Consider the following 55,829-nt stretch of genomic DNA (forward strand, 5'->3'; position numbering starts at 1 on the left):
AGCAGCTGAACGTTCCGGTGCTCGACGGTGTCTACATCACCCGGCTCCTGGTCCACGACGGCGCTGTCTTCGGTGCCTACGGGTTCGACCTCGCGAGCGGGAAGCGCTATGTGATCCACGCGGACGCGGTCATTCTCGCCGCGGGCGGCCATACGCGTATCTGGCGGCGTACCTCCTCACGGCGCGACGAGAACACGGGCGACTCGTTCCGTCTGGCGGTGGAGGCCGGGGCCCGTCTGCGCGACGCCGAGCTGGTGCAGTTCCATCCCTCCGGGATCATCGAGCCGGAGAACGCGGCCGGCACCCTCGTCAGCGAGGCCGCCCGGGGCGAAGGCGGCATCCTGCGCAACGCGCTCGGGGAACGGTTCATGAACCGCTACGACCCCGCCCGGATGGAGCTGTCCACCCGCGACCGCGTGGCGCTGGCCTCCTACACGGAGATCAAGGAAGGGCGCGGCACGCCCAAGGGCGGCGTGTGGCTCGACGTCTCCCACCTGCCCCGGCAGACGATCATGACGCGGCTCCCCCGCGTCTACCAGACCCTCCTCGATCTGCAGATGCTGGACATCACCCGCGATCCGATCGAGATCGCGCCCACCGCCCACTACTCCATGGGCGGGGTATGGGTACGCCCCGAGGACCACAGCACCGACGTGCGCGGCCTGTACGCCATCGGTGAGGCCTCCAGCGGCCTGCACGGCGCCAACCGCCTCGGCGGGAACAGTCTCATCGAGCTGCTGGTCTTCGGCCGCATCACCGGCCAGGCCGCGGCCGCCTACTCCCAGTCGCTCACCGCGCAGCCCCGGTCGGCGTCCGCCATCGCACAGGCCCGCGCGGAGATCGACGACCTCCTCGCCGCCGACGGGCCGGAGAACGTCCGCGCCCTGCAGCGCGCCATCCGCAACACCATGACCGAGCACGCCGGAGTCGTACGCGACGAAGAGGGCCTGCGCACCGGACTGGCGGAGCTCGCCGCGATCGAGAAGCGGATGGAGGACATCGGCGTCCACCCCGACATCGCCGGCTTCCAGGACCTCGCGCACACCTTCGATCTCAAATCCGCCGCCCTGGCGGCCCGCGCCACCCTCGAGACGGCTCTGGAACGTCGTGAGACGCGCGGCTGCCACAACCGCAGCGACTACCCCGCACAGGATCCCGCCCTGCGGGTCAACCTCGTATGGTCCCCGACGACGGGCATCACACGCGAAACCATTCCTGGCATCCCGGACGAGATTTCCGCGCTGATGGAGGAAGTCTCGACCGACGGAAAGCTCGCCGAATGACCTGACCGGTCCCACCGGGCCGCTGAGGGCTGGCAGGAGGAATCTTCTCGATTCCTCCGAACCAGCTGTCACAAAGAGAGCGACTGTCCGGTCTCTTCCTATATAGACGAAATTTGTACGGGTGCCGGTGAGCAGCTCGCCACAAGGTGCGCGCCGCACCAGGAAAACTTCCGAGAGGATCCGTCATGAAGGTCGTAGTGATCGGTGGAACCGGGCTCATCGGCTCGCAGCTGGTCGGCAGGCTGAACGAGTACGGGCACGACGCGGTCGCGGCCGCGCCCAACACCGGTGTCAACACCCTGACGGGCGAGGGTCTGGCCGAGGTCCTGGAGGGCGCGACGGTCGTCGTCGACGTGTCCAACTCCCCCTCCTTCGAGGACGAGGCCGTCATGACCTTCTTCCGTACCTCCACGGCCAACCTCCTGAAGGCGGAGGCCGACGCCGGCGTGCAGCACCACGTGGCGCTGTCCGTGGTCGGCACCGAGCGTCTCCAGGACAGCGGCTACTTCCGCGCCAAGCAGGCCCAGGAAGAGCTGATCAAGGCGTCCGGCACCCCCTACTCCATCGTCCACGCCACCCAGTTCTTCGAGTTCGCCAAGGGGATCGCCGACTCGGCCACCGACGGCGACACCGTGCGTCTTTCCCCCGGCAAGATCCAGCCCATCTTCTCCGGCGACGTGGCCGCTGCCGTCGGCCGCACCGCCGTCGGTGCCCCGGTCAACGGCGTGGTGGAGGTCGCGGGCCCCGAGGCGTTCCAGCTCGACGAGTTCATCCGCACGGGGCTCGACGCCAAGAACGACCCCCGCACGGTGGTCACGGACGCGCAGGCGACGTACTGGGGTGTCGAGCTGGAGGAGTCCACACTTCTGCCGGGTCCTGACGCGCACATCGCCGAAACCCGTTTCTCCGACTGGCTCGCACAGCAGCAGTAAGTCCCGCGGGTGGCCCCTGTCAGCAGGCAGGGGCCACCTCTTACATGAAGGAGCCGAATCGCCATGTTGAGTCGCGGGGAATTCGCCGCTCCCGGTCTCGCTCCCCATGAAGAGCTGACCGGTCTCTACACCATCGACCCGGTCCACAGCACGATCGGTCTTTCCGTCCGGCACGCCATGATCACCAACGTGCGGGCGAGATTCACTGCCTTCGAGGGGCTCCTCAAGCTGGACGGGCGCCGTCCCACCCGGTCCGAGGCCTACCTCAGCGTCCAGACCGGCAGTCTGGAGACGGGGTCTCCGGAGCGGGACGCCCATGTCACCGGCCCGGAGTTCCTCGACTCGGCGTCCTTCCCCCTCATGAGCTTCCGCTCCGCCGAGGTCCGCGACGCCGGCGAGGACCGGTTCCGTATGGCCGGACACCTTCGCATCAAGGACCTCGAACTCCCCGTTCTCATCGACCTCGAATTCGCCGGAGCGAGCCGGGGCCCCGATGGACTCGACCGTGTCGGCTTCGAGGGCACGGCCACGTTGCGACGTTCCGACTGGGGACTGGACTGGAACACGGCGCTGGCCGGAGGCGGGGTCCTGATCAGCGACAAGGTGAAGCTGACGCTCGACGTCTCCGCTGTCCGGCTGGAGCGGACGGACGCCTCCTAGAGCCGCGGACGCACGGTCGGCTTGAGGCCCTCGGGGCCGAGGTCCGGTTGCCGCTGACCGCGAAGATGGGGCGGCAGAGGTGCGCCGCCCTACCCGTGGGTACGCCGGTCAGCGGACGGTCCGTGCCGCCTTCTCGATGACGATGAAGTCGTGCAGGGTGCCGTTGATGCGGATACTCGTGGTGGGAACGCCGGCCTGGGTCACCTGCGGGCATACGCCTCGCCCTCGTCCCGCAGCACGTCGTTCTCGTCGACGATGACGAGCGCGGGCGGCAGCCCCCGCAACTCCTCCAGGCTCGCCCGCAGCGCAGAGTCGGTGACCTCCGCCCGCTGGGCGGGATCCGGGTCGTACTGCGCTCCTCGGGTCGGCAGGCGGTTGCCTACTTTCGCCTCTATGACAAGACACCTTTTGTAGGTGTGACACACACGGTGGTACTCGTCACGATGCGAGGCCCCGACCACACCTGTACGCGTATCAGCGGGCTTTCTCCGTTGGCCGCGGGATCGGGATCGATCGCCCGGTATTGCTCGTGCTGTGTGAGCACGTGGAGCCGTAGAGGCTGATCTCTCCCAGCATGAAGGACCAGTGGTCCGGAAACTTCGTCTTCCTGACTCGAGCCACCCACACCCCCACCACCATTCCTTGAACTGTCCGAAAGAGCCCCTTCGGTCCACCCCTGTCATGCCGCCGTGACGACCGTGTCCTTCGTCTTACGGACCTTGCGTCGGCTCACGGCCCGGCGTTCGCTCTCCGTCATGCCACCCCAGATGCCGTCCACCTGTCCCGCCTCCACGGCCCAGCTGAGGCACTGCTGCGTGACAGGACAACGGCCACAGACGGCCTTGGCCTCGTCGATCTGTACGAGCGCCGGGCCGCTGTTTCCTACGGGGAAGAACAGATCGGGGTCCGCACGTAGGCAAGCTGCCCGTTCACGCCAATACACGGTGGGCCTCCTTGTTCAGCGGTCATGGGAAAACACACCTCCGAGTACATGAAGAGAGGTACCGGACGCTGTTACATAAGACCGGGCAACCGGCGCGTGTGTGACACGTCGCCGAGTTCAACGCGTCACTGCCGGCCGTGATCCACAGGAGCTAGCTGGATGGCGCTCGCTCCTCTGCCGGCGCAGCCACACTTCCTGGACCACGTCCTCGGCCTCGGCCGCGCTGCCGGGTCACTCGCCGTGGGGGACGGCTCGTCCTGCATGATCCTCGGTCTCCGTTCCACCGCCTGGGGCTGTCCACTGGCACAGACCGGGGTGGGCCCGTCCCTGTGACAGGACTGGAGGAACGCATGGTCTCCGCAACCCACGCGGCGCACAACATCGAGATCACCGCTGAGAGCCTCCAAGAGGAACCGGCCCGCCTGGAGCTTCAGAAAGAGGCGCTGGAAAGGGAATTGGCCCCGGCCGCCCCGCAGGCAGCCGTCACCTCCCCCGAATCCACGGACGCCGCAATCTCCTCCGTGACACCGACAGCGGAAGCATCAACGCAGTCCGCAGCACACTCGATCGCCTTGTCGGCACGTACCGCGTCCAGCGAACCGGCCGAGGCTTCTACCGCGTCCCGCGTTCCTGAGCGGTATCACGCCGGTCAGAGCGCAGGTGGCGGTGGCTGGTCGCGTGAGTCCGTCGCATGCCGAGCACGTCGAGCACACGGTGGGTCAGCCCGACGTCCCCAAGATCACGGCGACGCACACCATGATCAGTGCCGCGGTGATCAGGACCATCGCTATCAGCGTTCCCCGCAGCCATCGGCCGAAGCGGATGTGGTGCTGCCCTTCCACCCGGCTGATGCGAGCGGCGATGTGATCGGTCACCATGCCGGCAACGTAGTTCTGCTCTTCGAGATACCACCGCTCGATATCCCTCTTCTGCCCATCGGTCAGCCCCGCCGTTCGCGCGGTGAAGTCCGCCACGCGCCGATGTGCCGCTTCGAGATGCGCCTCCTTGTACAGGAAGTCTTCGATGTCGTTCAGGCCGCGTGCGGCCTCCTTGCTCGCGTCCATGGTGTACCTCCAGAGGTCCTCTGTGTCGGCGGCCTCTCCCATGGACGGGACAGCTCGTCCGTCTGTGACATCCGCCGTCGGGAGCCGACGGCGTTCGGTGAAGCCGCCGGCCGGTTGTCGATCACACAGCCGCGTTGTCACTCGCCCGGCGCTCGCCGGAACGCTCCGGATTCGCACTCGTGACGAACGCGTCCCGGGGGTGCTGCACGGAGGCGAGGGAGACAAGATCCCGCCCGAACACGGCCGCGGTGAGCCAGACCGAGAGAACCCGGACCTTGCGCTCCCAGGAAGGCACGGCCAGGACGTGATAGCCCCGGTGCATCAGCCAGGCGGGAAATCCCTTGATGACAAGGCTCTTGTACTGGAAGACGCCCTGCCCCAGCCCCAGCGTCGCCACCACTCCGAGACTGCTGTGGCGGTAGTTCCGGATCCTTCGCCCGCGCAGGTCGGCCACGATGTTCTTGGCAAGGAGCCTGCCCTGCCGCACGGCATGCTGGGCGTTCGGTACCGTGCGAGCCTCCGGCACGGACGAAGCCAGATCGGGAACGGCCGCGTCGTCACCGGCCGCCCACACATCCGCCACAGGCTCGCTGTCGGTCCCGACTCGAAGGTCGGGCCGGACCACGAGCAGGCCCCGCTCGTCGACCGGGAGATCGGTGTGGTTGTGCACGGTGGGATTCGAGGCGTTGCCGGCAGCCCAGACGATCAGCGCCGAGTCGAACTCCTCTCCGTCGGAGAGCATGACGTGCCCGTCCGCGGCGGAGAGGAGCTGTGTGTTCAGGTGGACGTGCGCTCTACGGCGTTCCAGGGAGCGCACCACCCAAGCACCGGGCTTGTCGCCCACCTCGGGGAGGATGCGGCCGCGAGCCTCGACCAAGTGGAAGGACAGGTCGTCGATGCTCAGCTCCGGATACGACTTGAGCATCGCGGTCGCCAGGGACAGCAGTTCACCGAAGCCTTCGACGCCGGAGAACCCGCCGCCCACGAACGTGACGGTGAGCAGCCTCCGCCGCTCGGCGCCGGGCGGCAGTGACGCTGCTTGATCGAATGCCGTCATGAGGCGATCACGGATGGCCACCGCCTCCTCCACGTGCTTCAGGCCGATCGCCTGCTGTGCAAGCCCGGGGATGGGGAAGGTGCGGGTCACGGCGCCGGCGGTGACGACGAGGGTGTCGTAACTCAGTTCGTAGTCGGCTCCGTTCACGGGTCGGACGACGACTTTCCGGTCTGCGTCACGGATCTCGATCGCGCTCCCCGCGATCAGCCGGGTGCGGCGCAGATGCCGCCGCAAGGACACCGCGGCATGACGCGCCTCGACCGATCCGGCCGTCACCTCCGGCAGAAAGGGCTGATAGGTCATGTAGGGACGGGGATCGACAACCGTCACCCGCGCCTCACCCGCACGCAACCTCTTCTCCAGGCCCCATGCCGCGTAGAAGCCCGCGTAGCCGCCACCGATGATCACAATCTCACGCATGATTCCCTCTGCCTGTTGGTCGACATCACATAGACAGGGCGGGGCAGGCTCGTGTGACAAACGACGGTGGGGAAAAACGGGCGCGGATCCGCAGAGAGGCGCAAGACGGTTCCACGCGAAAAGGGCCCCCGCAGGCTCTCGCCTGCGAAGACCCTTCGCACCGTCGGGACGACAGGATTTGAACCTGCGACCCCTTGACCCCCAGTCAAGTGCGCTACCAAGCTGCGCCACGTCCCGGTGCGTTCACCCGCGGTGTTTCGCGTGATCGTGCAGGTGAACACTACCGCACGTGAGGGGGCGGGCCCGCACACAGGGAGGTACGGCGGGTGCGGGGGGGCTGATGACGGCGCGCCGCGAGCCGCCTTCGCCCGACCTACATCTTGCCGTCGGCGAGCTTCCACTCCCGGTGCAGTGTGCCCAGGGGGATGGCGTGCTGGATGACGGGGGTGCCGAAGATGGCCAGCTGGATCTGGAGGGTGCCGCTCAGATCGAGGCCGCCGTAGAGGGCCCAGGAACCACTCGCCGCGACGTCGGACGTGGCTCCGGAGCCGACCGGGGTGGTCGCGGTGACCGTGCCCGCGGCCTCACCACGCAGGTAGGGGGCCAGGTCGGCGGTGACGCCCACGGCGCCGTACAGGCCGACGGTGGCCTGTGCGCCGAGGGCCGCCTTCACGCTTCCGGCGGTCGTGACGGACGTACGGACCGGAGAGCTGTCCATGTGGGACTCGTTGACCGGTGTCCAGCCGGCCGCCGTGCCGAAGGTCCCGCCCGCCTTGAAGTCGCCCTTGAGGTCCTGTTCGACGTCGACGGTGACCCGGCCGTCACCGCTGATCTCGAAGTAGCAGGTCAGGTCGAGGTTCACGACGACGGGGATGGGGCCGACCTGGAGGACCGGGTCGGCGTGCAGCTTCGCGAACGGCAGTCGGACCGGCTTGGCGGTGGCGCCGGCGCGCCCCTTGAGCGCCCACTGCGAGGTCCAGTCGCCGGAGACGCCGAGGTAGGCCGCCCCCGGTCCGGAAGCGGTGGAACCGTCGGAGGCGGCCGAGGCGGTGGAGGCGCCGCCTCCGTAGGAGAAGTCCACCTCGGGCTTGACCTGGACGAAGCCGGACACGGACGCGTCCGCCGAGGCCGGTGCGCCCTCGGCCGTGGCGACCTTCGTCGCGACATCGACCCGCAGGCTGCCGAGCGGGACCTTCGTCCCCTCGGGGCCGGAGTGGATGTCTCCCGTCTTCGCCCAGGAGACCTTCACGTCGGGCAGCAGCCGCTCGACGTCGAAGGAGGCCGGGTCGACCGGGACGCTGCCCTTCGCGTCGTCGTCGCCGAGCAGCGTGTCCAGGGTCGTCGGCGCGGTCTGGACCTCGGTGCCGTCGGCCGTCTCACCGATCACCTTGGTGACCTTGGCGAGGAGTCCGTCCGGGGCGCCGGGCGCGGGGGCACTGGCGATGACGTCGCCGACGGCGGTGCGGCCCGGCGTCGCGGTGCCCGTGGGGGTCGGGGTCCCGGTCGGGGACGGGGATGAAGTCCCTTTGGTGACCGTGGATATGACGGCCCGTCGGGTGTGGCTGTCGTACGACTTCACCTTGAGCGAGGTCTTGCGAGCCTTCCCGCCGGCCGTACCGGGGCGCGCGACGGCGGTCGAGGTGGCCGCCGCCGCGGGGGCGGCGGCGACAGCGAGCGGTTGGTCGCTGTTCGAGGTCGCGGTCGCGGATGTGCCGGCGTCCGGGGTCCGTGCGGCGGCGGAGCTCTGGCCGGGGTCCGCGGAGCAGCCGGCGGCGAGGAACAGGGCGGAGGCGGCGAGCGCGGGCACGAGAGCGCGCGAGGGCCGCTTGCGGATGCGCAAGATCAGTCCTGAGGGGGGTGGGGGTGGCATGCGATTACCAGCGAGTAACTAGATGTGAGCATGCCATGAAGACGTGAAGCCCTGCTTCACGTTTCCACCCCCTCCAGGGTGATGTACGCCACGATCACGCGTCGAGAGCCGCCGATGGCCCCGTCAACTCACCTGAGAGTCACGTCATTTGACGAGACATCACGCATTGGGGTCGAACGGGATGCCGGCCGGCTTCGCCTTCTCCAGGTGGTAGTTGAAGTTGCCGTCCTTGAGACCGAAGACGGCACTGCCGAAGTTGTAGGCGCTCAGCTTGTCGCGCAGACCGGCGGGGTAGCCGTTCCAGCCGACCAGGTCGGGAGACTGCCAGGCGTGGTAGTGATTCTCCGGCGGTTCGTCGTTCGAGTTCGCGGGGCGGAAGCAATGGGTGCTCAGACCGTCCTCGTGATAGACGACCTTGGGGTGGGTCCCGTCCCAACGGATCCGGTCACGGCCGTAGATGTCGAAGTTGCCGTGGGCGGAGGTGGAGACGTACTTGGCTTCGTTGTTCTGCACCCACACCACGACGTGTTCCCAGTCGTTGCGGTGCCCGCCGAGGCCGCTGCCGAGCACGGCCTGGTCCTTCTCGAAGTAGAGGCCGTACACGATGGCGCACCAGCCGTTGTTGCACTTCTCGCGCGAGTAGCCGTTGGTGTTGTCGAGGTCCGAGGCGTCGCGGCACTGGCCGTTGAGGGCGCCGGACGGATTGAGGCCGGGGTTGATCGTCCCGTCGGGGCCGATGGCGGGGGTGGGGCAGCAGCCGTCCGTGTCGTAGTCGAAGGCCGGCTGGAACGTCTGCTCCAGTCCGTTTGTCTTCACTGCGTCCTCCTGATCGACCGCGACGTGGGGGCGGGCCGGACACACTCGGTCGAGTTGGCATGCCCAGATCACCATTTCCCCTCCCGTCGACAACGCAGGCGTCAGGGGGTGTCTGAGTGATGAAGGATGAAGGGACAACCAACGGATACGCAGGCGGAGTTGGGCAACGGCTCCCCACCCGGCCGCCGGGACGTGGGGCGCGCGAGGAATCGGCGTGGCGAGTACATCCCTCCGACCGACCGGCCACCACCGAATCGGCCCCACCCAGCACGTCCTCCCGGATGGCGTCGCGAGGACACGGCTACGCCCCGGACGTCACTTCGGCGGAGCCGACGAGGGCAGGCGTGTGAGCCACCGCGTGGCGAGTGGGTGGGCGAGCGTCGCGGCCAGGATCGCCGCCAGGGCGGTGACACGGTGCGCGCAGTCGGGAAGCAACCGGCCGACGGGTTCGAGGACCAGGGCCCGCACGGCCACGAAGGCGGCGGTGGCCGCGAGGAATCCCCCGGCCGACTCCTTGGCCCACCGCCGCCGAGCCGACATGACGGTGGACCCCGTCTCCGGGGGTGGCGCGAACGAGTCGGTCACGCTCCCGTCGTACCGTCACCGATCGGCATGACAGGACGCACGATCAACGGCACCGCCGAGCGCCGCCGGACGGACGTACGACGGCTGCACGAGCGGCCGTCCGCGCGGCGCGGCCAGGGGGACGGCCACGGGGCCGCCGTCCTCATCCGCGGGTCTCGGGCCCCCAGTACTCCGGGCCCACACCGCGCCAGTCGATGAGGGGGGACACCGCCGCGGTCACGGGGTCCACGTCGAGACCCGCGCGTCGCAGGAATTCGGACAGGTCCTCCAGGTTGTAGGCCAACCCGAGGTTCTCGCCGTGCACTCGGACTCGGCGGCCACCGGTGTCACTCGGCGGAGCCACGATGACAGGCAACGGTTCGGACATGGATCCAGCCTCGCCTCTCCGGTCCCGGCCTGCATCCCGGCCCTGGAAGTGTGGGTACGTCATACCCGAATTCAAGCACGTGTTCGATTTCCAGCGCACGGCCCCGCGTCACTCGTGTGACGTTCAGGGACAGACGGCCGCACTCGGCGCCGGTTGGCCGCCACGGCCACCCTCCCCGCACGGGACAGGACCATCCCCTCGCTCGCGATGCCTTCCGGGACCTGGCTGCGGCGACGACTTCCGCCAGAGCATCCGGGTATCAGCTCATTCGCAGGTACAGCCGTTCGGCTTGGGCCATCGGTGTGTACCGCTCGCGCCCTCGGAAGGCATCGCCGAGCAACCGGTGGTCACACCCCGGCGTCGGGAGCCTTGATGATCTTGCCGTTCCCGTCGATGGTGTGGGTGCTCCAGTAGGTGTCCCACTTGTCGCCGACGTGCTCGGGGACCTTCCCTTCGGGGTAACGGACGTACCCCTTCGGCGGCTCGTCGCCGTTGGACACGCAGGCGCTGCCGGTGCCGCCCACCGTCAGGACCGGGTACTCGCCACCACCGCAGCTCGCATCCTCCACGGAGCAGCCGGTCAGCATCGCGAGGGTCACGCAGGCCAGCGCGAGGCCCAGGGCGGACCGCGCCGGGCCCCTGCTGATCACAGAGGACGGTCGGTGAACTCGGCTTGTCATACGCACGATGGCTCCCTCTGGACGGCTTGTGGGACCAGCCTGCGCGAGACAAGGAAATCGATCGTGAGTACGCGTACTCGGATGCGGTGGGCCGTCGTACCCGATTCCGCGTAGGCACGGGGGCGGCCGCCCTCAGCCCGGATCGGCGATTCGGTTGAGCCACTCCTGCATGAGGCCGCGTTCCGGCGCCGTCAGGGCGTCGGTCTGCGGGAGTACGGCCCGGAGGGTGACGGCGGCCGCGACCGGCCCGGGTGCGGGCGCGACAGGGGCGTCCGTGGCGATCGCCGCGATGACCGCCTCGCGGGCGGTGCGGGACAGCTCCGGATCCCGGCGCTCCTCGGGGGTGGCGATGAGCGTGAGCGTCGTACCGCAGCCGGCCGCGTGGACGAGGTCCGCGGCGCGGCCCTCGGGGACGCGCAGCCGGCCCGCCTCGGCGATGCGCCGCATGTGCTCGGCGAGGACCTCGAAGGCGGCGAGCGCCGCGGGCGAGGGCGTACCGGGGCGGTACCGGCCGTACATCAGGGTGTACAGCGCAGGGTTGGCCAGGCCGAGGCCTACGTGCAGATCCCAGCCGGCGCGAAGGTCCTCGACCGGGTCGCCGGTGGGCTTCCGGGCGGTCTTGCTGGTCAGGTACGCGGTGAAGCCGTCGGCGACGACCGCGTCGAGCAGGCCCTCCTTGTCGCCGAAGAGCCGGTAGATGGTCGGCGGCTGCACGCCCGCCGCGGCGCTCACCGCCCGGGTCGAGACCGCGTCCGGCCCGCCTTCGGCCAGCAGTCGGGCGGCGGCCGCGACGATGCGTTCACGGTGTCCGTCCGCCGCGGTCACGTCCTCACTCTCCATGATTCCGACGATAACAGAATCCTGTTACCGATGAGAATTTCCAGTGATACGGTCATGGCGTTATCGATGGAAACAGGAAGAGGTTGCCATGATCATCGTCACCGGAGCCAACGGCGGACTCGGCCGGCTGATCACCGAGCGGCTGCTGGAGCGCGTCCCCGCCGAGCGAATCGGCGTCAGTGTGCGCGACCCGGAGAAGGCACGAGAGCTCGAAGACCGGGGCGTGCGCGTCCGCCGGGGCGACTTCGGCGACCCCGCGAGCCTCGCGGACGCCTTCGAGGGCGCCCGGCAGGTCCTCGTCGTGTCGACGAACAGCACCGGCGCGGACGCCGTGCACCACCACCGCACCGCCGTGGAGGCCGCGGCGGCGGCCGGAGCCGAGCGCATCCTCTACACCAGCCACATGGGCTCGAACCCGTCCTCTCCCTTCGCTCCGATGCGCGACCACGCCGCGACCGAGGCGGCGCTCCGGGAGTCCGGGATCCCCTTCACCTCACTGCGCAACGGCTTCTACGCCTCCTCCGCCGCGATGCTGCTGGGCCACGCGCTCGAGACGGGCGAACTGGCCGCGCCGCAGGACGGACCGGTCGCCTGGACGGCCCACGCCGACCTCGCCGAGGCGGCGGCGCTCGCGCTCACCGGCGAGGGCCTCGACGGGACGACAGCCGCGCTCACCGGCCCCGAGGCGCTCGACCTGGCCGACATCGCGGCGATCGCCACGCGGCTCACGGGCCGCGAAGTGCGTCGGGTGGTCGTCTCCGACGCCGACTACCGCGCGAGCCTGCTCGCCCGCGGTCTGCCCGAGGCAGGCGCCGACCTGCTCCTCGGCCTGTTCGCCGCGAGCCGGCAGGGGCAGTTCACGCCGGTCGGCCCCACGCTGGGCCGCCTGCTCGGCCGACCCACCACGGCCCTGGCGGACTTCCTGAAGACAACGATCACGCCGACCGGCTGACCTCCGGGTTCCCCTTCGGTCGCCGCGCGGACGGCGGCCTCGTCCGCCGGGCGGACGGATCCGCGGCATTCAGGCGCGCGTCCGCCAGCCGTGGTCGACCGGCCCGAGGCCCTCGCCCAGGGCGAATCCCGCGGCGATCGCGCCGGTGACGTACTCCTTCGCCAGCCGCACCGCCTCCGGCATCGCCCGCCCCTGCGCCAGCCCCACCGCGATGGCCGAGGCCAGGGTGCAACCGGTGCCGTGCGTATGACGGTTGTCGTGGCGCGGGGCCCGGAACCAGTGTTCTTCGGTGCCGTCGGTCAGCAGGTCGACGGCCTCGCCGGGCAGGTGGCCGCCCTTCACCAGGACCCAGCGGGGCCCGTACGACAGCAGTTGTTCCGCGGCCCGGCACATGTCGCGCTCGCCGGTGGCCTTGATCCCGGTCAGCTCGGCGGTCTCGTCGAGATTCGGGGTGGCGACCGTCGCGAGCGGCAGCAGGACGGTCCGTACGGCGTCCAGCGCGTCGCCCGCCAGCAGCCGGTCGCCGTGCTTGGAGACGCTCACCGGGTCCACCACCACGGGTGCGCCGACATCGGAGAGCAGTTCGGCGACGGTCTCGACGAGCAGGGGCGAGGCGAGCATGCCGGTCTTCACGGCCTGCACACCGATGTCGTCCACGACGCTGCGGTACTGCGCGCGCACCGCCTCGGCGGGAAGCTCCCAGGCTCCCTGTACGCCGAGGGAGTTCTGCGCGGTGACGGCGGTGAGCACGCTCATCCCGTGCGCGCCCAGCGCGAGCATGGTCTTCAGGTCGGCCTGGATGCCGGCGCCGCCCCCGGAGTCCGATCCGGCGATGGTCAGGACACGGGGCGGGGTGGTCGGCGTGTTCGCGGGCATGGTGGGTGTCACTCCGTACGAAGGGGGTGAGAGGGGGCGGGTTCAGCGGCGCAGGCGCAGCGGGGCGTAGACCAGCAGGGCCGCGAGGAACGCCACGCCGTAGGCGGTGTCGGCGCCGTGCAGGGCGTGCGCGACGGGGCCGACGTACAGGCTGGTGCTCATGAACGGCACCGCGGCGGCGAACGCGGCGGCGAACGCCACGGGCGCGGGCCACCACGGACGCGGGCGGGCGCTCTCGGCGGCCAGGTCGACGGGTGCGCCGCCGCGGGCCCTGGCCCGGGCGAGCCAGTCGACGACGACGATCGCGACGAACCCGGGAATCCAGTAGCCGACGAACAGCAGGACGTTCTGGAAGCGGGCCGTGGTGTCGGCGGCGTGCATCCACAGCACGAGCGGGAAGCCGAGGACGGCGGCCAGCGCGGCGGCGGCCGGGCGCGGCAGCCGTACACCCATGGTCTGCAGGGCGAGCGAGCCGCTGTAGTCGTTCATGGCGTTACTGCTCAGCGCGGCGAGCGCCACGGCGAGCAGGCCGAACGCGCCGAGGGCGCCGCCGCCGAGCAGGGTGTCGACGCCGCGGGCGGTCTGGTCGGTGAAGACGGCCGCGCCCCACAGTCCGAGGGCCTGGACGGCCACGAAGGACACGGCGATGCCGGCCAGGGTGTACCAGAACATGCGCGGCCGGGACGCCGTACGCGGCAGATAGCGGCTGAAGTCGCTCGCGTACGGGGCCCATGACAGCGCGAGGCTGAGCGCGATCGTGCAGGTCAGGACGAAGGCCCCGGCCCGGTCGGCGCCGTGCGCGGTGGCGGCGGGGGTGGTGTGGGCGCCGCTCAGGAGCTTCACGGTCAGGGCCACGAACGCGGCGGCGAGAGCGAAGGTCATCACGGTCTGGAGCCGGTGGATCACCTCGTAGCCGAGGACACCGAGCGCCCCCTGCGCCGCCATCATGACGAGCACGCCCAGCCAGAACGGCCAGCCGCACAGCTGGGCCAGCGCGTCCCCTCCGAAGAGGCCGATCAGCGCGTCCCAGGCGATGGACGAGAGCCACTGCAGGGCGCCGGGGACGACCACCGCCCGGCCGAACGCGAGGCGGGCGAGCGGCAGCTGTCCGGCGCCGGTCTGACTCCCCCAGGTGCCGAGGTAAGCGGTCGGTACCGCCCCGAGGAGGGTGCCCAGCACGACGGCGGCGAGCGCGGTGGAGAAGTCCAGGCCGAGCGCGATGCCGACGGTGCCGGTGAACACGCCGGTCATGGTCAGGTTGGGGGCGAACCACACGGTGAACAGGCGGCCGGGGCCGCCGTAGCGGTGGTCCTCCGGCACCGGGGCGATTCCGCGCGCCTCGACGTGCAGATCCCCCGGAGCGGTGGGCATCCGCCCGTCGAATACGCCCTGCGGGCCTCCGACGGCCACCTCACCGCGAGCGTTACGGGCATACGGCAACGACATGAGACATCCCTCCGCCAGTCCTAACTGGTTCAGGTTCGACGGGTGTGATCTCAGCCCTCGTGCGGGGCACCCCGTGTCCGGTTCGGCGGTCAGGATAGCCCGGCGGGCGCGGTCTGCCCCAGGGGGAGGGGTCCGCGCGGGCCGTACGGCCCCGTGGCTACGCGCCGACGCTCGGCTCCCTGCCCTGGTACGCCGCGGTCAGCAGCGCCAGTACACCGTCGACGGTGACCTCGCGCGGGTTCGGGTACGGCTGTCCGGCAGCCTGCTCGGCGGCCACCGCCAGATCGGTCTCCTTGAGGCCGAGTTCGGCGAGGCCCCGGGGTGCGCCGAGGCTTCCGGCCAGAGCCCACAGGGCGTGCGGGACGTCGTCGGCGCCGCCCAGGGCGCGCGAGAGCGCCGCGACAGCCCGGGGTGCGGCGGGCGCGTTGTAGGCGAGGGCGTACGGAAGGACGACCGTGTGCGTCTCGGCGTGCGGCAGGCCGAAGGTCCCGCCGAGGACGTGGCACAGCTTGTGGTGCAGGCCCATGGTGGTGGCGCCGAGACAGGCGCCGCAGAGCCAGGCGCCGTACAGGGCCCGGCCGCGCGCGTCGAGGTCGCCGGGGGCGGCGGCCACCAGCGGCAGGGCCTGCGTCATCGCCCGTACGCCCTCCTCGGCCATGAGCGAGACGAGGGGCGAGGCGTCGGGCGCGTAGAGGGCCTCGACGGCGTGGGCGAGCGCGTTGACGCCGCTGGTGACGGTGAGGGGGACGGGGAGCGAGAGGGTGAGTTCGGGGTCGTAGACGACGCTGCGGGGCTGGACGGAGGGGTCGCGTCCGGTGCGCTTGGCGCCGTGCTCGGTGAGGCCCCAGACCGGGGTCATCTCGGAGCCGGAGTAGGTGGAGGGCACGGCGATCAGGGGCAGACCGGCGCGCAGCGCGATCGCCTTGCCCAGGCCGATCGCCGAGCCGCCGCCGACCGCGACACACCCGTCGGCGCCGGCCGCGCGCGCCGCCGCCACGGCCCGGTCGGCGACCTCGACGGGTACATGCATCCGGGCCTCGGCGTGCAGCCCCGCGCAGGCCTCGCCCAGGGCGTCCGCGACCGCGCGTGCCGTGCCCTCGCCCCTGCTGCCGCAGACCACCAGCACCCTGCGCAGCCCGAGCCTGGCGGCCTCGTCGGGGGTCGCGGAGACGGCGGCCCCGGGCCGGAAGACGATCCGCGCGGGCTGGGTCTCGTAGGAGAAGTCGAGCGGGGTGTTCCTGTCGGTCATGGTGTTCGTCCCGGTTCCAGTACGAGGTCGAAGCGGGCGTGGCGGAAGGGGTTCGGGACGCCGAACTCCCGCGCCAGGGAAGAGTCGTTGGTCTCTGCGAAGTCCTGGACCAGGCTCCTCTTGACGGCGAACACCGCGTCGGAGTCCAGGTAGTCGCTGCCCGCGACGAAGATGTGTGTGGTGACCGGGGTGTGGCCCTCGGCCGAGGCGATGAAGTGGATGTGGGCGGGGCGGTAGGGGTGCCTGGCCGTGGCGCGCAGCAGTTCGCCGACCGGGCCGTCGGTGGGGATCGGGTACGGGTTCGGTACGCAGGTGCGGAACCAGAAGCGGCCTTCGGCGTCGGCGGTGAACAGTCCCCGCCCGTTGCCGGCCGGCTGGACGTCCGGCTGCTGTACGTCGTAGTAGCCCTCGGAGTCGGCCTGCCACACGTCGAGGACCGCGCCCGGCAGCGGGGTGCCGCCCCTGCCCAGTACCCGGCCGCTGACCACGCACGGCTCGCCCCTGCCCACCAGGTCGATGTTCGCGCCGAGTGCGCGGATCGGCGATCTGGTCAGGTGGAACGGGCCGAGAACCGTCGACTCGGTGGCACCCGGGCCGCGGTGGCCGCCCAGCGTCTCCACGAGCATGGAGACGCCGAGCACGTCCGACAGCAGGATGAACTCCTGACGGGTGTCGGTGCACTGTTGCCCGGTCGCGGTCAGGAATCCGATCGCGCGTTCCCATTCCGCCATCGTCGGCTCCGTCTCGCGCACGAAGTCGTGCAGATGACGGGTGAGCGCGCCGAGCAGTTCACGCAGCCGCGGATCGGCCGTGCCCCGCAGGCTGTCGACGACGGCGTCGGTGACGCCGTGCGTGAAGCCGGTCGTGGCATCGGTCGCGGCATCGGTCGCCGTCGGACGGTTCGGTTCGTCTGTCATGCCGCTCCTCGTGGTGCTATCGGGACTGGTCGCCGTCGGTGCCCGGGTCCACGAAGTGGAAGCCGGGCTCGGGAAACCTGGCGAACGCCCGGTGGGGCACGGACGAGGTGTAGGCACCCGCGAGGGAGAACACCACACGGTCGCCGGCCCGCAGCCCCGGCGCCCGGACGTCCCGGACCAGGACGTCCCTGGAGGTGCTCAACTGGCCGGTGAGCGTGACCCGTTCGCGGCGTACCGCGGGCCGCGGCCAGGAGTAGGGCCACACGTCCACCTCGAGTACGGACCAGGGCTGGTCGGGCCACGGCTGGTCGGGCCTCCTGGACGCCGGCGTGCGCAGGTTCACCCCGCCACCGCGGACGACGGCGAAGTCCTCGCTCGCGCCGTGCTCGACGTCCAGCACCTCGCTCGCGTACCAGCCGCAGTACGCCGTCAGCGCACGACCGGGCTCGATACGCAGCGTCAGTTCCGGGTGCGCGGCGACGAGTCGGGCGAGCCCCTCGCCGTACGACTGCCAGTCGAAACGGCGTTCGGGGTGCTCGTAGTCCACCGCCATGCCGCCCCCGACGTTCACCTCGGTGAGGCGCAGGCCGTGCCGCGCGGCGAGTTCCGCCGTCCAGGCGACGACGCTCTCGGCCACCGCGAGGTGTTCGGGGGCGTGCAGGCCGGTGGCCAAGTGGGCGTAGACCCCGCGCAGTTCGAGGTTCGGGTAGCTGCCGTCGGTGAGCAGGCCGACGATCGTGTCCGCCTGCGCCGGGGCGAGGCCGGAGGTCCTGCGGCCACGGCCGCCGTCGGCGAGCAGATGGTCCGCCACCGGCAGGTCGAAGCGCGGCAGGACCGCGACCCGGCCGCCCGGAGCGTGCCGCTGGGCCAGCCCGGCCAGCATGTACAGCTCGTACTCGCTCTCCACGAGGAAGCGGGTCACGCCTCGCTCGAGCGCGTCCAGGAGCTCCGTCGGGGTCTTGTCCTGGCCGCCGAAGGCCAGCGGGTGGTCCGGCGCCGCCCGGGTGACGTGGTCCAGTTCGCCCGCGGTGGAGACCTTGTAGCCGTCGACGTACGGGGCGAGTGCGGCCAGGATCTCCGGCTCCCGGTTGGCCTGGGTCGCGTAGTACAGCTCGACGCACTCGGGCAGCGCGGCCCGCACCGACGCGGCGTGTGCGCGCAGTGCCGCCAAGTCGTAGACGTAAGCGGGAAGTTCCGTGGGCGGCAGGGTCAGGATGCGGTCGCGCACCGCGAGTGAGGGTGAGTTCATGGGGCACTCCGGGTCGTGTGGCGCAGGATACCGTCGGCACGCGACGAGGGCGGCGGACGGGGCCCGGAGTGACGGCCCGGCGGACGCAGACGGTCAGGAACGTGACACGTGCCACGGCGGCCGCCCGAATCTACGGGGCCGAGCGTCCGGTTCTGCGCGGTGGCCGGGAACCGGGAGACCGGCGGCGCCGTGCTCCCGCACGCCGACACCTCCGCTCGCAGGGCCCGCGCCCTGTGGCATCCCACCATCATGCTGATCCGCGACTCCATACCCGAGGCCCCGCACGATCTCTACCCGGTGGGAGATCCTTCGGCACCTCGAGCGGTCGGCGGTGTTCCGGAACGCGACGCGGTGCCCGGCCCCGGGTCGGGGTCGGGCACCGCGTGTGGGTCGGTCAGCAGGTGGCGGAGGCCGGAAGGCCGCCGTACTGGTCGCCCTTGAGGTAGACGGCGCTCACATAGCCTTCGGCCAGTCGCACCCAGACGTCGTTGACGTAGCCGTTGTCGCGGATGGTCTCGCCGTGGGTCCAGCAGGAGGCGCCGCGCGGCTGCCCGGCGGTGACGTGCCCGGTGATGCCGGTGGTGGTCGAGGGCCCGGAGCGGACGTTGACGTTCACATACGGCGTGACGGCGTACGGCAGTCCCGCCGCCGCGGCCTGCGCCCCGGCCGCGCCGGTCAGCAGCAGTCCGGTGGCCAGCGCGCCGACCCCCGCCGTGGCGAACGCCTTGGTCCTCATCCTCATGGTCATACGGTCCTTCCCCGTGGTGGAGTCCGGGCGTGTTCCCGGGCCGGACCGTGCGGCCCACCCGGTCACGCCCTGGCCCACCCTGCCGGGTCGACGCCCTGGGGCGGAACTTCTTTCGACGACGCTCGAAACGTCCGGCCGTGCCGTGGTGGCCGACAGCACCATGAACCGCGTACGCGCCCCGTCACGCTGCCCCTCGCCTGCCTCGTACCACCGCTGAGCCCCGGGCCCGCCCCCGGAAACGAGGAAGAGGCCGTATCGGTATGTCCGATACAGCCTCTGACCCGCGACTTCAAAAGTCGGGACGACAGGATTTGAACCTGCGACCCCTTGACCCCCAGTCAAGTGCGCTACCAAGCTGCGCCACGTCCCGGTGCGTTCACCCGCGGTGTTCCGCGCGATCGTGCGAACAGAACTTTACCCCACGTCGGGGGCTGCTCCGCAGGGGGCGCGGGGCGCGCGACAATCGGGGCATGAACGCAACATCCGGAGGTCGGCGGGGCGACGGGCGGGATCGGGACACGACGGGGCGGGCCCGGAACGCCCGGCCACGGGACGGACTGGGACGGCCGCTGCCGTACGGCGCCGACGGCGTGGAGCGGCAGCCGGAGGGCGTCGTCCGCAGCCCCGAGGAGACGGCCACCGAGGCGCAGGCGCTGTTGGACGCGGGGAAGCCGTTCCACGCGCACGAGGTCTTCGAGGACGCCTGGAAGTCGGGTCCCGAGGGTGAGCGCACGCTCTGGCGGGGGCTCGCGCAACTCGCGGTGGGGCTCACCCACGCGGCCCGTGGGAACACGACGGGCGGTGCCCGGCTGCTGCGGCGCGGGGCCGGAGCGGTCGAGGAGTGGGCGGCGGGGGCGGCGGGCCGGGCCCGTCCGCATGAGCTGGACCTCACCGAACTCGCCTCCTGGGCACGCGAGCTGGCGACGGTCGTGGAGCGCGAGGGCACCGCGATCAGCGCGGTGGCCTGGGCACCCCGGCTGCGGGGGCGACGGGGCTGACGGGGGCGGCGGCGCCGATCGGCGTGCGGTGCGTGCGGCGTCACCCGGGTGCGGTGCGTCCGCTGTCAGTGGCGTGCGGCAGACTCGGGGTGTGCGAAAGATTCATGTCATCGGCATCGGCGCGGGCGACCCCGACCAGCTCACCTTGCAGGCGGTCAGGGCGCTGAGGAGCACGGACGTGTTCTTCATCCTGGACAAGGGCGAGGTGAAGTCGGACCTCGTCCAGCTGCGCCGTGACATCCTCGACGCGCACATACCGGAGGGGTCCTACCGCCTGGTCGAGGCGCGCGACCCGGACCGCGACCGGGCCGCCGGGGGCACCGCCTACTCCCCCGCCGTCGGGGACTGGCGCAGCGCCCGCGCCGACATCTACGAGCGGCTGATCGCGCAGGAGCTGGGCGAGGACGAGAGCGGCGCGTTCCTGGTCTGGGGGGATCCCGCGCTGTACGACAGCACGCTCGGGATCCTGGAGGAGATCCTGGAGCGGGGCGCGGTGGCGTTCACGTACGAGGTCGTGCCCGGCATCAGCAGCGTCTCCGCGCTGGTCGCCCGCCATCGGACCGGGCTGAACCGGGTGGCCCGTCCCGTCCAGATCACCACGGGGCGGCGGCTCGCGGAGGGCTTCCCCGAGGGTGTCGACGACGTGGTCGTGATGCTCGACGCCCATCAGACCTTCCGGCAGTACGCCGACGAGGACATCGACATCTACTGGGGCGCCTACATCGGTACGCCCGACGAGATCCTGGCCTCCGGTCCGATCGCCGAGACGGCCCCGCGCATCGAGCGACTGCGTGCCGAGGCACGGGATCGCAAGGGCTGGATCATGGACACGTATCTGCTGCGCAGACATCCGCGCGGCTAGCGTCACCCGCCAGGCGGGGCGCGCCGCCGGCCGGACCCGGGAAGTGGAGTCCGGCGAGGTGAGCTGACCGGTCCCTGCGTCATCGAGGGCCGAGATCCAGCAGGGCCAGGGCCGACGGCACGTCCGGCGCGGTGGTCACGTCCGCCGGGAGCGGGGGGCGGCGTACGACGACCACGGGGAGGGCGAGGTCGCGTGCGGCGGTCAGTTTGGCGGCTGTCGCCTCTCCTCCGCTGTCCTTGGTCACCAGCACGTCGACCCGGTGTGCGCGCAGCAGGGCCAGCTCGTCGTCCGGTGTGAAGGGGCCCCGGGTGAGCAGCACTTCCATGTCCTGGGGCATCGGCGGCTCGGGGGGCTCCACCGTACGCACGAGGAAGTGGAGCTCGGAGAGGTGGGCGAAGGCCGCAAGGCCCAGGCGGCCCGTGGTCAGGAAGACACGGCGGCCCAGGGACGGGAGGATCGCGGCGGCCTCGGGGAGGGAGCCGGCCCAGTGCCAGCGGTCGTCGGGGCCGGGCGTCCAGCCGGGGCGGCGCAGCACCACGGCCGGGATTCCCGTGGCCGCGGCGGCGCGCGCCGCGTTCGCCGTGATGGCGGCGGCGAAGGGGTGGGTGGCGTCGACCACGGCGTCCACCCGGTGCTCGCGCAGCCACCGCGCCAGCCCGTCCGCCCCCCCGAAGCCCCCGGCGCGGACGTCACCGTCGAGCGCCCCCGGCCGGGAGACGCGTCCCGCCAGGGAGGTCGTCACGCGGACACCGGTGCGCGCCGCCAGTTCGGCGGCGAGTCGGCGTGCCTCGGTGGTGCCGCCGAGGACCAGGACGTGGGGGGACATGGCGTCGAGCTTACGAGGTGCTCAGCGCAGCAGGAGCTGCACCCCGCCCACCACCGTCGCCGCGATGACCAGCCGCTCGAACAGGATCTGGTTGATGCGGTGCACGGCCCATTTCCCGAGGAACGCCCCCGGTACGACGAAGATCGCGAGTGCCGCGTCCAGGAGCAGCGAATGCCAGTCGATGAGCCCGAGGCCCACGCTGAAGGGCACCTTGGAGACGTTCACGATCAGGAAGAAGAAGGCCGAGGTGCCCAGGAAGCCGAGCTTGCGGAAGCCGGCCGACAGGAGGTACATCGACATCACCGGGCCGCCCGCGTTGGCGACCATCGTGGTGAAGCCGCCGAGGACGCCGTACGAGCGGGCCTTGACCCGGCCGGCCCGGGTCGAGACCGAGTCGGGTTCCTCGTTCTGGGCGGCGGCCCGGCGGCGCCACATCGTCACCGCCGCCATCAGCAGCAGGATCGCGCCGATCGAGGTCCGTACCATCCCGTCGTCGGCCCACACCAAAAACAGCGTGCCGAACACGACGCCCGCGGCGACCGCCGGGAACAGCCGCCACAGCGTGGGCCAGTGGGCGTGCCGCCGGTAGGTGAGCACGGCGAGCACGTCCCCGACGATGAGGAGGGGCAGGAGCACACCGGTCGAGGCGCGGGCGGGCAGCACGGCGGCGAAAATCGCCAGGCTGACCGTGTTGGCGCCGCTCACGGCGGTCTTCGAGAAGCCGACGAGCAGGGCCGCGGCGGCGAGCGCGGCGAACTCCCAGATGGATATGTGCCAGAGCGTCATCGTGTTCATGCGGGAACCGATGCTAGGCGCACGCATGTCCCGGCGTAAGGACCGTCTCGCCAGGTGACCCCTGCGGCGGCGGGTGGAACCGTGGGTCGGGGCCTCGCAGAACGCCTCCGCCCGGTCCAACTCCCGTGGCAGACTGCTCGAACATCAACACGAGCGTGAGCAGAGGAGTGCCGCATGACCGCGACCGGGCCTTCCGCCCAGCGGATCGACACCAGCAGGCCGCACCCGGCACGGATGTACGACTGGTTCCTCGGCGGCAAGGACAACTACCCGGTCGACGAGGAGCTCGGGCGGCGGATCATGTCCACGGACCCGAGCGCTCCCCGCTCGGCCCGCAGCAACCGCTGGTTCATGCAGCGCGCCACCCGCTGGCTGGTCCGGGACACCGGCATCCGGCAGTTCCTCGACATCGGCACCGGCATCCCCACGGAGCCGAACCTCCACCAGATCGCCCAGGCCGCCGTCCCGGACGCGCGGGTCGTCTACGTGGACAACGACCCGATCGTCCTCGCTCACGCCGAGGCACTGCTGCGCGGCACCCCCGAGGGTGTGACGGAGTACATCCAGGCCGACGCGCGGGAACCGGCGAAGATACTCGAACAGGCCGCCCAGGTCCTCGACTTCGACCGGCCCGTCGCGGTGTCGCTGATCGCGCTGATGCACTTCATCGCCGAGGAGGACGGCGCGTACGACCTGGTGGACACCCTGGTCGACGCGCTGGCGCCGGGCAGCTGTCTGGTCCTGTCCGCGCTGACCGGTGACTACGACCCCGTGACGGTCGCGACCGGGATCGCGGCGTACGCGGCGGGCGGCGTGACCCTCGTGGCGCGCTCGCACACCGAGGTCGGCCGCTTCTTCCGGGGACTCGACCTCGTCGACCCCGGGGTGGTGTCGGTGTCGACGTGGCATCCCGAACTCGCGCTGGACGAGGACGAGATCGGTGAGGCACCCGTCCCGCTGTACGGCGCGGTCGGTTTCAAGTCCCCCCGTTCCTGAGGCACTCGGCCCTCGTGCCCAGGTCCCGGCCTGCCGCACGGGCGCGCGGACCCGCGCAACGCCCCGCGCGTGCTCCTTCACGACCGCACCGGGACGACCACATCAGCCCTGCGCCCTGGTGAACGGGCAGTTCGAGGAGGAGCACGCATCCCGGTAGACCGCCGATGACCTTGAGCTTGTACCGTGCGGGCGGTGGCGACCGGGGAAGCGGGAGGCGGGCTGTGGGAGCGGATCACCGTGTGGGGGATGTCCTGTTGGTCTCGTGCCCCTACACCGACGCACGGGTCACCCGTCTCACCCGACGGGAAGTGGTCGTCGAGTGGCCGTGGTGGGAGGTGGACCCGGAGTGCGACTGGATCGAGTGGAACGGCCAGGTGGCCCTGGCCGGCGATCCGGCCTCGTACGACTGGGACTTGGAGCTGTTCCGCACCGAGCCGCCGCCCCGGCTCCTCGAGGTCGGCGCGGTGTGCAAGGTCGGCATCCCTCCCACGGTGGTGCATGTGATGAGCGTCGACCGGATGGATCCACCGCTGGAGACAGGCCGTCTCCCTCGCCTGGGGACTCAGGTGATGGTGCTGCGCACGGGGCAGTCGCACGATCCCGACCTGGAGTGGCAGGGCTACGGGATCGCCCCCGACGACGGGATCCCGATCGCCCTCGACCTGCTGCTGCGCCCGTACGCCTGCCTCGTGGCGGGTGACGAGGTCGCGGACGCCGAGGGGCGCGCCTGGCGGTTCGACGCGCCGTGGGACTGGCATCCGTTCGACGGCCAGGAGCCCTCCGAACCCGCCTGGCCGCTCAGTCTCCTGACCCGCGAGGGCCACCCCGACGACGCGGCGGCGACCGTCGTGGCCCGGGCGACGCGCAGCGGTTCGCACGAGCAGGAGCTCGCCCGCTGGGTGGAACTGACCCAGGCCAGACCCACCCGCCTCGTCGTCGTACGGGACTCGGTCCGGCAGCCGAACCGCTGACCGCCGGACGTTCCAACATCCTTTTTGCCCCGAGGGGTTCCGCCGGTTCGCGCGTAAACAGAAACGACGCTGCCGGCGACACCTGAGGATCAAGGAGCAGGGGACGACATGAGATTCCTGGAGCGTGAGCGCGCGGCCCTCGCCAAACTGCTGCCCGGCCTCGACGAGAGTCTGAGGGCCCTGCCGCTGATGACACTGGAGGGGCCGAAGAGCCCCGGCATCGGGTTGTTCCGGGAGGCGGGCGGGCCGGGTCTGCTGGCGCCGACCGCCTTCCAGGGCCGGGGTGCCACCGCGTTGGAGACCCTGCGGGTGCAGCGCGCGCTGGGCAGTCGTTCGCCCTCCCTCGCGGTGGCGACGACGATGCACCACTTCTCGATGGCCACGCTGGTCGGGCTGAGCGACTCCGGCGAGGGGCTGGAGTGGATGCTCGTGCAGGGCGTCGCGTCCGAGAACCGGCTGATGGCGTCCGGCTTCGCCGAGGGACGCAGCGGCACCGGCATCCTGTCGCCCTCCATGTCCGCCACGGTGACGCCCGAAGGGGTGCGGATCACCGGCGTGAAACGGCCGTGCAGCCTCGCCCGTTCCATGGATCTGCTCACCGCCAGCGTGATGGTGCCGTGCGAGGAGGGTGAGGGAGAGGAACTGGCCGTGGCGCTGGTGCCCGCCGAGAGCGAGGGGCTGAGCGTCAGCGGCTTCTGGTCGAGCACCTTCCTGGCGGGCGCCGAGAGCGACCAGGTGACGTTGGACAACGTACTGGTCCCGAAGGAACTCCTGGTGCGCACGGCCTCGCCGGCCGGGGCCCGCCTCGACGAGGTGCAGACCGCCGGCCTGGTCTGGTTCGAGCTGCTGATGACCGGCAGCTACCTCGGCGCCGCGAGCGCCCTCGTGGAGCGGGTGCTGCTCAACGACCGGGTGCCCGACGCCGAACGGGTCCGGCTGCTGGTGGAGATCGAGGGCGCGACGGCGGCGGTCGAGGGCCTCGCCTGCCGGGTGGACGAGGGCGCGCCCGACGAGTCCGCGCTCGCCGACTCGCTCTACGCGCGCTACACCGTGCAGGACGCCCTCGCCCGGATCGTGCCCCGGTCCGTCGAACTGCTCGGCGGGCTCAACTTCATGACCTCGGACGAGGTCGGATACCTCGCCGCCTGCGTCAACGGCCTCGCCCTGCATCCGCCGTCGCGCTCACGGATGACCGGCCCGCTGTCCGCGTACCTCGCCGGCGAGCCGCTGACCATCGCCTGATCCGACTCCGCCAGGAGCGCCCACAGGGGCGCGAGGAACGGCGCGACCGGCCACGAACAACCCGCGGTCGCCGCCGAACAACAAGATCCGAGCTCATGGGCGCCCGGTGCGCGCAAGACCCCAGCGCCCGAACACCCGCTCGTCCGTCCGTCCGCCCGTCCGCCCGTCCGGCAGGACCTACGCTCACTCGACCGAGGGGATCACCGCCATGCCTCTGTCCCGGCCCCGGCCCAGCGCTCCGACCACCCCGCAACCGTCCGCGAAACGCCCCACGATTCTGCTCACCGGCGGCGCCGGGGTACTCGGCAGAGCCCTGATCGAGGAGCTGTCGCCGGATTTCGGAATCGTCTGCCTTCGCCATCGCACGCCGGTGAGCGACCCCCGGGTCCGTGAGGTCCGTGCCGATCTGCTGGCACCCGGACTCGGGCTGTCCCGGGCGGACTTCACCCAGCTCGTCGTCGAAGTGGACCTGGTGGTGCACTCCGCCGCCGCCACCAACTGGAAGGCGGAGCCGGACCAGATCCGGCGGGCCAACCTCGACGGCACGATCGCGATGCTCGGCCTCGCGGCCCGTGCCGAGGCTCCGTTCTTCCACATGAGCACCGCCTTCGTCGCCAACCCGCTGGCGCCGGAGGAGCAGGAGCGCTTCCCGGGTGCCGCCGCCTACCTCGCCTCCAAGCAGGCGGCCGAACAGGTCGTGCGCGACGCCCGGGTGCCGGGCGTGATCATGCGCCCGTCGGTGGTGATGGGTGACTCCGTCACCGGCCGGATCGCCGGGATGCAGGGGCTGACGCGGGCGCTGGGCGCCATCGTGAAGGGGCAGGTGCCGGTGCTGCCGGGAACGCCGGACGCACGGATCGACATGGTGCCCCAGGACATCGTCGCGCGCGCGGTGGGTGATCTGGTGAGGGCCGGTGTCACGGGCGGCGAGTACTGGCTGACGGCCGGCACCGAGGCGCTGCTCCAGCGTGAAGTGGTGGACACCTGCCTGGAGTTCGCCGACCAGTGGGGGCCGCGGCCGCATCCGCCTCGGCTCATCCCGCTGGAGTCGGTGCACCGGCTGCTGCTGCCGCTGATCGAGGGCCCCACGTTCCCGGAGTCGCTGCGCCGCCGCTTCCAGACGTACGCGGAACTGCTGCTGGTCTTCCAGCGGGCCCTCCCCTTCGAATCGTCCCTCGGGTCGCCGCACTGCGGCACGGCCCTTTCGAAGGACGACCTCCGGCGGGCGCTCGTCCGCAACCTGGCCGCCTGGTCCACCGGGCGCGGTGGTATGCGCACCCACGTGCGTACGGGGTCCGCGCAGGACACGGCGGCGAGGTCCCAGCCCTCGCAGGCCACCCACGCCCAGGAACTCGCCTCATGACCGCGGCCCCCGCCCCCGCCACGGACCGTGCGCACATCGCCCGGCTCTACCGCGAGCATCTCTCCTCCGGCCGCTCCGTCCTCGGCACGGTGCTCGGCGGGATGCTGGAGACGGCGTCCGACGGCGCGTGGGTGTTCACCGAGGACGGCCGCCGCTACCTCGACTTCGGCGGTTACGGGGTCTTCATCCTCGGTCACCGGCACCCCCACGTGACCGCGGCCGTGCACCGCCAGGTGGACACCCATCCGCTGGCCGGGCGGGTCTTCCTGGAGCCCGTCGCTGCCCTCGCCGCCGAGGCACTGGCCGCACGGACCCCTCCGGGCCTCGACCACGTCCACTTCGTGAACTCCGGCGCGGAGGCCACCGAGGCCGGTCTGAAACTGGCCCGGGCGCACGGCCACACCGCCCTCGTCTCCACCGTCGGCGGTTACCACGGCAAGACCCTGGGCGCGCTGACCGCCACCGCCAACCCGAAGTACCAGCAGCCCTTCCAGCCGCTGCTGCCGGACAGCACGGCGATCCCGTACGGGGACACGGCCGCGCTGGAGGCCACGCTCGCCGAGCTCGGCCGCCGGGCCTGCGTGATCGTCGAGCCGGTGCAGGGCGAGGGCGGCGTACGCATTCCACCGCCGGGCCATCTGGCGGAGGTGAGCCGGCTGTGCCGGACGTACGGGGCCTTCCTGATCGTCGACGAGATCCAGACGGGCCTTGGCCGGCTGGGTTCGTGGTGGGGCATGGACGCCGACGCCGGGCACGGCCTGCCCCCGCAGCCCGACGTACTGCTCGTCGGCAAGGGGCTCAGCGGCGGTGTCGTGCCCGTCGCGGCGATGGTCGCGACCGCGGCGGCCTACGGGCCGTTCTCCCGCGACCCCTATCTGCACACCTCCACCTTCGCGGCCTCCCCGATCGCCTGCGCCGCCGCGCTCGCCGCGGTCGAGGCCCTGGACCGGGAGGGCGTCGTCCCACGTGCCAAGGCGCTGGGCGAGCGGCTGCTCGCGGGCGTCCGGTCCGCCTGTGCCCCGTACACCGGCGGCCTGGTGCGCGAGGTCCGCGGGCGGGGGCTGCTGATCGGCCTGGAGTTCACCGAGGAGCAGGCCGTGGGTGAACTGATCCTCGAGCTGGTCGGGCGCGGCGTCCTCGTGAACCACTCCCTCAACGCCACCCGGGTGCTGCGGCTGACACCGCCCGCGGTCGTCGGCAAGGAGGAGGTACGGCTGTTCCTCACCGCCCTGACCGAGGCGCTGCGCGTCGTCGCGACCCACGTCGGCTGACCCGTCCGCTACCGCCGACCCGTCCCTCCCGTGGAAAGGCAACACCTCCCATGCGTCATGTGACCGTACGGCTGACCGCCCACGACGTCGACCCCGAGACCGCCTACCAGCGGATCCGTGATTTCCGCCGGTATCCCGAAGTCACCGAGACCGTCCGCGAGGTCGTGGTCCATCCACCCCATGACGACGGCACGGTGGTGTCGGACTGGACCGTGCGCTTCAGGAACGGTCTGATGCGCTGGTCGGAACGGGACGCGTTCTTCCCGAAGACGCGGACCATCGGTTTCACCCAGCTCACGGGCGACTTCGAGCTGTTCGAGGGCACCTGGCGGTGCGCGTCCGGCGAGGACGGTACGGCGGTGACCTTCGACGCCGTCTTCGACCTGGGGATCCCCACACTGGCGGAGCTCCTCGACCCGGTCGCCGACTCGACGCTGCGCAGCAATATCGAGCGCATCCTGCGCGGGCTGCTCGGCAGGGTCACGCCCGCCCCGGCCCATCTCGCCGACAGCGTCGCCCCCGCGCATGGCTGACCTCGCCCTCGTGCCCCGCCGGCCCCGTCCCGACGGCCCGTCCGCCGCGGGCTGGGACACCCTGCGCGAAGAGCCCGGCCCCGACACGGTCCGCTGTCTCGGCCTCTACGCCAAGCTGACGGCCGGCGTCACGGTCGTCACGGCGCTGGACGGAACGGGCCTGCCGACCGGGATGACGGTCTCCGCGCTCACGTCCCTGTCGGCGCGCCCGCCGCTGGTCCTCGCGTGTCTGCGCGGCACCTCCCGCACCCTGACCGCTCTGAAGCACCAAGGCGCCTTTGCCGTAAGTCTCTTGACGGAACGTCAGCGATCGGTCGCGGAACTCTTCGCCGATTCATCCGTGCCGCCCGCCAGTCGGTTCGAGGGCAGCCCGGTGCGCCGGGTGCTCGGCCTGCCGGTGCTCGCCGACGCGCTCGCGTGGTCGGTGTGCCTGGTCGAGGACGTACAACCGTACGGGGATCACCACGCCGTCGTCGGAAGGGTGATGGCGGTGGAGGTGAACGGCGGACGGCCGCTGCTCTGGCACGACCGGGCGTTCCACGCGCTGCCCGCGGCGACCACCGACTGAGCCCACCAGAAGTCAGGACGGAGGCCCGGCCGGGGTTCGCCCCGGCCGGGCCTCCCTCGTATCCACGACCACTCCGTACACACCACCGAGGCCGAGGAGGCCCCATGTCCCTGCCCCGCATTCCCGGCGTGAACTCCGAGAGCGCCGCGGCCGAACTGCTCAGAACGCCCGAGCGGCTGGCCGGCAACGCCCAGTCCGCCGCGCACCGGCTGGTGGCCGGACTCGACGGTGACCCCGAGACGGACGACTGGGGCCTGCCCCCGACGCCGGAGCGTCCGCACCCGGTCGTCCTCGTGCACGGCACGCTCGGCGACCGGGAGTCCGTCTGGCGGAAGCTGGCGCCCGCGCTCAGAACGGCCGGGCACCGCGTCTTCCGCCTCAACTACGGGGAACTGCCCACGCTCCCCCGCCTGTACGGCCTCGGCGACATGCGGAAGTCCGCCCAGGAGCTCGCGGACTTCGTGGACCGGGTGCTGGTGGACACCAAGGCGTCGAAGGTGGACCTCGTGGGCCACTCGCAGGGCGGGATGCTCCCGCACTACTACCTCAAGTACCTCGGCGGGACGGGGAAGGTGCGCCGTGTCGTCGGGATCGCGCCCAGCAACCACGGGGTCGAGGTGGCGGGCCTGACGAAGCTGGTCCGCCAGATCCCGGGAGTACAGGCGGTCGTGGAGGACAAGGTGCTCTTCCGGATCAGCCCGGCCTTCACCCAGCTGCTGCACGACTCGGAGTTCGTGGGTGAGCTCGTGGCTCCGGGCGACACGGTGGACGGGGTCGACTACACCGTCATCTGGTCGACCCGGGACGAGCTGGTCCAGCCTCCCGAGGCCCAGCAGCTGAAGCCCGCCAGGCCGGAACACCCGGTCACCAACACCTGCCTGCAGCTCCTCGCCCCGCAGAACCGGACCACCCATCTGGCCATGCCGTACGACCCGATCGTGGTGCGGGAGACGCTCAAGGCGCTGGCCGACTGAGTCCCGTACGACGACGAGGAACCCGTACGACGGATGGAGAGGACGAAAGGGAGGGGGTGGTGCGGGCCCCGGTCGGCCCGCACCACCCCCTCCTTCGCGTGGTCGGCTCAGAACGCCGTGCAGCGGCCCTTCTCACCGGGCCACAGGCACACCTGGCCGAAGACGTCGAAGCCCGCGACACCGTCCGGGTGGATCTTGTCGAAACGGGGCTTGGGGATCTGCAGACCGTTGATCTGGTCGCCGGCGAGCGGGCCGCTCGTCACCGTGCGGTCGGGCACGGGGCTGCCGTTCTTGAGGTCGCCCTTGTAGTAGAGGCTGCCGACCTCGCCGGTGTTCCAGGTGCCCACATCGTTGCCCTCCACCGAGAAGGTCGGCGGCAGCACACCGAATCTCCCGATGCCTTCGATGTCCCAGACGACGTCGGTCAGCTGCGGCGCCCGCCCGGTGGGTGAGTGGCAGTCCAGGTACCCGACGTGTCCGCTCACCTTGGCCTCCTTGACCCGCACGCCGAGCGGCGGACTGAAGTCCAGCTCGGCGTCGAGGCGGCACACGAGGTCGGGGACCGGTGCGGCCCGTAACCCGGCCGGTTCGGCCTGGGCGGCGGGGGCCGCCAGGGCCGTGCCCGCGACGAGGGCGGCGGCCAGCACCGACCTCCTGCCGAGGCGGGACAACGGGGACACCTTCGCTTTCGCCTTCACTGAGAATGTCACGGCGTCAGGTTTCCTTTCCTTCAGACCGTGGCCGTGGTGCCACGGAGAACTTCGCTCGCGGAGCCGAGATGCTCGGCGAGGTCGCGGTACGACTCCAGGACGCCCGTCTCGACGTACGGGATCTCCCGCTCGACGCAGAACTGCTTGACGAGCGGATAGGCGCGGCGCAGCGCCGCCCTGGGCATGCCGGGGAAGAGGTGGTGCTCGATCTGGTAGTTGAGGCCGCCGTAGAAGAAGTCGCCGATGTACCCGGTGGGCAGGGTGCGCGAGGTGAGGACCTGGCGCTCCAGCCAGCTCCACTCCTTGCCCACACGGGTCGGCAGGCCCTTGTGGTTGACGGCGAAACCGAGGCCGAGCAGATAGCCGAGGAGGACCTGGTGGACGGCGAGGAAGAGCAGGACCGACGGCCAGGGCAGGAGTACGAACAGCGCGCCGAAGAACAGCACCGCGTGCAGCACCATCAGGCCGCCCTCCAGGAGGGGCTTGCGCAGTGCCCGGCGGCGCAGGGCGATGACGCCGGCGATGCGCAGCACCAGGGCTTCGAGGCCCAGCAGCGGGAAGAACAGATAGCGCTGGTTGGCGGCGAGGAAGCGGGCGAATCCCTTGCGGTCCTGGGCCTGTTCGGGCGCGAAGACGGCCACGCGGCGCAGGATGTCGGGGTCCAGCTCCAGGTGGTTGGGGTGGTTGTGGTGCCGGTTGTGGTGCTGCACCCACCAGCCGAAGCAGACCCCGAGCATCAGGTTGCCGTGGATCAGGCCGAGGGCCTGGATGAACTTGCGGGACCGGGTGATCTGACGGTGTCCCGCGTCGTGCACGATGAAGGCGAGCTGCTCGTGCCAGACGGCGAGCCAGACCGCGGCCAGGACGACCTTCCACCAGGTGTCGCCGGAGAAGGCCAGCGCGGCCCAGCCGAGGGCGTTCATCAACCAGACCACCGCGATCCGGGTCACGTACTGGCCCGTGCGGGGCCGCATGAGCCCGGCGGCCTGGACGCGCCGGGTCAGTTCGCGGAAGTCCTCGTCCTGTGCGGCCGGTTCATACGGTGAGGAGTTGACTGCCGGGCTGTCGGTCATCGGTGTGCCACCGACCCTTCCGTTGTTGGACGCCCGCGATGCGGGCGGGTGTGCGCGGGCTGTTCACGGGGTCAGGCCCATGTCGGTGAGGCGTGCTTCCTGGGTGACGCGCGACCATTCCGCGGCGGCGAGCATCCGTTCCTCGGCGGTGGTGTCGACCAGGCGGCGGCCCGGCCACAGCTCGTAGTCGCCCGCGAGGTCGCGGTGCTGGTCCAGTCCCTGCTGGTAGAGCTGTTCGCGGCGGAAGGTCAGCTGCTGCACCGGAAGTTCGGACCACAACCGCATCCCGCGCGCGACGAGTTCGCCGATCCGCTCCAGGTCCTCCGGGTGTTGCCTGACATGGCGGCGGACGATCGTGGTGCCCACGGACAGATGCCGGATCTCGTCGATGCCCGCGGCGCGTTCGATCTCGGCGGCGGGCGCGTCGAAGGGCCGCCATTTGCGCTCGCTCAGCTCGGCGGTGGGCGCGAGGACCCCCTCGACCAGGACGGTGAGGGTGATCACGCCGCCGATGTAGTCGCGGTCCTTCTCCATGACGGCGAGCCCGAACTCCTCCAGGGGGCTCAGGACGGCGTCCCGGTCGACCCCGGCGAGCGACTCCATGGTGGCTTCCAACTCGTCCTGCTGTACGCCCAGTTCGAGCAGATGACTGCGGAAGGCGTAGGCATGGCGGGCCTCGTCCATCAGCTGGGAGGTGTAGAAATCCATCCCTGCGAGATCGGGGGCGTACGCGACGAGGAAGGAGATGGCGCGGGCCGCCTTCTCCTCCGCCATCGAGCGGAAGGCGAGCTCCTGCATGACGGCCTGGCGCAGCGGCCCGTCCACCATCATGTGGTCCGGCACCGGCACATCCGGGGACCGGCCCAGGGGATCGCCGCCGAGGGTGCCTTCCGGTACGGACCGGAACCAGTAGCCGAGGTCGCAGCCCTCCGGTGTCAGTTCGGTGCGCAGCGCGCCTTCCAGGAGACCCGGGGCGCGGTGGCGGTCGGCCTCCACCGGGAACTTCTCGATGGATGTGGTCATTTCAGCCTTTCTGAGTCATGAGGACGGCCGGGACCCTGGAGCGGGTCAGACCGACTTGGTGAGGCGCATCAGCTGCCAGACGGCGCCGGGGCTCACCCGGCCCTGGAAGGCCAGGTACTCCGGTTCGATCAGCTGTGGGCGCCATTTGAGCTTGAAGGACTCCTGGGCGGCCGCCGGATAGACAGCGCGCCCCTTGGCCGCCAGCACCTCCACGCAGCGGTGCAGGAAGGCGCTGGTCGGGCCGGGCGCGGCCGTGTCCGGGGCGAGCTGGACGAACGGGGTGAAGCCGAGGTGCAGCCAGCCGCAGCCCTCGTCCTGGAACCGGCGCAGGGCGGTGGCGAACAGCAGCTCCACCGTGCCGGGCGGTGCGTCCGGGAGCCGGCGTGTGAGGTCGTACAGCCAGCCGGCGTGTTCACCGAAGACCGGTGAGTACGACACGTAGCCGACCGTCCGTCCCTCGTGGACGGCGGTGAACAGGCGCCGGTGCGGTGCGCCGGGGCCGCCGCGTTCGCCGATCAGGAACTCGAGTTCCTTGACGTGTCGGCCCTTGGCGCGCAGCCAGGCGGCGTCCACGGCGTCGAGGGCCGCGGTGACCTTCGCGCCGTCCCGCTCCTCGGCGGGCACCTCGGCGACCGAAACCCCTTCTCTGCGGGCCCGGTTGACCATGTTGCGCACCTTGACCATGCGCTGTCCGCCGAGGCTGTACCCGTCGAGCGCGATGCTGAAGGAGGCGCCGAACTGGTTGACGACGAAGCCGTGTCCGGCGTGCAGTTCGGCCTGCGGGCGGGAGAGCTGGACGGCGGCCACCCGGCGTCGCTCACTGCCGGCCCGCGCGAGCAGCGCGGTCAGCAGGCTCGGCCGGTCCTCCACCGCGCATACGGGTCCGCCCAGTTGGAACAGGTGTCGTCGGCCGGCCTCCCGGTACGGGACGAAGCCGTCGACACCGTCCGTGTGGAATCGGCGGTTCCCGCTGTTCATCGCGAGGAAGGCGCTGCTGTGGCTGCCGTACCGGCGCAGCATCTCGTACGCCTCCGTGTCGGCCGGCGCCTGTGCGGCGCTCACCGCACCGCCGCCTCGTGCCAGGGGACGGTGGCGAAGTCCCGCAGCGGGCCCTGCACTGCGGGGTGCGGAACCGGCTCGAAGGACACGGTGAACGACTTGGCGAAGTTGCCGAACAGCGCCCGGTCCCCGAAGAGATGGATGGGCAGGACCAGCAGCGCCCACTCCCAGCCGTACGCCAGGACCCAGGCGCCGAGGACCGCGCCCTGCACGCTCAGGCTGTGCATGGTGTTGTAGAGCACGTAGTAGACGCGGGAGACCTGCTGGTCGGGGCTGCGGTGGTAGGCGAGCGCGCCCGGCAGATAGCCGATGACGTCGACGTAGACGAACAGGGCGACGGCGACCCACCAGCGCACCTCGGCCAGGTGCGCGAGGAAGAACCCCGCGGCCACCAGGAGCCCGAGCAGGTATTCGAGGCGCAGCAGCCGGTAGGTGGTGGGGGTCTGGCAGAGATTGTGGCCGTCCACGGTCACCGCCCGCCGACCGGGCTCGTCCCGCCGACCGAAGTCGCCCCGCCGCCCGGAGTTGTCGCGGTGACCAGGATCATGCTGTCCTTCTCGACCCCCGAGAACGCGGCCAGATGCGGGGCGAACCGCTCGACGGCGTACGGCAGGGCCAGCAGGTCCGCGACGTGCGCCTGCCAGCCGTAGCCGCCCCACCAGCGCTCCGCGTCCGCGAGGTGCCACACCCACGGTGTCCCCGAGCCGGACAGGGCCTCCAGCCAGGGCTTCACGAAGGGCGAGTCGGCGGTGTCGGCGTTGAGGCACTCGGCGCCGAGGCTGCTGCCCGGTGCGGAGAGCGCGCTCACGGTGCCGATCAGACGTTCCACCGCCTCCGGTGCCAGGTAGAAGAGCAGCCCCTCGCACAGCCAGGCGGTGGGCCGGCCGGGGTCGAACCCGGCGGCGAGCAGGGCGCCGCGCCAGTCGCCCAGCAGGTCGGCGGCGACTGTGGTGCGCCGGGCGGTGTCCGGCGTACGTCCGTCGACGACCCGTGCCTTGAAGGTGTGTACGGCCGGCAGGTCGACCTCGAACACATGGGTTCCGGCGGGCCAGTCGAGCCGGAAGGCGCGGGTGTCGAGCCCGGCTCCCAGCAGGACGACCTGCGCGCGTCCCTCCCGGGTCGTGGCGAGCAGATGGTCGTCGAAGAAGCGGGTGCGGACGGCCAGCCAGTCGGGCAGCACCTTCTGCAGGACGCCGGCTCCCGGCGGGGCGCCGGCCGCCCCGGCGGCGTTCAGGAACTCGCCCGCGAGCCGGTCGTCGAAGAGGGCGTCGGCCCGCGCGGATTCATGGGCCCGCATGCGGACGGTCCACAGGGCCGTCTCCGAGACCCCGTCCAGGGCGCCGGGAGCCGCTTCGCGCTGAGCGTCGTGTTGCTGCATGGGCATGGGTGATTCCTTTGTGCGTGCCGTTGACTTGGGCGGTGGATGGGGCGGGTCGCTGAGGTTGGATCGGATGGCGGGGTGGGTCAGCGGGGCGTGCGGCGGCGGTCGAGGAACAGGGCCGCGGCGCCGAGCGCCATGAGCCCGCGCGAGGGTGACCAGGGCCGCTGTCCGCCCATGGACGCGGGCGTGTGCGGCTCGTGGAGCTGGAGCGCGAACTGGCGGTTGGCCGCGTCGGAGAGCAGCCCGCGCCACTGTTCGGGGGCGGACGCGGCGGCCGAGAGGAGGTCCATCGTGTTGCGGGCGACCTGGTCCACGGAGAAGTACTCGCGGATCAGGGCCAGGATGATCCCGCGGGCCTCCGCCTTGAAGACCTCCGCGAGGGCGATGTCCGGCGCGAGACAGCGCACCGAACCCTCCAGGTTCGCGAAGGACTTGCCGAGCAGGGAGATGGCGGGCGCCGAGCCGATGCCCCGCCGGGTCGCCTTCTCCAGGACGGTGGTCAGGGACACCCCGAAGTTGATGTCCTCCAGGGAGGCGGTGGCGACCTTGGGGACCAGCGCGGCCATGTCGGCGGCGAACGCGGGCAGGTTCGACCAGGCGGTGACCCGGCCCATGTCGGCCCACGCGTGGGCGAGACCGTGGCCGTCGTTCTGCGCGATGGCCATGAGCAGGGGCAGCAGCTGGAGGCTGGTGCGCCGGTCGAGGCGGCCGACCATGCCCCAGTCGATGAGGGTGGCCGGGCCGCCGGGCCGTGCGAAGACGTTGCCCGCGTGCGGGTCGGCGTGGAACATCCGGTCGACGAAGTACCCGCGGTACATGAAGCGCAGCAGGTCCTTGCCGATGTCCGTGCGCTCCCGGTCGCTGAACGAGCGGCGGTCGAGATGGCGTACGGAGGTGCCGGGTGCCAGTGACTGGATCAGCACCTTGGGGGTGGCGTGGACGACCCGGGGCACGGACAGCGACGGGTAGCGGCGGATGTTCTCGCGGGCCTCGTCCATGTTGCGGGCCTCGCCGGTGAAGTCGAGCTCGGGTTCCATCGCGTCGAAGATGGAACCGAGCATCGCCTCGACGTCGATGACCTCGTTGAAGCGGGGTGCGGTACGGGCGACGATCCGGGACGCCTTGCGCATCAGGGCCATGTCCGCGCGGACGGTGTCCCGGATCCCGGGCCGCTGGATCTTCACCACGGCGGGGCGGCCCCCGGGCAGCGTCACCCGGTAGACCTGGGCCAGTGAGGCCGCCCCGAGCGGGCGGACGGTCTCGATGTCGTCGAAGCGGCGCTTCCAGTCCAGTCCCAGCTCCTCCTGGAGCACGGGCTCGAAGAGGGCGAAGGGCTGGACGTCGACCTGGTCGTGGAGGTTCTGCAGTTCGCCGATCATGGAGGCGGGCACCATGTCGGGCCGGGTGGAGAGGATCTGGCCGAGCTTCACATAGAACGGGCCGAGGCTCTCCAGGGCGTGCCGCACCGCCTTCGCACGGCGTGCCCCGTCCACGGAGGTGGTCCCGTCCCCGGCGGAGGCCTCGCCTTCCGCCGGGGAGTTCGGGTCCTGCCGGGACCGCCGGCGCTCCCGCGTCACCTGGCCGACCTCGTCGGCGACGAGGCTTCCCAGCACCTTCACAACCAGCCGGAGCCGACTGCCGAGCATGGCACCCATGTGTCACAACCTCCTGTGCCTGACGAGTTCCGTCGGTCATCCGTGCGATCGCCCACGCACGTGGGTCATGCGGCGCGATCACTCACCCGAGGTGAGGCGGTACGCGCCCGGTGAGCCCCGGATCAGCGGCGGATCAGCCGCTCTTCCTCGCCGCCGGTGCCCGCCCGGCGCCCGCCATGGCGCCGGCCACCCCCTGGACGCCCTCCAGCACGTTCACCAGGGAGGAGACGAGCTCGGAGAGCTGGGCGATCTGCCGGGGCAGCGCGGCCAGGCCCTCCGCCATGTCGGCCGCGCCCGAGGCGGCCGAGACCGCCCCGCCGGCGACCTGTCCGAGCGCGCCCAGCGGATTGGCACCGCCGAGGGCGCCGAGCGGGTTCGCGCCGCCGCCCGTCAGGGCCGCGAGTGGATTGGGCGCCCCACCGCCCAGTGCGGCCAGCGGGTTGGCGGCGCCGAGGCCGGCCGCGGCGTTGGCCGCGTTGGCGAGTGCGGCCACGGGGTTGGCCACGCCGCCGAGGGCGGACAGCGCGCTGACCGTCCGCAGCACATCGCCGGGGAGCCCGTTCAGCGCCTGATACGGATTCCCCGGGGTGAGCCAGTCCATGGAATGCGAATCATCGCCTTTCCGGTCGAGGATTTCATCGAATGCCTTCTTGGTGCTGTCGGCGATATCGCCGATGAAATCCTTGATGGTGTCCTGGGTGTTGTTCTTGCTCACGGTCACTACCCTTTCCATCTCATCCGCACTCCCGGAATTCGGGAGCCGTTTTCGTCCCCACTCCCGGCTTTCGCCGGACGCGGGAGGAAGGCGGAAATCCGTTATGCCGCGGCGCCGTCGAGGGCTCTGGCGCAGACCAGCCTCAGCCGAGCCCGCCCGCGCGTGAACGCGCCTTCGGCCGCCTTGACCGAGATCTGGTGCATGCGGGCGAATTCCAGCGTGGAGATCCCATGGGCGCGGGCGAGAACCACCTGCCGCTCCCGGCCCCGCAGCAGGTGCACCTGGCCGAGCAGCCAGCGCCCGAAGTCCTGGTCGCACACACCTTCGTCCGGCAGCTCGGGTCCGCCCACGTCCGCCGCGCGGCGCAACAGCCGCCGTCTCCGCTCCAGTTCGCGGTAGTGGTCCACACAAAGACGCAGGGCGACCGAGGTCAGAAAGGGACCGATCCGGTCCTGGTCGAGATTGCCGTGGGCCGCCGCTCTGAGCATCGCTTCCTGAACGCAGTCCTCCGCGTCCTGGGCATTCGGCAGCCGGCGGCGGACCAGCCTCATGAGTCGCTCCCGATGACTGGCGATCACATCCCAGGAGAACTCGCGCCGCACCTCTTCCTGGGATTCGCGGCTCACTCGATCAATCCCTCGGTGGACGATTCCGCCCTCATCTAAGTGGTCTAGCAATTCCCTGTGATTCATGGCCCCGAGCTTGATTCCCTGGTGCGAATCGGAATATTCGCACGGCTTATCCCCACCCGTCGCGAAGGTTCTTTTCCGTGTCAACACACCAACAAACCAGAGGGAATGCGGACCACTCATCCGCATGGAAAACGGAGGACCGCGTTCCGGCGCGCCCCATGCCGTGCTACACATTTCATGCATGCACTTGCGGCACCTCACGTCTGCGGAAACGTCACGCCATGAGCGAGGCCGCATCAAAAGGGGGCCGAAATCACATCCGCCTCAGCGGCGCGGGGGTCGATCGCGCCAAGTTCCTCGACCGCGGACGGGCACCCGAGAGCCGGCCTCGGACCACGGCGAGCGCCCGGGAACGGGCCGGGCCGCCGCGAGGGACCACCACCACCCCGAAAGTCGTCGCGGCCGCCTGGCTCGTTCTCGCCGCCGGGCTCGGCTCCCTCGCCCCCCTCGGCACCCTCCCCCAGCGGTCACCCGGGCGAACCGGCCGGTTGACGATCCCGGGATAAAGAAGGTCATCGGACCGGTCGGGCCGACTGGTGGAGGTGATCGGACGGCCGCCCCATTGATACCCCAGGGGGTAAACTGAACCGCACCACTCCGAGGAGGACCCACCCCATGGCCATGTCCGTCGACGAGGAAGCCAGTACCGCGATCCTCAACCGCCTGCGCCGTGCCCAGGGGCAGCTCGCCGGCGTCATCGCCATGATCGAGGCCGGCCGCGACTGCAAGGACGTGGTCACCCAACTCGCCGCCGTCTCCCGCGCCCTCGACCGCGCCGGATTCAAGATCGTCGCCAGCGGGATGCGCCAGTGCATGGCCGCGGCCGACGACGAGACGCCCCCGATGTCCGAGGCCGAACTCGAGAAGCTCTTCCTCGCCCTCGCCTGAGCCGGCACGGGAACGACGACTTCACGGGAACGACGGACATCACGGGAACGACGACACACCGACGCGACGTGGGCCACCCTGGCGGGTGACCCACGTCGCGGCTGTTGCCGGGGAGGCGTCAGACGGTGTCGATCGGATCGATCAGCTGGTCGTGACGGCGGTGTCGTCGACGACGAAGCTGGTCTGGAGCGAGGAGTCCTCGACCCCGCTGAACTTCAGGGCGACGGTGGTACCGGCGAACGAGGACAGGTCGAAGGTCTTCTGCGTGTACCCCGTGGCCTTGTTGAGGTTGGAGTACGTCGCCAGCGTGGTGGTGCCCGCGGTGACCGTCAGCTTGTCGTACGCGGTGCTGGTGGTCGTCTCCGCGCTGTCGATGTGCAGGTAGAAGGTGAAGCTGGCCTTGCAGCCGGACGGGATCGTCACCGACTGGGAGAGCGTGTCGGTGTGCGTCGAGCCGTAGCCGTCCAGCCACGCCTTGTACGAACCGGCGTGCGCCGCCTGGCTGCTGGAGTTGGTGATCACGCCGCTGGTCGCGGTCCAGGTGGTGTTGCCCGACTCGAAGCCCGGGTTGCCGAGCAACTGGGCCGAGGTGCAGGTGCCGCCGCCGGAGGAGCTGACGGTCCAGGTGAAGGACGCCGTTCCGGTGGCTCCGGTGCTGTCGGTGACGGTGACCGTGGTGCTGTACGTCCCGGCGGTGGTCGGTGTCCCGGTGATCGCTCCGGTGGAGCTGTTGATCGACAGGCCGGTGGGCAGCCCGGTCGCGGCGTAGCTCAGCGAGCCGGTGTTGGTGCTGCTGGCCGAGATCTGCAGGCTCACCGCGGTGCCGACGGTGGAGGACTGGCTGCCCGGGTTGGTGACGGTCACCCCGCTCGACGGCGGCGTGACATGGCTGCCGACGTTGATGCCCGCGAAGGCGTTCGCCACCCCCGCGTACTGGGTGGAGCCGGCGCCGTAGAGGGCGGTGGCCGCGTTCAGGGCGGCGGTGCGGGCGCCCGCGTAGTTGGTGCTGGACGTCATGTACGACGTCAGCGCCTTGTACCAGATCTGCAGGGCCGCGGCCCGGCCGATGCCCGCGACGGCGACTCCGTCGGAGGTCGTGCTGTTGTACGTGACGCCGTTGATGACCTTGGTGCCGCTGCCCTCGGAGAGCAGGTAGAACATGTGGTTCGCCGGGCCCGAGGAGTAGTGGACGTCCAGGTTCCCGACGCCTGAGTACCAACTGTCCGCGGAGCCGCCGTCCTTGCTCGGCTTGTCCATGTAACGCAGCGGCGTGCCGTCGCCGTTGATGTCGATCTTCTCGCCGATGAGGTAGTCACCGGGGTCGGAGGCGTTGTTGGCGTAGAACTCCACGCCGGTGCCGAAGATGTCGGAGGTCGCCTCGTTGAGGCCGCCGGACTCACCGCTGTAGTCCAGGCCCGCCGTGTTGGAGGTGACGCCGTGGCTCATCTCGTGCCCGGCCACGTCCAGCGAGGTGAGCGCGTGGGTGCCGCCCGAGCCGTCGCCGTAGGTCATGCAGAAGCAGCTGTCGTCCCAGAAGGCGTTGACGTACGCCGAGCTGTAGTGGACGCGCGAGTAGGCCGCGACCCCGTCGTTCTTGATGCCGCTGCGGCCGAAGGTGTTCTTGTAGAAGTCCCAGGTCTCCTGGGCGCCGTAGGCGGCGTCCGCGCCGGCGGTCTGGGTGTTCGAGCCTGCTCCGGTGCCCCACGTGTCGTCGGAGTCGGTCATCAACGTGCCCGTGCCCGACGTGCCGTTGTTGAGGCTGTACGTCTTGTGGCCGCCGCGCGTGGTGTCGTACAGCTGGTACGTCGATCCGGACAGCGTGGTGTTCAGCGTGACCGTGCCGCTGTACTGGGTGTTGCCCGTGCCGGTCTTGATGCCCTGGTAGCGGTAGAGCTCCTGGCCGGTGGTGGCGTCGGTGATGACGTGCAGCTGGCTCGGGGTGCCGTCGTCCTGGAGGCCGCCGATCACGGTCTCCCAGGCAAGCTTCGGGGTGCCGCTGCCGGCCCAGATCACCTTGCGGGCACTGTCGGTGGTGGGCTTCCCGGCGGCCAGGGACTTGGCGGCCTTCAGCGCCTTGCTCGCGGCGGCGGACTTGGTGAAGGTCGCGGTGGTGGAGGCGACCTTGATGGTCCGCTTGTTGTTGAAGGTGCTGCTCACGGTGCCGGCGGCGAGAGAGGCCGGCGGGGTGTGGACGATCACGTCGCCGCCCAGCACCGGCAGGCCGGCGTAGGTGCGCTCGTAGCGGGTGTGGAGCGTACCGTCCTGGTCCTTGACTACGTCCTTGACGACCAGCTTCTCCTTGGCCCCGAGGCCCAGGGTGCCGGCGGTCGCCGTGGTCTTCTGTGCCGCGCTCTTCAGCAGTGCCGAGTGCTGGGCAGGGGTGAGCTTGGCCTCCAGGCCGCCGGTGCGCAGCGGACTGGGGTGGGGGGCGGCAGGCTTGGCGGCCGCGGGGACCGTCTGTATGCCGACGGCCAGGAACGCGGCGGTGGCCGCCAGCGCTCCGGCCGCGACCGCCTGACGGGGGATTCGTCTCACTCGTACTCCTACTGCTGCGGCCGCGCGTCGACGGCCGGTGACAGACCCGGGCAGACGGGATGTGCTGACCGGGACGAGCTGAGCAGTGCGGGGCCCCTGCGCAGACCGTGTGAGGCCTGTCCGGCAGGTGAGGAAGAAGAATGGCAGCTTGACGTAGACATGTCATGCAGACCGGAGGCAATCGAGGGTTAACCCTCGACGGCGCTCACGTGGGGCGCACGGACGAGGTTCACCCGGGGCGCACGGGAGCCCGTCTTCACTCGGATGGCGGCGCCCGGCGTACCTCGGGGGCGGCTCGGGGGGCGTCCACCTCACCGGACGCGACTTCGCCGGTGGCATGACGACGGAGTATGCGAAGGCGGAATGGGGATAAGCCCGGAGAGCACGGCATCGCGCCGGACCGTGCCCCAGGGTCGGCATCCCTCCTTGGTAGTACGACCGGGTCGCGCGTCCACCCCTCAGGGGGAGGTGCGGGTGGCCCGTGAGCACGACGCGCGTGAGCGCGGTGGCGTGGAAGCTGGTTGTACGAGTCCGAGGAGGCCGCCATGAACCGCCAGATCCGCATTCGCCCCAGCCGTCGCCCCGCCACCGCGCGCGAGGTGACGATCGACCGCAGGACACCGTCGGGTCGCCTGCTGCCCTACTGACGCGACGGCTGCCCTCCTGGCCCGACAGCTGCTCTCCCGGCCCGCCGGCTGCCCTGCGCATCCGGCGGCCTTCTCCAACGATCCGGCCAGTCGGCGTATCCGTTCCACCGCGCGCACGTTGTGGGTGATGACAATGGCCACCAGACACCACGGCGAACATTGCGCGCGGATCCGGAAGGGTTGAAAGTATGATCACCCAATGTCTGACATGACCGAGACCACGCCGGGCTGGCTGACGCCCGACGAACTCGAAAGCGCGCGCGCACGCATGCCGATCCTGTACGTCGAGGCCGTACCGGTCCGCGTCGACGACAACGGCGAAGTCACCAGCATCGGACTGCTGCTGCGCATAGGGCCGGACGGGACGGTCAGCCGCACCGTCGTCTCGGGCCGGGTGCTGCACCACGAGCGGGTCAGGGACGCCCTCCTGCGCCACCTGGAGAAGGACCTCGGCCCGGTGGCGCTCCCCCGCATCCCGGCCTCGCTCCAGCCCTTCACTGTCGCCGAGTACTTCCCCACGGTGGGCGTCACGCAGTTCCACGACCCCCGCCAGCACGCGGTCTCGCTCGCCTACATCGTCCCGGTGACCGGCGACTGCCGCCCCCGGCAGGACGCCCTCGACCTGGTCTGGTTCAGCCCCGAGGAAGCCTCGTCGCCCGCGGTCCTGGGCGAGATGCCGGGCGGCCACGGAGCCCTCCTCAAGCAGGCCCTGGCCCATGTGGGCCGGCTGTCCTGACGAAGGCCTCCGCTAGAGTCGGCGCGGTCCCCGGCCAGACCTGCTGCCGCGGGGGTGGTCCTGCGCTGGGGGATGACGGGCACGATGCGGTTCGAACGAATGCAACTGGCCGGGTACGAGATCCAGGAGGTCCTGGGCCAGGGCGGGTTCGCCACGGTGTACCGGGCGCGGCAGCTGGCCGTGGGCCGCGAGGTGGCGCTCAAGGTGGACAGCAGGGTGCTCGACTCGCCCCGCGACCGGCAGCGGTTCATGCGGGAGGTCACCGCCGCCGGGCAGCTGTCCGGGCATCCGCACGTGGTCCCGGTGTACGACGCCGGGGTGTTCGGCGACAACCGCCCGTACATGGTGCTCGAACTGTGCCCCGGCGGCTCCCTGGGTGATCGTCTTCACCTCCAGGGCCCCCTGTCCGTGAAGGAGGCCCGCGACATCGGCGTGGGCATAGCCGACGCGGTGGCCGCGGCGCACACCGCGGGGGTGCTGCACCGGGACATCAAACCCGGCAACATCCTGATCAACCGGTACGGCGGTGTCGCGCTCGCCGACTTCGGCCTCGCGGCGATGCCCCGGCCGGACCGGGAACTGTCGGTCACTCGGGAGGCGTTGACCCCCGCGTACGCTCCGCCCGAGGCGTTCCACCTGGCCGAACCGACCCCGGCCGGCGATGTGTACTCGCTCGCCGCCACGGTCTACGCCCTGCTGCGGGGCCGCCCGCCGCACTTCCCCGAGGACGGCACCGAGCTCAGTCTCGCGGAACTCATCGTGCGGCACACGTGGCCCTACCCCGACCTGCCAGGCGTGCCGACGGACCTCAACGAGGTGCTCGGGCGGGCCCTGGTGGCGGACCCGGCGCGTCGGCTGTCCGACGCCGGGGCACTGCGTGACGCGCTCGCCGCCGTCGACGTGGACAGCGCCGACCGGGTCGGCTTCGGTCCCCTACCCGGCGGCCGGACCACCACCGTCCCCGCGCGGCGGGACACCACGCCGCCGCCCGTGCCCGGTCCGCCGGGCACGACCACCGCCCCGGCGTCGCGGGACCGGCAGGACAAGAGGCGACGCCCGTGGCTGATCGCCGCGGTGGCGGCGGTGGCGGTCTCGGTGGGCGTCTCGGTCACCGTCATCGCCTACGGGGGTGGGGGGTCCGGCACCCCCAAGTCCCCCTCGGCCGCGTCCCGGCCGTCCGTCACCACGCCCGCCGTGAACACGGGGTTCGGTGGGGTGTCGACCACCACCCGGGACTGCCCCGCCGCCACGGTCGACGGCGCGGGCGGCCGGTGCGTCACGACCCCCGAGTGCTGGAGCGGCATCACCGACATCTCGGGGACGATCACTGTCAGCCTCGCGGACTGCCGGGTGAAGCACGTGTGGGAGACCTTCGCCATCGCCCCGCTGCCCAGGGACGGGATGACGAACAACGCCCGGGACCTGATCAAGCACCCCACCGTCAAGGCGCTGTGCTCGCAGGAGGTCATGCTGAAGTCCCGGACGGCCGCCGGACGGGCCGTCACCGGCCGGTGGAGCACGGACATCCTGCCGCCGACCGCCCAGCAGTGGTCCGACGGACTCCGCGCCTTCCGCTGTGTCGCCCACGCGGCCACGGAGGACGGGGAGATCACCGACAGCCACTTCGGGTAGGAGCGGCCGGGCGCCGACGAGCCGCTGCCCGGTCACGTCGTGAACGACGTGACCGGGCAGCGGCCTCAGGACGGCGTTTCCCCCACCCGCTAGACGGTCACCGGCTGGAGCTTGGCGCGGAAGTGCCGCAGGATCGGGGACTGTTCCACGATCCGGTAGCCGTGCACGGACTCCGCGTTCTTGGCGATGGTCTCCAGGGTTCTGCCGACGTGGTCGTAGTGGCTGCGCGTGTAGACGCGCCGCGGCAGCGCCAGCCTCACCAGCTCGTACGGCGGGCTCTTGACCGGGTTCCCGTCCTCGTCCTCCTCGCCGAGGTAGAGCGACCCCAGTTCGGCCGACCGGATGCCGCCCTCCAGGTAGAGCCGGCAGGCGAGAGCGTGGCCGGGGTACTGGTGGGGCGGTATGTGGGGCAGCAGCCGGCCCGCGTTGAGGTAGATGGCGTGCAGACCGGGCGGCTCCAGGATGTCCACGCCGGCGGCGCGGACCCGCTGGGCCAGGTGGTCGGCGCTCTCCGCCCGCTCAGCGAGGTAGGAAGGTTCGGTCACCTCCAGGAGACCCTGGGCGATCATGTCGAGGTCGCGTCCGGCCAGCCCCCCGTAGGTCGGGAACCCCTCGGTGGCGATGAGGAGGAGTTCGCACTTCTGGGCGAGTTCCGGATCGTTCAGCCCGATGAAGCCGCCGATGTGGACGATGCCGTCCTTCTTGGCGCTCATCACACAGCCGTCGGCCAGGCGGAACGCTTCTTCGGCGACCTGGCGCGGGGTGCGGTCCTTGTAGGCCGCCTCGTGCCGGGTGACCAGCCAGGCGTTCTCGGCGAACCGGGCGGCGTCCAGGATCAGGGGGACACCGTGCCGGCGGCAGAGTTCGGAGGTCCGCCGCAGGTTCTCCATGGAGACGGGCTGACCGCCACCGCCGTTGTTGGTGATGGTCATGACGACCGCGGCGACACGTGAGCCGGTCGTCTCGGTCAGCCCCCGCTCCAGGGCCTCGAGGTCGATGTTCCCCTTGAAGGGTTCCGAGCTGTCCAGGTTCCGCGCCTCGGCGCAGGGCAGGTCGCGGGCCACACAGCCCGCCAGCTCCACATTGGCGCGGGTGGTGTCGAAGTGCGTGTTGGACAGGACGGTGTCGCCGGGTTTGAGGAGATTGGAGAACAGGAGTCGTTCCGCCGCACGCCCCTGGTGGGCCGGCAGGATGTGGCTGAAGCCGGTCAGTTCCGCCACCGTGTCCCGGAAACGGTAGAAGGATCGCGAGCCCGCGTAGGACTCGTCACCGGCCATGCCCACGGCGAGCTGCGCCGAGGACAGCGCACCGGTCCCCGAGTCGCTCAGCAGATCGATGGTCACCTCTTCCGCGCGCAGATCGAACAGGTTGTAGTGCACTCGTTCGAGTGCCGTCTTGCGCTGCTGGGGGGTCGTGAGCGGGATAGGTTCGACGACCTTGATCCGGTACGGCTCCATCCTGATTTCTGCGCCTGCCTTTCCGTTTCCTACTGAGTGGAGGGTCTCGCGCGGCTCGGTACCCGCCGTGCGATGGGGGGAGAACGTCTGTTGGGGCGGCTGGGCCGGCAACGGCGGCCGTACCGCGTACGCCTCCGAGGAGATGTACGCGGTCACACGGGGTGGTCGGCCCCGCTCGTACACCAGCGCCAGATAGGCGATGAGCCCCACGCCTTCGTGCAGCAGCCGTGAGGTGACGGTGGCCAGCGACCGGTCGAGCGCCGCGGTGTCCATGCCGTGTCGGCGCAGCACAGCCACCGCTCGCGCATAGGCCTCCCCGTCGTGCCGGACGTAGTCCCTGACCGGCACGTGGAGGGTGAAGCCGCTCGGCAGACCGGTCCCGGACTCCGTGAAGGAGTGACAGGAGAGCACGGGGCGCCCCTCCAGCCGTACGCCCTTCCTGGCGCCCGAGTGCTGCGGCGAGCTGTCGAGACCCGCCGCGACCCGCAGGAACTCCCGTACGGTCTCGGGCCGTGGCCCGGGGTCCGTGCGGGGCAGTTCACCCGCGTCGGCGGCGGCCAGGTTCCGATGGGTGACGTAGACCTTCACCCGGGGCGTCTCCCAGTCCCCGAGGTCGAGGGCGAGGAACGGATAGCCGTCGGCCCGGGGCAGCGCGGCGAACGCCTGCCGGTGGCCGAGCCTGTCCAGCGCCTCACGCACCGTCTCGGCGGCCCGATCCGCCCCGGACGCCGCCGGGTTCAGATAGACCTTGACCTTGGGGACTCCGCCGGGCCGCAACTCCAGGGCCAGCCACAGCGCCAGCGGGCCCTCGGGGGCCGGCGGGAAGAACAGGTCCTCCAGCCGGTCGAGTTGGTCGGTGGCGAAGCCCCAGCGCTCCGCCATGGCCCGGACCACACGCAGTCCGACGCGCCCGTTCTCCGCCAGGCCTTCGGCGCCGTACCCCGGTTCCAGCAGCACGCGCAGGGTCGGGGGCGCGTCCGGCACGAAGGCGAGGGAGTACTCCACCGGCGTGTGGTCGTCGGACAGGAAACTCGGGTAGGACGGCGGTTCGTCCAACGGACGCTCCGCGACGGGACCGAGACAGTCGGTCAGAACACGCGCGTAGATCTCGCCGTCGGACGGTTCGAGACCCATGGCTTGGCACAGTCGGAGTAACTGGTCGGACACGTAACCGCCGAGCGGTTGCGTGTCCGTGACCGGTCCACTCCCTGTACGGGAGGTGATCATCGGCCCTCCCGTCGGGTCGGCCCGGGAAGGAGGGCAAAAAGATACCCGCCCGTGCGGGCGGGTATCTCGCCATCCAGCTTGTGTGGTGCGACGGGTATGGCGCGGGGGTCGAAGCTCCCTTGAGAGGTCCCCCGTCGGGGACGGAGCGTGGCTGCGGAGTGCTGTGCTGAAGTGGCGTCGATGGTCGAGGGCTCCACGACACCTCCTTAACTTGTGATCAACACGATTGCCGCGCTCTTCCCTACCCCTCCGGTTGAATATTGATGCAGTGCGAGGATGTTGGCGGCTGTTGCGTATCTCACGCTTTCCACCAGGAAAGGAACGAACTCCACAGCCCGCCACGCTCCTGCCGGCCCTGCGCACCTCCCTGGTCGCTGCGCGCCGTGGTCTCCGGGCGGTGCTGCGGATCGGGCTGCCGGGCGGCCCGTACGGGGGTGAAACGGGCCGGAAGCGCGGCGAGCGCCCGGTTGAAGGGACCCGGACGCCAGGTCAGACTGTCCTCGGGTACGGCCAGTTCGACGTCGGGCAGCCGGTTGAAGAGGTTCTCGATGGCCGTCACGGTGATGAGCCGGGCGGGGTCCTTGGCCGGGCAGGCATGCGGTCCCGCGCTCCACGCCAGGTGGGAGCGGTTGCTCGACGCGTGCCGGGACGCCGCGAGCGCCGGGTCGGTGTTGGCGGCCGCGAAGCTGACCAGCACGAGGTCGCCCGCCGCCAGCTTCTGTCCCCCGAACTCCATGTCGGCCGCCGGGTAGTGCGGCGCGTAGTTCGCCATGGGCGGGTTCTTCCACAGCGTGGTGTCGATGGCCTCTTCGATCAACCCGCCTGCCGCGTAGCGGTCGTTGGTCAGCAGCAGGTGCAAGGTGTTGGAGATGAGGTTGCGCAGTGGCTCCGCACCGGCGCCCAGGAGCAGGACGAGCTGGTGGGCCATCTCCTCGTTGGTCAGGCGCGCCTGATGCTGCATCAGCCAGGAGGTGACGTCGTCGCCGGGCCGGGACCGCTTGAGGGCCACCAGCTCGCCCACGGCCTGACCCAGTACCTCGTTCGCCTTCTCGGCATTCACACCGTCGAAAATGCCGGATATACCGAAGAGGACCCGGTCGCCGATCTCCGCGGGGCAGCCGAAGAGTTCGTTGAAAACGAAAAGCGGCAGCAGCTTGGCGTAGTCGTTGAGCAGATCGGCCGAGCCACGGGTGTGGAACTGGGCGATGAGGTAATTGGAGACCCGCTCGGCGCTCTGGCTCAGCCAATGCGAATCGACACGCGCGAAGCTGTCCGTGATCGCCTGCCGCAGCCGCATGTGCTCGGCCCCGTCACTGAACATGGCGTTGGGCCGGTACACCAGAAGCGGAAGCACCGGACTGTCCGGACTGATCTCACCTTCGTTGAAATCCCGCCAGCGACGCGAGTCCTTCCGGAAGGCACCCGCGTTCTGGAGCAGTTGGAGCGCCGCCGAGTAATCCGTGACCAGGGTCGCCTCGACACCGGGGGCGAGTTCGACCGGAGCCGTCGGCCCGTAGTGACGCATGTACTCGTAATAGGCTTGCGGATCCGCCGCGAACTCGGCCCCGTGCAGCGGCACCGGCTCACCCGTGGCATGAGCCGGGCAGCCGGGTGGTGGCACGGGGGCGGTGGATTCAGTGTTCATGCTTGCTCCTAGCGGGCACGGTCCTGCAAATAGTGAACGAGGGTGATCAGGGCGCTTGCTGATGAATTCTCGTCGCGAGCGTCGCAGGTGACGACCGGGGTGTCGGGGAGCAGGTCCAGCGCCTCACGCAGCGCCTCTTCGCCACGGATCGGCGTGCCGTCGAAGTGGTTCACGGCAATGGCGTAGGCGAGTCCGTACTGCTCGATCAGGTCGATGACGGCGAAGGAGTCCGCCAGCCGCTCGGGGTCGACCAGCACGAGCGCCCCGAGAGCGCCGCGTGCCATGTCCTCCCACATCTGCACGAACCGCTGCTGGCCCGGCGTACCGAACAGGTACAGCACGACGTGATCACTGATCGTGAGGCGTCCGAAGTCCATGGCCACCGTGGTGGTGGTCTTGCCGCGGACGCCCTTGAGGTCGTCGATCTCCTCGCCGGCCTGCGTCATCGTCTCCTCCGTGGACAGCGGAGGAATCTCCGACATCGTCCCGACGAAGGTGGTCTTGCCCACCGCGAAGTGCCCGACGATCAGGATCTTCACGGCGGTCTGCGCCGCTCCACCACGGACGTACGCCTTCTCATCCAAAACGGGCCCGGAGACCATCCAGCACCTCCTGAAGAATCTGCTCGTCGACCAGGCGGGCGCGCGCCACCGGCGCGCGCGTGATGAGGTAACCGCCTTCGGCGAGGGCGTTGAGAAGGATCTTCACCACGCCCATGGGCAGGCGCAGGTGTCCCGCGATCTCGGCGACCGAGAGGTAGCCGCCGGAGCACATCTCCAGCAGGCTCTGTTCCTCGGGGGAGAGCCGGGCCGGCCGCTGCTGATGGTCGGCGGCCGCCGTGACCAGCGTGATCAGGGAGAACTGGTCGCCGTCGGGGAGGTCCCGGCCATTGGTGATGACGTACGGCCGCACTAACTCCGCGGCCTCGGGCTCCTGCCGCTCGGAATCGGTCACTGGCGTGCGCCGATGTTCTCGCGCGGCGGAGTCGTCAGCGCCTTGCCCAGCTGGCCGACGAGCTGCTGCATACGGAAGGTGATCTCCCCCATCTCGATGTCGGGAGAGGCCGAGACCGCGAGGTACGCGCCGTCACCGGCGGAGATCAAGAAGACCCAGCCGCCGTCGAACTCGACGAGCGTCTGCCGCCACTTCAGATCGGACCCGTCGCAGAAGAACCCGATCGAGCGGCTCAGTGACTGCACCCCGCTCATCGCGGCGGCGACGGTGTCCGCGTGGTCCCTTCCGACCCCCTTCGAGGACGCCATCAAGAGCCCGTCGGCGGAGACCAGGACCGCGTGCAGAGCCCCGGGAATCTCCAGGACGCCGTCAAGCATCCATGACAGATCGTTGTTCACGAAACCTCATGCCCTTCGCTGCTTGCGTCATGTGCGTTGCTCGTGCGGCCCGCAGGCTCCGGGAGCGCGGCTCGACCGGACTGCGTGCCGCGCTGGAAGGCACCCATGATCGAGGCGGTCTCCTCTTCGGAGCGGATCGGGGTGCCCGTGGTCATGGGGACGCCCGTGGTTTCGGAACTCGGCGGCACGATGGCCATGGCCCGCCTGCGGCGGCGCTTGGGAAGACCGTCGGCGGTCGTGGACACCGCCGCGGCGGGTTCCGGGCCGCTCGGGTTCAGCGAGGGAACTGTGCTCACAGTCTGTGCTCGCTCCTTTGGTTGCGGCATGCTGGTGAGCAGCTCGTCCGGCAGCAGGACCACCGCTCGCACACCCCCGTAGGGAGAGGTCGAGTCGACGGACACCGTGAAGCCGTAGCGCTCACAGAGCACACCGATCACCGCGAAGCCGAACTGCGGAGGATTGCCGAGCCCGGAGACACCCGAGGCCCGCTCACTCGAAAGGAGTTTCGCCGCTCGGGCCTTCTCCTCCTCGTTCATGCCGACACCGGCGTCGTCGACGACGATGCAGATGCCCTTGGGTACGGCACGGACATTGATCTCGACACTGGTTTCCGGTGCCGAGTAGCTCGTGGCGTTGTCGAGCAGTTCGGCAAGGGCCAGCGCCACCGGTTCGACAGCCCGGTTGGTGACCGCGAAATCGACCTGCGAAAGAATTTCGACCCGCTGGAAGTGCCGGATCCTGCCCTGCGCGCTGCGGACCACGTCGTAAACCGACGCGACGTCACGCTGCCGTCCCAGCCAGCCTTCGCAGAGCACCGCGATGGACTGGGCGCGCCGCCCGAACTGCGAGTTCATGTGGTCGATTTCCAGGAGGTCCTGGAGAATCACCGACTCGCCGTACTTGCTCTGCAGTCTTGAAATAGCCAACTGCTGTTCGGCGGCGAGACCCTGAAGCGTCCGCATCGCCGATTTGAGCGCGGTTCTCGTTGCTTCCTCGGCTTGCTCCTGAGCCTTCTTCACCGAGGCTGAATATTGATTCTCAAGCTCAGCGTAGTGATCTCTGAGTTCTTGATTTCCCTGCCTTAAACTCCGCGCAGACCGCTTTCCGCGAATAATGGCGGTAGCTGCAAGCGGAGTACCAGCGATAAGAGCCCAGAGAGCCGGGTCCTGCATGTATTGCGTCATAAGACTCTCTTCAAGCGACTGACAGCCAGCTACTGAATTCCGTCAGCGCGGCGGGCCGACAGCCCACTGCGCAGGGTTTACCGGCCGGGCCGCACAGTTGGCCAGAAGAGTCGTTTGGCCGGAAGAGTCGTTTTGTGCCCATAGCCCGCTCGGCAAGTGCGGCGATCGTATCATCGCCCCAACTCGTGACGGACCGTCAATATGAGGAGTACTTGCGAACATTGATGAGTTGTCAGATCCTCAACGACATCCGAAAAGGGGGCTCTGCGGCTTTCGTCAATCGGTGCCCGGAGTGGGCAGCGGTGGGGGCGGGTCCCGCCGAGCGGGCGCAGGGGGACCCCACGCCCGCCGGGTTCGCGTTCAGTGCAGGTCGGCCGGCTCCTGGCTGTCGTCGAGGAAACCGCCCGACTGGTGCTGCCACAGCTTCGCGTAGGCACCTTCCGACGCGAGCAGTTCCTGATGCGTGCCCTGCTCGATGATGCGTCCGCGGTCCAGGACGACGAGCCGGTCCATGGTGGCGACCGTGCTCAGTCGGTGCGCCACGACGAGCGCCGTCCGGCCCTCCATGAGCCGCCACAGCGCTTCTTGTACGAGAATCTCGCTCTCGGAGTCCAGCGCGCTGGTCGCCTCGTCGAGCAGCAGGATCGGTGCGTCGCGCAGGATCGCCCTGGCGAGTGCGACCCGCTGGCGCTGCCCGCCGGACAGCTTGACCCCGCGCTCGCCCACCATGGTGCCGAAGCCGTCCGGCAGCGCGTCGGCGAACTCCGTGACATGCGCCGCCTCGGCCGCGCGACGGATCTCGGCCTCGGTGGCGTCCGGCCGGGCGAAGGCGATGTTGTCCCGCAGGGTGCGGTGGAACATCGCCGGGTCCTGCGGCACGTAGGCCATCAGTCCGCGCAGGTCCGCCTGGCGCAGCCTGCTGATGTCCTGGCCTCCGATCAGGATGCGGCCGGAGTCGATGTCCGTCATCCTCAGCAGCAGCCGGGCCAGCGTGGTCTTGCCCCCGCCGGACCGGCCGACGAGACCGATCTTCGCCCCGCTGGGCACCGCCAGGTCGAGTCCCTCGAAGAGCGGCTGCGCGCCCGCGTGGGCGAAGGTCACCTGCTCGAAGCGGACGTCGGCGGCCCGGGACAGCAGCGCTTCCGGCGCCTTGGGGTCGAGCACGGTCGGCGGCTTCAGCAGCAGTTCGGTGAACTGCGCGGCCTCCGTCATCGAGCTCTCCAGACGGCGGTAGATCTGGTTGAACTCGAACATGATCCGCGTCGCGTTGCTGTAGTACGTGAAGGCGACCACGACCGCCTCCACGCCGTGGCTGCCTCCGCCGAGCGCGACCGCGAGCAGCAGGCCCAGCGCGTTGGTCAGCACGGACATCGGCGCGACCAGTGTGTCGATGCGCAGGTTGCCGTAGTCCCACGACCTCAGCATGAGCCGCCGCGAGGCCGCGACACGGGACCGGTGCTCGGCGGCCTCGCGCTCCTCGGCGGCGAACGCCCGGACCGTGTCCATGTTCATCAGGCTGTCGGCGACATGGCCCGACACCCGGGCGATCGCCTCCTCGCGCTGGTCGACGAGCGCCTGACGGCGGCGGATGAGGGGCAACACGCACAGCCCCGTCAGCGCGATCATCGCCAGGAGCCCCACGACGAGCAGCGGTTCGTAGCGCCACAGCACCACCGCCCCGAACACCAGCGGCACGAAGCTGCCCACGACCTGGAACGTCATCGTGTCGACGAACTCCTCGAAGCGGGAGGCGAAGCTCAGCACCCGCTTGGTCAGTGACCCGGCGAAGTTGTCGTGGAAGAACGCGGCGTCCTTGGCGAACAGCTCGTCCATGCCGATGACGTACAACTGCTCGATGCCGAGGGCGTCGAGACGGTTCAGGCAGTGCAGGCCGAGGCGCCACAGCAGCTCCGCGAGCAGCAGGACGCCGCCGAAGCCGAGGACGTACGGCAGCGCCGAGCCGATGGAGATGCCGGAGTCGCCGGCGAGCCGGCCGACGAGCTTCGCGACGATCAGAGGCGCGATGTAGTTGATGCCGATGTTGCCGAGCGCGGGCAGCAGCATCGCGGGGGCGGTCAGCCGTCGGAGCCGGGCCAACTCCCGTCCGTAATAGCGAAGGGCGAGGAGCACCGAGCCTTTGCCCGGTGAACCCTCGCGCGATTCAGGCGATCCCATCCCAACCCTGTGTGGTCGTGCGGCAGCCTGCCGCGTGCTTCTCCGGGGAGATTCCGTTGCCTCAGTGGCCGTGTGGAGCTTCGGTTTCGAGTGAGCGCGTGCGCTCGGGTCGTCCTCCGACGGGCGGGGTACGACGACGGGCCCGCGGCGACACCCACGTGCGAGTACGGCGGGCCAGGAATCGCAGTGTCCCGCGAGGGCTCCCGCGCAGTCCAAGCGTTTTTATCGGCCAACGGCGCACGTCGCACGCCTGCGCGACCCGGCCGAACAGACGTGTGCCCTGAGCCGAGGCGGCCCGATCACCCCTGCCTCGATGCGCCCAGGTGTCTCTTTCCGACCCTGCCGACCGGGACTTTCTTTTGCCCTTCGCGGTCACGGCCGCGGCTCTCTTCGACAAGCACGTCCTGCCCGTCGCCACCGGTCTCTGCTTCGCTGCCTTCGGCGGGCCGTTCCTGGTTGGCCGGCCCCTGGACCGTTACGGATGCCGCGGCGTGCGGTCGTTCATGGCCATCAGCGCACCGCCGCGAGCTTCGTGCCGGTGGCCGCCTTCGCGCCGGAGAGCTCGGTCCGTGAGGCGGGCGGCCGGTGTGGACCGTCCTGCCGGGCACCTCCGCAGATGCTCGTACTGCGAGCCGCCCGTCACCTGGCAGCTCCCGGAGGGCCATGAAGGAGCGGACACGAAAAAGCCGTCCTCTCATTCCTGAGAAGACGGCCTCCGACCTGCTGTGAAGCTGGTCGGGACGACAGGATTTGAACCTGCGACCCCTTGACCCCCAGTCAAGTGCGCTACCAAGCTGCGCCACGTCCCGTTGCCCGTCTGACCTGGGGTTTCCCCTGGTTGAACGCGCACGGAAACAATACCGCACTCGGGGCGATGGTCGCGCATCCGTTTATTCGGGGCCGACCGGGGCGCGGGACCACGGGGCCGGGCGGGGGAAGACTTCGGGGCGGCACTTGACCTGAAGTTTGGTTGAGGTTGCACGATCGTCGGCATGACGATCATCGAGACGGAACGCCGCCACCAGTACCAGGACCTGCCCCGCCTGATGGGGCTGATGACCGGCGACGAGAAGCACGGACCGGCGGCGACGTCCACGCTGGACGCGCTGTGGGTGCTCTACGACCGGGTGCTGCGGGTCGGGCCCGAGCGGATGGACGATCCGGAGCGGGACCGGTTCCTGCTCTCCAAGGGGCACGGGCCCATGGCGTACTACGCGGTGCTCGCGGCCAAGGGCTTCGTGCCCGTGGAGTGGCTGCCGGACTTCGGCGCGTACGACTCACCGCTCGGACACCACCCGGACCGGGTGCTGGTACCCGGCGCCGAGATCGGCAGCGGGTCGCTGGGCCACGGACTGCCGATCGCCGTCGGCACCGCGCTGGGCCTGCGCGCGCAGGGGCTGGACAAGCCCCGTGTGTGGGTCCTGATCGGCGACGCGGAACTGGACGAGGGCAGCAACCACGAGGCGATCGCGTACGCCGGGCCGGCAGGTCTCGACCGGCTGCACACCGTGGTGATCGACAACTCCTCCGCCAGCCATGCCCGGTCCGGCGGTATCGCCGCCCGGTTCGAGGCCGCGGGCTGGTCCGCCCTGCCCGTCGACGGCCGTGACCACGAGGCGCTGTACGCCGCCTTCACCGCGCCCCACCCGGGACGCCCGCACGTGGTGGTCGCCCGGGTCGAGCCCAAGTC

General features: G+C 70.5%; 54 protein-coding genes, 3 tRNA genes, 2 pseudogenes and 1 riboswitch (1 of these 60 running past the window's edge). Of the genes and pseudogenes, 21 read left to right on the top strand and 38 right to left on the bottom strand.

Annotated features, from left to right (window positions below; translation table 11 throughout):
• The 3 genes from ACZ69M_RS07575 to ACZ69M_RS07585 form a co-directional block, all read left to right on the top strand.
• On the top strand, positions 1–1,283 hold a 1,283-nt coding region (locus ACZ69M_RS07575; protein WP_470047579.1), incomplete at its 5' end, for an FAD-binding protein.
• A gap of 185 nt (positions 1,284–1,468) precedes the next feature.
• A complete protein-coding gene (locus tag ACZ69M_RS07580) occupies positions 1,469–2,215 on the top strand; it encodes an SDR family oxidoreductase (RefSeq protein ID WP_470047581.1) in 747 nt (248 codons plus the stop codon).
• Between the two features lie 63 nt (positions 2,216–2,278).
• Complete coding sequence (locus ACZ69M_RS07585) at positions 2,279–2,875, top strand: YceI family protein (RefSeq protein WP_470047583.1); 597 nt, start codon at positions 2,279–2,281, stop codon at positions 2,873–2,875.
• A gap of 108 nt (positions 2,876–2,983) precedes the next feature.
• Here the strand turns inward: ACZ69M_RS07585 and ACZ69M_RS07590 are convergent.
• Positions 2,984–3,225 (bottom strand): annotated as a pseudogene (locus tag ACZ69M_RS07590) (alpha/beta hydrolase fold domain-containing protein); the annotation flags it as partial.
• Positions 3,226–3,554: 329 nt separating this feature from the next.
• Complete coding sequence (locus ACZ69M_RS07595; protein WP_470047585.1) at positions 3,555–3,818, bottom strand: WhiB family transcriptional regulator; 264 nt, start codon at positions 3,816–3,818, stop codon at positions 3,555–3,557.
• A gap of 159 nt (positions 3,819–3,977) precedes the next feature.
• On the opposite strand from ACZ69M_RS07595, the gene ACZ69M_RS07600 reads away from it, so the two are divergent.
• Positions 3,978–4,151: a hypothetical protein gene (locus ACZ69M_RS07600; protein WP_470047587.1), complete on the top strand. Its 174-nt coding sequence runs from the start codon at positions 3,978–3,980 to the stop codon at positions 4,149–4,151.
• Between the two features lie 17 nt (positions 4,152–4,168).
• Positions 4,169–4,452: pseudogene (locus ACZ69M_RS07605) on the top strand (hypothetical protein).
• 85 nt (positions 4,453–4,537) lie between these two features.
• Here the strand turns inward: ACZ69M_RS07605 and ACZ69M_RS07610 are convergent.
• The 9 genes from ACZ69M_RS07610 to ACZ69M_RS07650 all read right to left on the bottom strand — a co-directional run bounded on the left by ACZ69M_RS07610 (position 4,538) and on the right by ACZ69M_RS07650 (position 11,517).
• Positions 4,538–4,882 (bottom strand): hypothetical protein, encoded by a 345-nt coding sequence (locus ACZ69M_RS07610; RefSeq protein ID WP_470047589.1) that lies wholly within the window; start codon positions 4,880–4,882, stop codon positions 4,538–4,540.
• Positions 4,883–5,003: 121 nt separating this feature from the next.
• A complete protein-coding gene (locus ACZ69M_RS07615; protein WP_470047591.1) occupies positions 5,004–6,359 on the bottom strand; it encodes an NAD(P)/FAD-dependent oxidoreductase in 1,356 nt (451 codons plus the stop codon).
• Between the two features lie 163 nt (positions 6,360–6,522).
• Positions 6,523–6,596: transfer RNA gene (locus ACZ69M_RS07620), tRNA-Pro, on the bottom strand.
• A 136-nt stretch (positions 6,597–6,732) separates the two neighbouring features.
• Positions 6,733–8,193, bottom strand: a complete 1,461-nt coding sequence (locus ACZ69M_RS07625) for a hypothetical protein (RefSeq protein ID WP_470048362.1) — start codon at positions 8,191–8,193, stop codon at positions 6,733–6,735.
• A gap of 195 nt (positions 8,194–8,388) precedes the next feature.
• Positions 8,389–9,045 carry an NPP1 family protein gene (locus tag ACZ69M_RS07630; RefSeq protein ID WP_470047593.1) on the bottom strand — a complete coding sequence of 219 codons (657 nt, stop codon included), beginning with the start codon at positions 9,043–9,045 and terminating at the stop codon, positions 8,389–8,391.
• Between the two features lie 315 nt (positions 9,046–9,360).
• On the bottom strand, positions 9,361–9,630 hold the full coding sequence (locus ACZ69M_RS07635) for a hypothetical protein (RefSeq protein ID WP_470047595.1): 270 nt from the start codon (positions 9,628–9,630) through the stop codon (positions 9,361–9,363).
• A gap of 142 nt (positions 9,631–9,772) precedes the next feature.
• The gene (locus ACZ69M_RS07640; protein ID WP_075030296.1) at positions 9,773–9,997 is read right to left on the bottom strand and encodes a hypothetical protein; all 225 of its coding nucleotides are present in this window, start codon (positions 9,995–9,997) and stop codon (positions 9,773–9,775) included.
• A 347-nt stretch (positions 9,998–10,344) separates the two neighbouring features.
• Positions 10,345–10,677, bottom strand: coding sequence for an SCO0607 family lipoprotein (locus tag ACZ69M_RS07645; RefSeq protein ID WP_470047597.1), 333 nt, complete (start codon positions 10,675–10,677; stop codon positions 10,345–10,347).
• Between the two features lie 132 nt (positions 10,678–10,809).
• Positions 10,810–11,517 (bottom strand): TetR/AcrR family transcriptional regulator, encoded by a 708-nt coding sequence (locus tag ACZ69M_RS07650; protein WP_470047599.1) that lies wholly within the window; start codon positions 11,515–11,517, stop codon positions 10,810–10,812.
• A gap of 88 nt (positions 11,518–11,605) precedes the next feature.
• Between ACZ69M_RS07650 and ACZ69M_RS07655 the strand changes: the two genes are divergently transcribed.
• Complete coding sequence (locus ACZ69M_RS07655; RefSeq protein ID WP_470047601.1) at positions 11,606–12,469, top strand: NAD(P)H-binding protein; 864 nt, start codon at positions 11,606–11,608, stop codon at positions 12,467–12,469.
• 69 nt (positions 12,470–12,538) lie between these two features.
• On the opposite strand, the gene thiD is transcribed toward ACZ69M_RS07655, so the two are convergent.
• The 7 genes from thiD to ACZ69M_RS07690 all read right to left on the bottom strand — a co-directional run bounded on the left by thiD (position 12,539) and on the right by ACZ69M_RS07690 (position 19,324).
• Positions 12,539–13,345: a bifunctional hydroxymethylpyrimidine kinase/phosphomethylpyrimidine kinase gene (thiD, locus tag ACZ69M_RS07660; RefSeq protein ID WP_470047603.1), complete on the bottom strand. Its 807-nt coding sequence runs from the start codon at positions 13,343–13,345 to the stop codon at positions 12,539–12,541.
• A gap of 42 nt (positions 13,346–13,387) precedes the next feature.
• Entirely contained in the window at positions 13,388–14,791 is a 1,404-nt protein-coding gene (locus ACZ69M_RS07665) for a purine-cytosine permease family protein (RefSeq protein WP_470047604.1), read from the bottom strand.
• Positions 14,781–14,875, bottom strand: a riboswitch (TPP riboswitch). It overlaps the preceding gene by 11 nt.
• A 73-nt stretch (positions 14,876–14,948) precedes the next feature.
• On the bottom strand, positions 14,949–16,040 hold the full coding sequence (locus ACZ69M_RS07670; RefSeq protein ID WP_470047606.1) for a maleylacetate reductase: 1,092 nt from the start codon (positions 16,038–16,040) through the stop codon (positions 14,949–14,951).
• On the bottom strand, positions 16,037–16,957 hold the full coding sequence (locus tag ACZ69M_RS07675; RefSeq protein WP_470047608.1) for an intradiol ring-cleavage dioxygenase: 921 nt from the start codon (positions 16,955–16,957) through the stop codon (positions 16,037–16,039). Before ACZ69M_RS07675 ends, ACZ69M_RS07670 begins: the two co-directional genes overlap by 4 nt.
• A 16-nt stretch (positions 16,958–16,973) precedes the next feature.
• Complete coding sequence (locus tag ACZ69M_RS07680; protein WP_470047610.1) at positions 16,974–18,206, bottom strand: alanine racemase; 1,233 nt, start codon at positions 18,204–18,206, stop codon at positions 16,974–16,976.
• A 394-nt stretch (positions 18,207–18,600) separates the two neighbouring features.
• A complete protein-coding gene (locus ACZ69M_RS07685; protein WP_352051199.1) occupies positions 18,601–18,948 on the bottom strand; it encodes an SH3 domain-containing protein in 348 nt (115 codons plus the stop codon).
• Positions 18,949–19,250: 302 nt separating this feature from the next.
• Positions 19,251–19,324, bottom strand: a tRNA-Pro gene (locus ACZ69M_RS07690).
• A gap of 100 nt (positions 19,325–19,424) precedes the next feature.
• On the opposite strand from ACZ69M_RS07690, the gene ACZ69M_RS07695 reads away from it, so the two are divergent.
• Entirely contained in the window at positions 19,425–19,952 is a 528-nt protein-coding gene (locus ACZ69M_RS07695) for a DUF309 domain-containing protein (protein ID WP_470047612.1), read from the top strand.
• A gap of 91 nt (positions 19,953–20,043) precedes the next feature.
• On the top strand, positions 20,044–20,814 hold the full coding sequence (gene cobF, locus ACZ69M_RS07700) for a precorrin-6A synthase (deacetylating) (RefSeq protein WP_470047614.1): 771 nt from the start codon (positions 20,044–20,046) through the stop codon (positions 20,812–20,814).
• Positions 20,815–20,893: 79 nt separating this feature from the next.
• Here cobF and ACZ69M_RS07705 read toward each other — a convergent pair whose 3' ends face one another.
• Together ACZ69M_RS07705 and ACZ69M_RS07710 are read right to left on the bottom strand one after the other, a co-directional pair.
• A complete protein-coding gene (locus tag ACZ69M_RS07705; RefSeq protein WP_470047616.1) occupies positions 20,894–21,640 on the bottom strand; it encodes a cobalt-precorrin-6A reductase in 747 nt (248 codons plus the stop codon).
• 21 nt (positions 21,641–21,661) lie between these two features.
• Complete coding sequence (locus tag ACZ69M_RS07710; protein ID WP_352051194.1) at positions 21,662–22,435, bottom strand: sulfite exporter TauE/SafE family protein; 774 nt, start codon at positions 22,433–22,435, stop codon at positions 21,662–21,664.
• A gap of 174 nt (positions 22,436–22,609) precedes the next feature.
• Between ACZ69M_RS07710 and ACZ69M_RS07715 the strand changes: the two genes are divergently transcribed.
• From ACZ69M_RS07715 to ACZ69M_RS07750, 8 genes are all read left to right on the top strand, one after another.
• Positions 22,610–23,431 carry an SAM-dependent methyltransferase gene (locus tag ACZ69M_RS07715; protein WP_470047618.1) on the top strand — a complete coding sequence of 274 codons (822 nt, stop codon included), beginning with the start codon at positions 22,610–22,612 and terminating at the stop codon, positions 23,429–23,431.
• Positions 23,432–23,670: 239 nt separating this feature from the next.
• Positions 23,671–24,402 (top strand): hypothetical protein, encoded by a 732-nt coding sequence (locus ACZ69M_RS07720; RefSeq protein ID WP_470047620.1) that lies wholly within the window; start codon positions 23,671–23,673, stop codon positions 24,400–24,402.
• Between the two features lie 108 nt (positions 24,403–24,510).
• On the top strand, positions 24,511–25,644 hold the full coding sequence (locus ACZ69M_RS07725; protein ID WP_470047622.1) for an acyl-CoA dehydrogenase: 1,134 nt from the start codon (positions 24,511–24,513) through the stop codon (positions 25,642–25,644).
• Positions 25,645–25,852: 208 nt separating this feature from the next.
• Entirely contained in the window at positions 25,853–27,007 is a 1,155-nt protein-coding gene (locus ACZ69M_RS07730) for an SDR family oxidoreductase (protein WP_470047624.1), read from the top strand.
• Positions 27,004–28,278 (top strand): aspartate aminotransferase family protein, encoded by a 1,275-nt coding sequence (locus tag ACZ69M_RS07735; protein WP_470047626.1) that lies wholly within the window; start codon positions 27,004–27,006, stop codon positions 28,276–28,278. The genes ACZ69M_RS07730 and ACZ69M_RS07735 overlap by 4 nt, the downstream gene beginning before the upstream one ends.
• 50 nt (positions 28,279–28,328) lie before the next feature.
• The gene (locus tag ACZ69M_RS07740) at positions 28,329–28,811 is read left to right on the top strand and encodes a type II toxin-antitoxin system RatA family toxin (RefSeq protein ID WP_355589425.1); all 483 of its coding nucleotides are present in this window, start codon (positions 28,329–28,331) and stop codon (positions 28,809–28,811) included.
• Complete coding sequence (locus ACZ69M_RS07745; RefSeq protein ID WP_470047628.1) at positions 28,804–29,379, top strand: flavin reductase family protein; 576 nt, start codon at positions 28,804–28,806, stop codon at positions 29,377–29,379. Before ACZ69M_RS07740 ends, ACZ69M_RS07745 begins: the two co-directional genes overlap by 8 nt.
• 104 nt (positions 29,380–29,483) lie before the next feature.
• Positions 29,484–30,353 carry an esterase/lipase family protein gene (locus ACZ69M_RS07750; protein ID WP_470047630.1) on the top strand — a complete coding sequence of 290 codons (870 nt, stop codon included), beginning with the start codon at positions 29,484–29,486 and terminating at the stop codon, positions 30,351–30,353.
• Positions 30,354–30,460: 107 nt separating this feature from the next.
• Here ACZ69M_RS07750 and ACZ69M_RS07755 read toward each other — a convergent pair whose 3' ends face one another.
• From ACZ69M_RS07755 to ACZ69M_RS07795, 9 genes are all read right to left on the bottom strand, one after another.
• Complete coding sequence (locus tag ACZ69M_RS07755; RefSeq protein WP_470047632.1) at positions 30,461–31,063, bottom strand: hypothetical protein; 603 nt, start codon at positions 31,061–31,063, stop codon at positions 30,461–30,463.
• Between the two features lie 20 nt (positions 31,064–31,083).
• Positions 31,084–32,136, bottom strand: coding sequence for a fatty acid desaturase family protein (locus ACZ69M_RS07760; protein WP_470047634.1), 1,053 nt, complete (start codon positions 32,134–32,136; stop codon positions 31,084–31,086).
• A 63-nt stretch (positions 32,137–32,199) separates the two neighbouring features.
• Positions 32,200–33,159, bottom strand: coding sequence for a ferritin family protein (locus ACZ69M_RS07765; RefSeq protein ID WP_470047636.1), 960 nt, complete (start codon positions 33,157–33,159; stop codon positions 32,200–32,202).
• Positions 33,160–33,204: 45 nt separating this feature from the next.
• Positions 33,205–34,221: a phosphatidylglycerol lysyltransferase domain-containing protein gene (locus tag ACZ69M_RS07770; protein ID WP_470047638.1), complete on the bottom strand. Its 1,017-nt coding sequence runs from the start codon at positions 34,219–34,221 to the stop codon at positions 33,205–33,207.
• Entirely contained in the window at positions 34,218–34,685 is a 468-nt protein-coding gene (locus tag ACZ69M_RS07775) for a hypothetical protein (RefSeq protein WP_470047640.1), read from the bottom strand. The genes ACZ69M_RS07770 and ACZ69M_RS07775 overlap by 4 nt, the downstream gene beginning before the upstream one ends.
• A gap of 2 nt (positions 34,686–34,687) precedes the next feature.
• Positions 34,688–35,602, bottom strand: coding sequence for an SAM-dependent methyltransferase (locus ACZ69M_RS07780; RefSeq protein WP_470047641.1), 915 nt, complete (start codon positions 35,600–35,602; stop codon positions 34,688–34,690).
• An 80-nt stretch (positions 35,603–35,682) separates the two neighbouring features.
• Positions 35,683–37,254, bottom strand: a complete 1,572-nt coding sequence (locus ACZ69M_RS07785) for an ABC1 kinase family protein (protein WP_470047643.1) — start codon at positions 37,252–37,254, stop codon at positions 35,683–35,685.
• Between the two features lie 133 nt (positions 37,255–37,387).
• Positions 37,388–37,969 carry a hypothetical protein gene (locus tag ACZ69M_RS07790; RefSeq protein ID WP_470047645.1) on the bottom strand — a complete coding sequence of 194 codons (582 nt, stop codon included), beginning with the start codon at positions 37,967–37,969 and terminating at the stop codon, positions 37,388–37,390.
• A gap of 101 nt (positions 37,970–38,070) precedes the next feature.
• Entirely contained in the window at positions 38,071–38,595 is a 525-nt protein-coding gene (locus ACZ69M_RS07795; protein ID WP_352051180.1) for an RNA polymerase sigma factor, read from the bottom strand.
• 287 nt (positions 38,596–38,882) lie between these two features.
• Here ACZ69M_RS07795 and ACZ69M_RS07800 point away from each other — a divergent pair, with 287 nt between their 5' ends.
• Positions 38,883–39,167 (top strand): hypothetical protein, encoded by a 285-nt coding sequence (locus tag ACZ69M_RS07800; protein ID WP_470047647.1) that lies wholly within the window; start codon positions 38,883–38,885, stop codon positions 39,165–39,167.
• Between the two features lie 115 nt (positions 39,168–39,282).
• A complete protein-coding gene (locus ACZ69M_RS07805; RefSeq protein WP_095857593.1) occupies positions 39,283–39,549 on the top strand; it encodes a metal-sensitive transcriptional regulator in 267 nt (88 codons plus the stop codon).
• A gap of 141 nt (positions 39,550–39,690) precedes the next feature.
• On the opposite strand, the gene ACZ69M_RS07810 is transcribed toward ACZ69M_RS07805, so the two are convergent.
• The gene (locus ACZ69M_RS07810) at positions 39,691–42,084 is read right to left on the bottom strand and encodes a M4 family metallopeptidase (protein WP_470047649.1); all 2,394 of its coding nucleotides are present in this window, start codon (positions 42,082–42,084) and stop codon (positions 39,691–39,693) included.
• Between the two features lie 855 nt (positions 42,085–42,939).
• Between ACZ69M_RS07810 and ACZ69M_RS07815 the strand changes: the two genes are divergently transcribed.
• A complete protein-coding gene (locus ACZ69M_RS07815) occupies positions 42,940–43,467 on the top strand; it encodes an NUDIX hydrolase family protein (RefSeq protein WP_470048364.1) in 528 nt (175 codons plus the stop codon).
• Positions 43,468–43,551: 84 nt separating this feature from the next.
• Positions 43,552–45,099, top strand: a complete 1,548-nt coding sequence (locus ACZ69M_RS07820; RefSeq protein ID WP_470047651.1) for a serine/threonine-protein kinase — start codon at positions 43,552–43,554, stop codon at positions 45,097–45,099.
• A gap of 89 nt (positions 45,100–45,188) precedes the next feature.
• Here the strand turns inward: ACZ69M_RS07820 and ACZ69M_RS07825 are convergent, their stop codons facing one another.
• The 8 genes from ACZ69M_RS07825 to ACZ69M_RS07860 all read right to left on the bottom strand — a co-directional run bounded on the left by ACZ69M_RS07825 (position 45,189) and on the right by ACZ69M_RS07860 (position 54,948).
• The gene (locus ACZ69M_RS07825) at positions 45,189–47,690 is read right to left on the bottom strand and encodes a tryptophanase (protein ID WP_470047653.1); all 2,502 of its coding nucleotides are present in this window, start codon (positions 47,688–47,690) and stop codon (positions 45,189–45,191) included.
• Between the two features lie 391 nt (positions 47,691–48,081).
• Positions 48,082–49,428 carry a cytochrome P450 gene (locus ACZ69M_RS07830; protein WP_403703489.1) on the bottom strand — a complete coding sequence of 449 codons (1,347 nt, stop codon included), beginning with the start codon at positions 49,426–49,428 and terminating at the stop codon, positions 48,082–48,084.
• Positions 49,429–49,436: 8 nt separating this feature from the next.
• On the bottom strand, positions 49,437–50,030 hold the full coding sequence (locus ACZ69M_RS07835; RefSeq protein ID WP_054232690.1) for a GTP-binding protein: 594 nt from the start codon (positions 50,028–50,030) through the stop codon (positions 49,437–49,439).
• Positions 50,005–50,382 (bottom strand): DUF742 domain-containing protein, encoded by a 378-nt coding sequence (locus tag ACZ69M_RS07840; RefSeq protein WP_054232691.1) that lies wholly within the window; start codon positions 50,380–50,382, stop codon positions 50,005–50,007. The genes ACZ69M_RS07835 and ACZ69M_RS07840 overlap by 26 nt, the downstream gene beginning before the upstream one ends.
• Positions 50,379–50,780: a roadblock/LC7 domain-containing protein gene (locus tag ACZ69M_RS07845; protein ID WP_382131405.1), complete on the bottom strand. Its 402-nt coding sequence runs from the start codon at positions 50,778–50,780 to the stop codon at positions 50,379–50,381. Before ACZ69M_RS07845 ends, ACZ69M_RS07840 begins: the two co-directional genes overlap by 4 nt.
• Positions 50,777–51,964 carry a sensor histidine kinase gene (locus tag ACZ69M_RS07850; RefSeq protein WP_352051175.1) on the bottom strand — a complete coding sequence of 396 codons (1,188 nt, stop codon included), beginning with the start codon at positions 51,962–51,964 and terminating at the stop codon, positions 50,777–50,779. The genes ACZ69M_RS07845 and ACZ69M_RS07850 overlap by 4 nt, the downstream gene beginning before the upstream one ends.
• A 360-nt stretch (positions 51,965–52,324) precedes the next feature.
• A complete protein-coding gene (locus ACZ69M_RS07855; protein WP_470047657.1) occupies positions 52,325–54,139 on the bottom strand; it encodes an ABC transporter ATP-binding protein in 1,815 nt (604 codons plus the stop codon).
• 732 nt (positions 54,140–54,871) lie between these two features.
• A tRNA-Pro gene (locus ACZ69M_RS07860) sits at positions 54,872–54,948 on the bottom strand.
• A 183-nt stretch (positions 54,949–55,131) separates the two neighbouring features.
• Here ACZ69M_RS07860 and ACZ69M_RS07865 point away from each other — a divergent pair.
• Positions 55,132–55,829 carry the 5' portion of a transketolase gene (locus ACZ69M_RS07865; protein ID WP_470047658.1) on the top strand. It continues 7 nt past the right edge of the window, so the window shows 698 of its 705 coding nt (coding positions 1–698); the start codon lies at positions 55,132–55,134; its stop codon lies off the right edge, out of view.

This window comes from Streptomyces sp. NPDC107454 (assembly GCF_055582885.1).

What these genes read in the sequence shown, in the direction of transcription:
- ACZ69M_RS07580 (WP_470047581.1), top strand. Translation starts at nt 1,469, where the DNA reads ATGAAGGTCGTAGTGATCGGTGGAACCGGGCTCATCGGCTCGCAGCTG.
- ACZ69M_RS07585 (WP_470047583.1), top strand. Translation starts at nt 2,279, where the DNA reads ATGTTGAGTCGCGGGGAATTCGCCGCTCCCGGTCTCGCTCCCCATGAA.
- ACZ69M_RS07600 (WP_470047587.1), top strand. Translation starts at nt 3,978, where the DNA reads ATGGCGCTCGCTCCTCTGCCGGCGCAGCCACACTTCCTGGACCACGTC.
- ACZ69M_RS07610 (WP_470047589.1), bottom strand. Translation starts at nt 4,882, where the DNA reads ATGGACGCGAGCAAGGAGGCCGCACGCGGCCTGAACGACATCGAAGAC.
- ACZ69M_RS07615 (WP_470047591.1), bottom strand. Translation starts at nt 6,359, where the DNA reads ATGCGTGAGATTGTGATCATCGGTGGCGGCTACGCGGGCTTCTACGCG.
- ACZ69M_RS07640 (WP_075030296.1), bottom strand. Translation starts at nt 9,997, where the DNA reads ATGTCCGAACCGTTGCCTGTCATCGTGGCTCCGCCGAGTGACACCGGT.
- ACZ69M_RS07645 (WP_470047597.1), bottom strand. Translation starts at nt 10,677, where the DNA reads ATGACAAGCCGAGTTCACCGACCGTCCTCTGTGATCAGCAGGGGCCCG.
- ACZ69M_RS07650 (WP_470047599.1), bottom strand. Translation starts at nt 11,517, where the DNA reads ATGGAGAGTGAGGACGTGACCGCGGCGGACGGACACCGTGAACGCATC.
- ACZ69M_RS07655 (WP_470047601.1), top strand. Translation starts at nt 11,606, where the DNA reads ATGATCATCGTCACCGGAGCCAACGGCGGACTCGGCCGGCTGATCACC.
- thiD (WP_470047603.1), bottom strand. Translation starts at nt 13,345, where the DNA reads ATGCCCGCGAACACGCCGACCACCCCGCCCCGTGTCCTGACCATCGCC.
- ACZ69M_RS07665 (WP_470047604.1), bottom strand. Translation starts at nt 14,791, where the DNA reads ATGTCGTTGCCGTATGCCCGTAACGCTCGCGGTGAGGTGGCCGTCGGA.
- ACZ69M_RS07670 (WP_470047606.1), bottom strand. Translation starts at nt 16,040, where the DNA reads ATGACCGACAGGAACACCCCGCTCGACTTCTCCTACGAGACCCAGCCC.
- ACZ69M_RS07675 (WP_470047608.1), bottom strand. Translation starts at nt 16,957, where the DNA reads ATGACAGACGAACCGAACCGTCCGACGGCGACCGATGCCGCGACCGAT.
- ACZ69M_RS07680 (WP_470047610.1), bottom strand. Translation starts at nt 18,206, where the DNA reads ATGAACTCACCCTCACTCGCGGTGCGCGACCGCATCCTGACCCTGCCG.
- ACZ69M_RS07685 (WP_352051199.1), bottom strand. Translation starts at nt 18,948, where the DNA reads ATGAGGATGAGGACCAAGGCGTTCGCCACGGCGGGGGTCGGCGCGCTG.
- ACZ69M_RS07695 (WP_470047612.1), top strand. Translation starts at nt 19,425, where the DNA reads ATGAACGCAACATCCGGAGGTCGGCGGGGCGACGGGCGGGATCGGGAC.
- ACZ69M_RS07705 (WP_470047616.1), bottom strand. Translation starts at nt 21,640, where the DNA reads ATGTCCCCCCACGTCCTGGTCCTCGGCGGCACCACCGAGGCACGCCGA.
- ACZ69M_RS07710 (WP_352051194.1), bottom strand. Translation starts at nt 22,435, where the DNA reads ATGAACACGATGACGCTCTGGCACATATCCATCTGGGAGTTCGCCGCG.
- ACZ69M_RS07715 (WP_470047618.1), top strand. Translation starts at nt 22,610, where the DNA reads ATGACCGCGACCGGGCCTTCCGCCCAGCGGATCGACACCAGCAGGCCG.
- ACZ69M_RS07725 (WP_470047622.1), top strand. Translation starts at nt 24,511, where the DNA reads ATGAGATTCCTGGAGCGTGAGCGCGCGGCCCTCGCCAAACTGCTGCCC.
- ACZ69M_RS07730 (WP_470047624.1), top strand. Translation starts at nt 25,853, where the DNA reads ATGCCTCTGTCCCGGCCCCGGCCCAGCGCTCCGACCACCCCGCAACCG.
- ACZ69M_RS07735 (WP_470047626.1), top strand. Translation starts at nt 27,004, where the DNA reads ATGACCGCGGCCCCCGCCCCCGCCACGGACCGTGCGCACATCGCCCGG.
- ACZ69M_RS07740 (WP_355589425.1), top strand. Translation starts at nt 28,329, where the DNA reads ATGCGTCATGTGACCGTACGGCTGACCGCCCACGACGTCGACCCCGAG.
- ACZ69M_RS07745 (WP_470047628.1), top strand. Translation starts at nt 28,804, where the DNA reads ATGGCTGACCTCGCCCTCGTGCCCCGCCGGCCCCGTCCCGACGGCCCG.
- ACZ69M_RS07750 (WP_470047630.1), top strand. Translation starts at nt 29,484, where the DNA reads ATGTCCCTGCCCCGCATTCCCGGCGTGAACTCCGAGAGCGCCGCGGCC.
- ACZ69M_RS07760 (WP_470047634.1), bottom strand. Translation starts at nt 32,136, where the DNA reads ATGACCGACAGCCCGGCAGTCAACTCCTCACCGTATGAACCGGCCGCA.
- ACZ69M_RS07765 (WP_470047636.1), bottom strand. Translation starts at nt 33,159, where the DNA reads ATGACCACATCCATCGAGAAGTTCCCGGTGGAGGCCGACCGCCACCGC.
- ACZ69M_RS07780 (WP_470047641.1), bottom strand. Translation starts at nt 35,602, where the DNA reads ATGCCCATGCAGCAACACGACGCTCAGCGCGAAGCGGCTCCCGGCGCC.
- ACZ69M_RS07785 (WP_470047643.1), bottom strand. Translation starts at nt 37,254, where the DNA reads ATGGGTGCCATGCTCGGCAGTCGGCTCCGGCTGGTTGTGAAGGTGCTG.
- ACZ69M_RS07800 (WP_470047647.1), top strand. Translation starts at nt 38,883, where the DNA reads ATGAGCGAGGCCGCATCAAAAGGGGGCCGAAATCACATCCGCCTCAGC.
- ACZ69M_RS07805 (WP_095857593.1), top strand. Translation starts at nt 39,283, where the DNA reads ATGTCCGTCGACGAGGAAGCCAGTACCGCGATCCTCAACCGCCTGCGC.
- ACZ69M_RS07815 (WP_470048364.1), top strand. Translation starts at nt 42,940, where the DNA reads ATGACCGAGACCACGCCGGGCTGGCTGACGCCCGACGAACTCGAAAGC.
- ACZ69M_RS07820 (WP_470047651.1), top strand. Translation starts at nt 43,552, where the DNA reads ATGCGGTTCGAACGAATGCAACTGGCCGGGTACGAGATCCAGGAGGTC.
- ACZ69M_RS07825 (WP_470047653.1), bottom strand. Translation starts at nt 47,690, where the DNA reads ATGGGTCTCGAACCGTCCGACGGCGAGATCTACGCGCGTGTTCTGACC.
- ACZ69M_RS07830 (WP_403703489.1), bottom strand. Translation starts at nt 49,428, where the DNA reads ATGAACACTGAATCCACCGCCCCCGTGCCACCACCCGGCTGCCCGGCT.
- ACZ69M_RS07835 (WP_054232690.1), bottom strand. Translation starts at nt 50,030, where the DNA reads ATGGTCTCCGGGCCCGTTTTGGATGAGAAGGCGTACGTCCGTGGTGGA.
- ACZ69M_RS07850 (WP_352051175.1), bottom strand. Translation starts at nt 51,964, where the DNA reads ATGACGCAATACATGCAGGACCCGGCTCTCTGGGCTCTTATCGCTGGT.
- ACZ69M_RS07855 (WP_470047657.1), bottom strand. Translation starts at nt 54,139, where the DNA reads ATGGGATCGCCTGAATCGCGCGAGGGTTCACCGGGCAAAGGCTCGGTG.